Genomic DNA, 50,908 nt, shown 5'->3' on the forward strand with positions numbered 1-50,908 from the left:
CCCCGCCAGCCACGCCCCGGCCGCCGCCCCCACCCCGCCGCCCGGCACGCCGCCCACCGGCCCGCGTCCCGCGTCCACCACCCCGGCAGCGCCCCCTCGCCATTACTCACGCCTGGAGTATGCGGCCCTGCGTTGTGGTCGAGGGTTCCGTCCGTGTTAACGCGGGCATGGCGGGGCGGGTTTACTGCCCCGCCCCACCCCGCCCCTTCCCGAAACCGAGGGGCTCTCCCCCAGACTTCGTCTGGGTGGGGGGACCCCCACCCAGACGAAGTCTGGGGGAGAGTCCGGCGCAGCAACTCGAAGCCCGCGAGACCCCCCAGGGGCCGAGCGGCGCGAGAGTGCGGAACTAGAGGGGCACCCGACCACGGACCCGCACCCGACGACGCACCCGCCCGGGGTCCAGGGGCAGCGCCCCTGGTTTCGGGAAGGGGCGGGGTGGGGGAGGGAAAGCCGACCCCACCGGCCCGCACTCGACCGACGACCGACAACCGGGGCCGGGGGTCGAGGCGGGCCGGGGCCGCCTAGGCGAGCAGCGCCGGGATCGTGCCCTCGTGGGCCTCGCGGAGCTCGGCCAGAGGGAGGGTGAACTGGCCCTGGACCTCGATGGAGTCGCCGTCGACGACGCCGATGCGGGTGGCCGGGAGGCCACGCGCACCGCACATGTCGGTGAAGCGGAGCTCTTCGCTCCTCGGGACCGCGACGACCGCACGCCCAGCCGACTCGCTGAAAAGGAAGACGAACGGGTCCAGCTCCTCCGGCACCACGAGCCGCGCGCCGAGGCCGCCGCGGAGGCAGGACTCGGTGACGGCCTGGATGAGGCCGCCGTCCGACAGGTCGTGGGCGGCGTCGACCATGCCGTCGCGGGAGGCCGAGATGAGGATCTCGGCGAGCAGCTTCTCCCGCTCCAGGTCGACGGCGGGCGGCAGCCCGCCCAAGTGGCCGTGCGCGACCTGCGACCACGCGGACCCGCCCAGCTCGACCTTCGTGTCGCCGAGCAGATACAGCAGGTGGCCCTCGTCGGCGAAGGCCATCGGCGTACGGCGGGTGACGTCGTCGATGACGCCGAGCACGGCGACCACCGGCGTCGGGTGGATCGCGATGTCACCGGTCTGGTTGTAGAGGGAGACGTTGCCGCCGGTCACCGGCGTGCCCAGCACCAGACAGCCGTCGGCCAGCCCGCGGCAGGCCTCCGCGAACTGCCACATCGCCGCGGGGTCCTCCGGCGAACCGAAGTTCAGGCAGTCGGAGACGGCCAGCGGCTTCGCACCGGTCGTCGCGACGTTCCGGTACGCCTCTGCCAGCGCGAGCTGCGCGCCGGTGTACGGATCGAGCTTGGCGTAACGCCCGTTGCCGTCGGTGGCGACGGCAACGCCCAGGTTCGTATCGGGGTCGATGCGGACGACGCCGGAGTCCTCGGGCTGCGCCAGCACCGTGTTGCCCTGGACGAAGCGGTCGTACTGGTCGGTGATCCACGCCTTGGAGGCCTGGTTCGGAGAGGAGACAAGGGCCAGGACAGAAGCCCGCAGTTCGTCGCGGCCCACCGGGCGCGGGAGGGCGTTCGCGTCGTCGGCCTGGAGGGCGTCCTGCCAGGCGGGACGCGCGTACGGGCGCTCGTAGACCGGGCCTTCGTGGGCGACGGTCCGGGGCGGGACGTCGACGATCTGCTCGCCGTGCCAGAAGATCTCGAGGCGCTCGCCGTCGGTCACCTCACCGATGACGGTGGCGATGACGTCCCACTTCTCGCAGATCTCCAGGAAACGCGCGACCTTCTCCGGCTCCACGATCGCGCACATGCGTTCCTGCGACTCGCTCATGAGGATCTCCTCGGGCGAGAGCGTCGCGTCACGCAGCGGCACGGTGTCCAGCTCGACCCGCATACCACCCGAACCGGCTGACGCCAGCTCGCTCGTGGCACACGACAGACCGGCGCCGCCGAGGTCCTGGATGCCCGCGACGAGGTCCTCGCGGAAGATCTCCAGGGTGCACTCGATGAGCAGCTTCTCCTGGAAGGGGTCGCCGACCTGGACGGCGGGCCGCTTGGTCGGACCGGTGTCGGAGAAGGTCTCGGACGCGAGCACCGACACACCGCCGATGCCGTCGCCGCCGGTACGAGCCCCGTAGAGGATGACCTTGTTGCCGGGGCCGGAGGCCTTCGCGAGGTGGATGTCCTCGTGCTTCATGACGCCGACGCAGAGCGCGTTGACCAGCGGGTTGCCCTGGTAGCAGGAGTCGAAGACGACCTCGCCGCCGATGTTGGGCAGGCCCAGGCAGTTGCCGTAACCGCCGACGCCCGCCACGACACCGGGGAGGACCCGCTTGGTGTCGGGGTGGTCGGCGGCGCCGAAGCGCAGTGGGTCCATGACGGCGACCGGGCGGGCGCCCATCGCGAGGATGTCGCGGACGATGCCGCCGACGCCGGTGGCTGCGCCCTGGTAGGGCTCGACGTACGAGGGGTGGTTGTGCGACTCGACCTTGAAGGTGACCGCGTAGCCCTGGCCGACGTCCACGACGCCGGCGTTCTCGCCGATGCCGACGAGCATGGCGTCGTTCTGGGGGGCCTTCTCGTCGAACTGCTTGAGGTGGATCTTGCTGCTCTTGTACGAGCAGTGCTCGGACCACATGACGGAGTACATCGCCAGTTCGGCCCCGGTCGGGCGGCGGTCGAGGATGGCGCGGATGCGCTCGTACTCGTCCTGCTTGAGGCCGAGTTCGGACCACGGCTGCTCGGTGTCGGGGGTCTCGGTGGCGTGCTTGACGGTGTCCAGGGTCATTCTGTGCTCGTTGGTTCGCTCGCTGCGCTCGCTCACGTGTTGACCAGCTTCCTCAGGATCGAGGTGAAGAAACCGAGGCCGTCGGTGCGACCGGTACCGATCAGCGGCTCGACGGCGTGTTCGGGGTGCGGCATGAGGCCGACGACATTGCCGGCCGCATTGGTGATTCCGGCGATGTCACGGAGGGAGCCATTGGGGTTCCAGTCCGCGTAGCGGAAGACGACCCGGCCCTCCGCCTCGAGTTCGTCGAGGGTGTGTTCATCGGCGACGTAACGGCCGTCGATGTTCTTGAGCGGGATGGAGATCTCCTGGCCCGCTTCGTAATCGGCCGTCCAGACGGTCGCCGCGTTCTCGACACGCAGCTTCTGGTCACGGCAGATGAAGTGCAGGTGATTGTTGCGCAGCATCGCACCGGGCAGCAGGTGCGACTCGGTCAGCACCTGGAAGCCGTTGCAGATACCGAGGACCGGAAGGCCGTCCTTGGCGCCCGCGATGACGGACTCCATGACGGGCGAGAAGCGCGAAATGGCGCCCGCCCGCAGATAGTCGCCGTAACTGAAACCGCCCGGCAGGACTACTGCGTCAACCTGCTGGAGGTCCTTGTCGCGATGCCAGAGCGACACCGGCTCGGCACCGGCGAGACGGACCGCGCGCTGGGTGTCGCGGTCGTCGAGAGTGCCGGGAAAAGTGACCACACCAATGCGTGCGGTCACGAGTCGACCCTCACGGTGAAATCTTCGATCACGGTGTTGGCGAGGAAGGTCTCTGCCATCTCGCGGATACGGCCGAGGGCGGCATCGTCGACCGGCCCCTCGACTTCGAGTTCAAAGCGCTTGCCCTGCCGTACATCGGCGATTCCCGCGAACCCCAGACGCGGCAGCGCACGCTGCACAGCCTGGCCCTGGGGGTCGAGGATCTCCGACTTGAGCATGACGTCGACTACGACGCGTGCCACGGTCACTCCCGGTGGTGGTGTTGCGTGAGACGTGGCTCAGCGTACCCCGTTCGAAAATCTACGCGAGTAGATATGGACCGAAATGGGAGCGGAAATCAGGTGGCCACGATTGCTCGCATGACACGCGGAGGAAATTTCCCGAGGCTTCCCGTCATAATGTTTCCCGATGTACAAATGAAAAGTATTGACCCAGACCGGTCGGATTCGATAGAACATCGCACGTCACCACAGGTGCGAGCCTGTTCCGCACGAAAGGACCGATATCCATGGCGCAGCGCGTAGTGGTCACCCTCTCCGACGACCTCGACGGCGGCGAAGCGGAGGAAACGATCACTTTCGGCATCGACGGGAAGTCCTACGAGATCGACCTCTCGTCGAGCAATGCGGACAAGCTGCGCGACGCGCTCTCGCCGTACGTTGAGGCGGGGCGCAAGCACGCCCGTTCCGGCAAGACCTACAAGCGCACCTCGGTCGCGCCCGATCCGGCGGCGGTTCGCGCCTGGGCCCGTTCGAACGGCTTCGACGTCCCGCCGCGCGGCCGCATCCCGAAGAAGGTCTACGAGGCGTTCACCGAGGCCAGTTGAGTCGATTGGACAGCCACCCCGGGTGATCCGCTAGAGTTTGGAGCGCGCCGAGGGCAGGATCGAAAGGTCAGGTCAGCGGAAGTCACGCGGGTGTAGCTCAGTAGTAGAGCGCCCCCCTTCCAGGGGGGAGGCGCAGTGTGCGATTCCTGTCACCCGCTCTGACTGTTCTGGCTGGTCCAAACGATCAGGTAGAGTAGTCGCCGTGCGGACGTGGCTCAGTTGGTAGAGCATCACCTTGCCAAGGTGAGGGTCGCGAGTTCGAATCTCGTCGTCCGCTCTTGAATGAAGGCCTTTGACCGGGTTCCGGTCAAAGGCCTTCATCGTATCCGCACCTGTGAGAATCCAGGTTTGTCGCACGTGCGGGGCTCGGTTACAGTAGGCATCGCAACACCGTAAGCGGACGTAGCTCAGTTGGTAGAGCGCAACCTTGCCAAGGTTGAGGTCGCGAGTTCGAGCCTCGTCGTCCGCTCTGTAACACGAGGGCCCCGCCGGATCACTGAACCTGATCCGGCGGGGCCCTCGGCGTTCGTTCACCAGGCGTTGCCCGTGAGGCGCTCGTACGCCTCGATGTACTTGGCCCTCGTCTGCTCGACCACCTCGGGCGGCAGCGGCGGCGGAGGCTGCTCGCTCTTCCGGTCCCAGCCGGACGCCGGCGACGTCAGCCAGTCCCGTACGAACTGCTTGTCGTACGAGGGCTGCGGGTGGCCCGGCTCCCACAGCTCCGCCGGCCAGAAGCGCGACGAGTCCGGCGTCAGCACCTCGTCCCCGATCGTCAGCCGTTCCTCGTCATCGAAGCCGAACTCGAACTTCGTGTCGGCCAGGATGATCCCCCGGTCCCGCGCGATATGCCGTGCCCGGCCGTATACGGCCAGCGTGGTCTGCCGCAGCTGCGCCGCCGTGTCCGCGCCGACCTGACGGGCGACCTCCTCGTACGACACGTTCTCGTCGTGCTCGCCCACCTCGGCCTTGGTCGCCGGCGTGAAGATCGGCGCCGGCAGCTCGGACCCGTCCACCAGACCCTCGGGCAGCGTGACCCCGCAGACCGTACGGTCCTGCTCGTACTCGGCGAGCCCGGAGCCGGTCAGATAACCCCGGGCGACACACTCCACCGGGATCATCCCCAGCGACTTGCAGACCATGGTTCGGCCCTCCCAGTCAGCGGGAGCGCCCTCGGGAACGTCCGTGGAGATGACGTGATGCGGCACGATGTCCGCCAGCTTGTCGAACCACCACAGCGACAACTGGGTGAGCACCTGCCCCTTGTCGGGGATCTCCGTTGGCAGCACCCAGTCGTACGCCGACATCCGGTCGCTCGCGACCATCACCAGCTCTCCGGCCTGGTTCTGGTAGAGGTCGCGCACCTTGCCGGTGTGCAGATGCAGCAGCCCAGGCACTTGAGCGGGCTCCGGCTTTTCGACGAATCCGGACATGGGTCCTCCCCGGTCGGCGGTTCAGCTCCTGATTCTCTCGTATGCGGCGCCTGTCGGCGCGCGGCGGGTCCGCTGGGACCCGCCGCGCGCGTCAGCCGTGCTTGCTGATGCGGTCGAGCAGGTTTGCGGTCGCGCGTTGGATGCGGGGATCGATATGGCCGGGGCGGTCGAGGGCGGGGGACCAGGCGAAGGTGCCGGAGGCGAAGACGAAGGCGCCGCTGGGGGCTTGGTAGAGGGAGGTTTCTTGGTGGCGGGGGCGGCCCTGGGCGTCTTCGTAGGGGGAGTGGGCGAGGAGGATGCGGTCCTGGGTGGGAGGCAATGGCGTACGGGGGAAGTAACGGTCCGCCTCGCCGGCGACGAGGCCGGGGATCTCTTCGCCCTCGGCGGCGCCGGTGGCCTCCCAGAGCCAGTGGCCGGCGTTGCGGACGACCAGGGGGGACGGCTCGGGGACACGGCCGGCGTACTGGAGGCCGAGGAGGAGCTGCTCGGGCTCGCCGAGGTCGCGCCAGAGGGCGGTGCGGCCGCGCGGGTCGGAGCGGCGCTTGCGGCAGCTGAGGAGGCGGTCGGGCTCGCCGGCGGCGGAGGGGCCGAGGTCGACCTGCCAGTACATGGTGTTGGCGGAGAGGAAGACCAGCGAGGTGCCCCGGTCGCGGGCGGCCTCGACGGCGCGGCGCATGGGCACGGACCAGTACTCGTCATGGCCGGGGAAGATCAGGCCCCGGTAGCGGGTGGGGTCGACGCGGCCGGCGTGCAGATCGCGGGCGTCGGCGTAGGCGAGGTCGTAGCCGTAGCGCTCGGCCCAGCGGATGAAGTCGTAGGCGTGGCCTACGTGGAGGGGCAGGCCGGCGCCGGCGTAGGGGCGGTCGAAGGAGACGGTGACGGCGGCGTCCTCCTCGCCGAGGAGGACGCCGTGGTCGTCCCAGGCGTGGTAGAGGCTGGCGCCGGTGCGGCCGTCCTCGGGGTAGAGGTTGTAGGCCTGCCAGGTGACGTCGGGGAGCAGCAGGAGCAGATCCGCCGGCCGGTCGTCGCGGACGGTGAAGGGGACGTGGCTGCGGTAGCCGTCGTCCGTGGTGAGCACGGCGACGTACGCGCCGGTCCTCCAGTACGAGGGGACCTGGAGCCGCCAGGACTGCCACCAGTGATGGCACGAGACCGTACGCCCGGCGGCGAGCGGCGCGGGCTGGACGATGCCGGAGAGGCGGGGGCTGGTGGTCACCTGGGCGGCGCCGTCGCCGCCGTAATGACCGATTCGGTAGATGTCGATGCCGAACTGCTGCGGCGGGTCGACGGTGACGCGGAAGTCGATGGCCTCGCCGGGGGCGACCGCGCCGGCGGAGGCGAAGCCCTTGATCTGGCGGCGTACGTCGTCAGAGGAGCGGGGGCCGGGGCTTTTGCGGGGACGGGGGACGGTCTCGCCGCTGCTGGCGGCGAGGTCGACGTACCAGGGGACGACCTGACCGGTGTCGTCGTCCAGGTACTCGGTCGTGCCGCGCAGCCAGGGCACTGGGCCCTGGCCGAAGGGGTCGGTGACCCCGTGAGCCAGCGCACCCGACTGCCATCGGCGGACTTTCTCCGTCCCCACGGCGCTCCCCTCCTCGTCCCGCGTCCCCCGAGGTGGTGGTGTTGCGTTCCGGACCCAGCACATCACATAAAGCACTCACGCCGTTACTGTTCGTGGCGAATTGAAGCCAAAATCGGTCAACCCGGCGGGCCCAGCCGTCAGACGAGGCGGACCGGCTTCTCCAGGCGGACGCCGACCGCGGCGAGCCAGGAGCGCAGCGGGGCCGTGTCGCCGTTCTCCACGAGGCGCAGCACCGGCCAGGCCAGGTCGGCCCGGCGGGCGCCGTTGACCAGCAGCGTCGGGCCGTCGAGCCAGTCGAGGCCGGGGGCGGCGCCGGCGCTGTCGACGGCGGCGCAGCAGACCATGGCGGTGACGTGGTCGGTGAGCAGCTCCCGGCCCGTGCGGGGCGGAAGGAGCTCGTACACCGGTGGCGCCGCGGCGGTGTCAGGGTCGCCGGATATGCGGCGGGCCGCGGCCTCCTCGCGGGCGACGTGCCCGGTGATGCGGACGGCCAGCTCCTCACTGCCCCCGGCGGCGAGGCGGTCGAGGACCCGGGCGAGCGTGGCTCGGCCTGGGGGTTCCTCCAGCGAAGCCAGGGGGCGTTCGTCGGCCGCCTCGGGCGCGGGCGGCCTGGCGGCGCGCAGCACCTGTCCGCCCATCAGCAGCCGCTCCGGAGCCGGGGCGGCGTCCACGGCCGCTTCCGGGGCCGAGGCGCGGACGACCGGGCCGCGCACCTCGTCCAGTACGGAGACGAGCCGAGCGGCGTCGCCACGCCAGATGCGGTCCACGACCTCCTCCGGATACGCGTCCCAGCCGACCGGCGACCAGTCGGGCCCCGGCTTGTGGGCGCCGGCGTGGAAGATCCGGGCGGCGAGCAGCGAGGCGGCCTCGTCCACGGTGCCGGGCTCTTCGAGCAGATCGCAGGCCGGGCGTTCGCCGAGCCGGGACTCGAAGCCCTCCGCGAGCCGGTCGCGTCGGGACAGCTCGGTGAGCGCGGCCACCACCCCGGCGTCCAGCCGGGACGGCCAGCGGCCCATCCGCCAGGCGGGCAGCGCGACCCTGGTCAGCAGCCGGTCCCAGCCCGCGTAGGCCAGGCCAACCTGCTCCTGGGCGACGATCCGCAGTCCGTAGTCGACCGCCTGTGCCCGCTCGGAGGCCGAGGCGGCCACCGCCCGCTCCATCTCGGCGGCGTGCGCCCGGCAGCCGCGCAGCAGCAGCCGGGCCACCCAGCCCAGGAAGGCGAAGGCGGGGAAGGCCAGGCGGCGCGTGCCCCACCGGCCGGAGGACTGGGCGCTGATCGCCACGGCCGCATCCAGGCCTCGCAGGAAGCGGCGGGCCGCGGCTATGTCCGGATCAGCGGAGGGTCCCGTGCCGGCCACGACCGGCGCGAGCAGGGCGCGCAGCTCGGCGACCCGCATCCACCACATGAAGGGCGACCCGATGACCAGGACGGGCGCGGTCGGCTCGCCGCCGGCCGTCCGGCGGCGCCTGAGGCGGTGCGTACGGTCCTCCAGCCAGCTGTCGCAGTCGGGCGTCAGCTCTATGCCGGACGGCGCCGGAACCTGGAGACGTACGGCCAGGTCCCGCACCATGCGATAGAGGTCCGGCGCGGCCGATTCGGCGACCGGGACGGTGGGGCTGACGGCGGGCCTGGCCCGTACGATCACGGCCGCGACGGCGCCGGCCAGCAGCAGCACGACAAGGGCGCCGCCAACCACTGACCAGCGGACCGTGTGCGAGGTGTCGCCTACGATGCGGCCGGTCGCGCCGCCCACCAGCAGCACCACCGCGACGGCGGCGGGCAGCAGGGCGACCGCCAGCGCGGTGCCACGGATCCGCAGCACCGACATCGCTCGGGCCCGCGCGAAACCCTCACCTGCTTCTCCGGCCAATGCGCTGCTCACCCCCAAGCCGACGCGCTGCATGCCTGTGCATGTCCCCACTGTCGCACCGCCCACTGACACCGCAATGTCCGTACGGCCAGTTGCCGCAGTGGGTCTGTGCGCCTGCCGGGAACCCTAGTTGGGCAACCGGTCATAGTCAGCCATATGGCCGAGCCATCACCCTATGGAGTGGCTTTGGTCAAAGCCGATCAGGTGCGCGGCCGGGGGTTCGCCAGGGGAATCGATCAGGCTTCCGGGGCTGCTTCTGCGGCCGTATCCGGAGCTGCCTGCTCAGCTTCCGCAGCCGCTTTCGCCGCGATGTCCGTCCGGTGGTGCGAGCCGTCCAGCGTGATCCGCTCCACTGCGCGGTACGCCCGCTCGCGCGCCCTGCCCAGGTCCGCGCCGGTCGCGGTCACCGACAGGACCCGGCCGCCCGCGCTGACGATCCTGCCCTCGCCGTCGAGCTTGGTGCCCGCGTGCAGGACGTAGGCCTGTTCGTCCTTCTCCGCGACCTCGTCAAGGCCCCGGATCGGGTCGCCGGTGCGGGGGGTGTCCGGGTAGTTGTGCGAGGCGATCACGACGGTCACCGCCGAGCCCTCGCTCCAGCACAGGGCGGGGAACGCAGCGAGGCTGCCGTTCGCGGCGGCCCACAGCAGGCGCGCCAGCGGGGTCTTCAGCCGGGCCAGCACCACCTGGGTCTCCGGGTCGCCGAAGCGCGCGTTGAACTCGATCACGCGGACGCCGCGCGAGGTGATCGCCAGGCCCGCGTAGAGCAGCCCGGAGAACGGCGTCCCGCGCCGGCGCAGTTCGTCCACGGTCGGCTGCAGGACGGTCCGCTCGACCTCGTCCACCAGCTTCGGGTCCGCCCACGGGAGGGGGCTGTACGCGCCCATGCCGCCGGTGTTCGGGCCCTGGTCGGCGTCCAGCGCGCGCTTGAAGTCCTGGGCCGGCTGGAGCGGGACCACGGTCTCGCCGTCGGTCACCGCGAAGAGCGAGACCTCGGGGCCGTCCAGGAACTCCTCGATCACCACGCGCTCGCATGCGTTCGCATGCGCGCGGGCCGCCTCGAGGTCGTCCGTCACGACGACGCCCTTGCCGGCGGCGAGCCCGTCGTCCTTGACCACGTACGGCGCGCCGAAGGCGTCCAGTGCCGCATCCACCTCGGCGGGGGTCGTGCATACGTAGCTGCGGGCCGTGGGCACGCCCGCGGCCGCCATCACGTCCTTCGCGAACGCCTTCGACCCCTCCAGCTGCGCCGCCTCACGCGACGGGCCGAAGCAGTCGATGCCCCGCACCCGCACCGCGTCCGCCACGCCCACCACAAGGGGGGCCTCCGGGCCGACGATGACCAGCTCGGCCTCCAGCCGGACGGCCAGATCGGCCACCGCTTCGCCGTCCAGCGCGTCGACGGGGTGCAGCTCCGCCACCTCGGCGATCCCGGCGTTGCCGGGCGCGCAGTACAGCGAGCTCACGTCGGGATCGAGGGACAACGCACGGCACAGGGCATGTTCGCGGGCTCCGCCGCCGATGACAAGGACCTTCACGCGCCCAGACTAACGGCCCCCGGCCCGGTCCCGGCCCCCTGGGGGCTCCGCCCCCCCTGGCCCCCGGGTTGTGGGTGGGCCGTCCTCCCCCACCCAGCGTCTACTAGCTGGGGGAGGGCCGGCCCAACCAGGCCACGGAGCCGCACCCGGCGTTGATGGGTCAGGCTCAGTGGGGGCCCAGCGGGCGCAGCGCCCGCGCTGGACTCCGTCCAGCGGGACGGTGGCCAAAACGTGTCAGGAACCGGAGTCACTCGTTCGGGTGGGGTACATCGGGGCGTATACCTGATCACGGGCCACGTACGGGGGGAAATTCGGTGATCGAGCCTGCATGGTCAGCCGTTCGGCGGTAAGAAGGGGGCCGATCCGTCGGGAGGTCCGCCGGGATGCGAGGGAGCGCGCAGTGAGCCAGCCGGACATGTATCCCGAGGAAGCCCCGAGGGAACCGGAGCGGCAACCGGCCACGCAGCGGCGGGAGGATCTGCGGGCGATGCCGTTCCCGCTGGGGGACTGGGGCGATCCGGCGGAGCGGCTGGAGGAGCTGTACCGGTGGGCGGAGGAGGGCGCGCTGCGCACCGCCGACTGGTATCTCAGGGACCGCGTGTGGAAGCGCCGCTGGGCCCGTGCGCTGCGGCTCGGGGCGGCGCTGGGCACCGCCGCCGGCGCGGTGATGGCGCTGACCGGACCGCTCCGGGGCGCGGTGGTCGCGCTGCTGGGCGCGGCGATCTGCGTGGGCCTGGACCGCGTGTTCGGGCTGACGGCCGGGTGGATGCGGGACGTGGCCACCGCGCAGGCGGTGCAGCGGCGCCTGGACGCGCTGCGCTTCGACTGGGCCTCGGAGTCCGTACGGGAGGTGCTGGGCCCCACCGAGGGGACCGCCGCCGAGGCGGCGGAGCGCTGCCTCGGCGTGCTGCGGCGCTTCAGCGACGACGTGTCGGAGCTCGTACGTACGGAGACCGCCGACTGGATGGTGGACTTCCACGCCGGGAGCCCCCAGCTGCGTACGCAGTCCCTGGCGGGCGGCTGGGGACACCGCGCGGAGGGCGGGGCGCCCGTCGGGCGGTTTCCGCTGCTGCCCGGCGGGCGGCCGAACATGCCCCGCCAGCGCCCGCCGGAGGGACCTCGCGCGAGCTGAGGCCGGGTCAGGCCCTAACTGAAGACGATCATCGAGCCCTGCCCCAGCGACCGCGTCGCCGCGGCGTGCAGGCCCAGCCAGACGTGGCGTTCGCGGGCGAAGGGGCTCTCGTCGACGAAGCCGTACGGCGGGGGCGCGGGCTCCTCCAGCTCCGTGGGGCGGGCCGGGGGCGCGGGCGCGGCAGGGGGGTTGAGCGGGTCGATGCCGATGACCGGGGCGACGAGGTCGAGTTCGCGCATCAGGCCGTGCGAGGACCCCAGCGGGCCGCCCCCGTCGAGGAGTTCGTCGCTGACGACGGGCTGCGGGAAGTCGAGCGGTACGTACCCGCCGGCGTGGTCGTAGTGCCAGACGAGGTGCGACTGCTGGGCCGTGGCCTCGAACATCTCCAGCAGCTGCTCGTAGTCACCGCCGAGTTCGTCGACCGGAGTGACCTCGAGTCCCTGTAGGTGCAGCAGATACGCGCGCCGCAGGAAGTGCAACGCGTCGTAGTCGAAGCCGGCGACGGGGGCCACGTCCCCCGAAAGCCCCGGCATGTAGCTGTATACGGGCACGGGCGGCAGCCCGGCCTCGCTCAAGGCCTTGTCGTAGCGGGCGATTTCCTCGGCGAATGGGTTTTCCGGGCTGTGGCAGAGCACATCCACGAGGGGAACCAGCCACAAGTCACAGGCCACAGGCGTCGCTCCAAGGTCCGTCCGTCATCCAGCCAGTGCGGGACAGCGTAGTGCGCCGGGCGCCGTCCGTCAGGAGCGGGCGAGCTTGTCCACGAGTGCGAGCGCGTGGTCGTCGTATGCCTCGACGATGCGGCGGGCGGCGACCGCGTCACGGTCGGCGACCGCGGCGGCGAGCTCGCTGTGGTCGGACCAGCACACTCCGGCAAGCGACCGTTCCCTGCGCAGTAAGGGCACGGTGTATATCCAGGTGTGAGTGCGCAGGCGGTCCAGGAACTCGCCGACGTGCGCATTGCCGGCCAGCGCCATGATCTCCCGCCAGAAGCGCAGGTCATGGCCTATGAGGATGTCCAGCTCCCCGGCACGCGCGGCTCGGGCGGCCGACTCGGCGCGACGGCGTACGGAGGCGATCGCGGCGGGATCCATGTCGATGGGGCCCCGCTCGGTCACCCGGCGGAAGATGCCTTCGGCGACGAAGATGCGGGCCGCGACCATCGACCGGAACTCGTCGTAGGTGAAGCGGCGGACCTGGAAGCCGCGGTGCTGCTCCAGGTCGAGCAGGCCCTGCGCGGCGAGGTCGACCAACGCCTCGCGGACGGGCGTGGCGGAGACCCCGTACAGCTCCGCGATCTCCTTGACCGTGAAGTGGCGGCCCGCCTGGAGCCTGCCGGTGAGCACCTCGTCGCGCAGCGCGTCGGCGATCTGCTGCCGCAGACTGCTTCGTCTGACCGGCGTGGCGTCCGGCATGCCCGCTCCTCCTGGCCCTGTACTCGTGCGTAACGCGGGGGTGGCCCTCGCCCACCTTAGGCGAGGGCCACGGCAATGCGTTACGCGCGGTAAAGCTCAGGCGGAGCGGAGTCGGGCGGTCACACTGTGTGCGCGTCGGCCACCGAGAGCGCCTCGTCCAGCGCCGCGAGGCCTTCCTTGGCCTCGGCGTCGGTGACGGTGCAGGGCGGGACGACGTGCGTACGGTTCATGTTCACGAAGGGCCACAGGCCGCCGCGCTTGCAGGCCGCCGCGAACTCGGCGATGGGGGCGTTGTCCGCGCCCGCCGCGTTGTAGGGCACCAGGGGCTCGCGGGTCTCCTTGTTCTTGACCAGGTCCAGCGCCCAGAAGACGCCGAGCCCGCGCACCTCGCCGACCGACGGGTGTCGCTCGGCGATCTCGCGCAGCGCCGGGCCGATGACCTGCTCACCGATGTGGGCGGCATTCTCGACGATGCCTTCCTCGCGCATCGTCTTGATCGTCGCGACGGCGGAGGCGCAGGCCAGCGGGTGCCCGGAGTAGGTGAGGCCGCCGGGGTAGGGGCGGGTGGCGAAGGTCGCGGCGATCTCCTCGCTGATGGCGACGCCGCCCAGCGGTACGTAACCGGAGTTGACGCCCTTCGCGAAGGTCATCAGGTCCGGGGTGACGCCCCAGTGGTCGGCGGCGAACCACCTGCCGGTGCGGCCGAAGCCGGCCATGACCTCGTCGAGGATGAAAACGATGCCGTAGCGGTCGCAGATCTCGCGGACGCCCGCGAGGTAGCCGGCCGGCGGGATCATGATCCCGGCGGTGCCCGGGACTGTCTCCAGGATGATCGCGGCTATGGTCTGCGGGCCCTCGAAGGCGATCAACTGCTCGAGGTGGGCCAGCGCGCGGTCGCGCTCCTGCTCCTCGGTCTCGGCGTGGAAGGCCGAACGGTAGAGGTACGGGCCCCAGAAGTGCACGACGCCGGCCGAGCCGCTGTCGGAGGCCCAGCGGCGCGGGTCGCCGGTGAGGTTGATCGCGGCGGAGGTGGCGCCGTGGTACGAGCGGTAGGTGCTCAGCACCTTGTGGCGGCCGGTGTGCAGGCGCGCCATGCGGACGGCGTTCTCGACCGCCTCTGCGCCGCCGTTGGTGAAGAAGATCTTGTTGAGGTCGCCGGGGGTGTGCTCGGCGATCAGCCGCGCCGCCTCGGACCGTATGTCCACGGCGAAGCCGGGCGCGATGGTGCAGAGCTTGGCCGCCTGCTCCTGGATCGCGGCGACGACCTTGGGGTGCTGGTGCCCGATGTTGGTGTTCACGAGCTGGGACGAGAAGTCCAGATAGCGGTTGCCGTCGTAGTCCCAGAAGTACGAGCCTTCCGCGCCGGCCACCGCCAGCGGGTCGATGACCGCCTGCGCGGACCAGGAGTGGAAGACATGGGCGCGGTCGGCGGCCTTGACGGCGGCGCCGGTCTCGGGGTCAGCGTGAGGAGGGGTCATGAGTCCCAGGCTAAGGAATCGGCCACAGTGGCGGCACCGTCACCTTGTATGGCGCTCGCCGCTTGCACCGACACTGTGTCGGTGTAAGCGGCGAGCACCATGGCGTGCGGTCCCTACCGCTGGGAGTCCGTGACCGCAGGGCCTACAAGAAGGAGTTGATCTCGATGGTCTCGGTGCGGCCGGGGCCGACCCCGATCGCCGAGATCGGCGCGCCGGACATCTCCTCCAGCGCCTTCACGTACGCCTGGGCGTTCTTCGGCAGGTCGGCGAAGGTCTGTGCCTTGCTGATGTCCTCCGACCAGCCCGGCAGGTACTCGTAGACCGGCTTGGCGTGGTGGAAGTCGGTCTGGCTGTACGGCAGTTCCTCGACCCGCTCGCCGTCGATCTCGTACGCGACGCAGACCGGGATCTGCTCCCAGCCGGTGAGAACGTCGAGCTTGGTGAGGAAGAAGTCGGTGAGGCCGTTGACCCGGGTCGCGTAACGCGCGATGACCGCGTCGAACCAGCCGCAGCGCCGGTCACGGCCGGTGGTGACACCGCGCTCGCCGCCGATGCGCCGCAGGGCCTCGCCGTCCTCGTCGAGGAGCTCGGTCGGGAACGGGCCCGCGCCGACGCGGGTGGTGTAGGCCTTGAGGATGCCGATGACCCGGGTGATCTTCGTCGGGCCGATGCCGGAGCCGGTGCAGGCACCGCCGGCAGTCGGGTTGGAGGAGGTGACGAAGGGATACGTGCCGTGGTCGACGTCCAGCAGGGTGCCCTGGCCGCCCTCCAGGAGGACGACCTTGTCCTGCTCCAAGGCCTGGTTGAGCAGCAGGGTGGTGTCGGCGACGTAGTCCTTGATCTGCTCCGCGTAGCCGAGGTACTCCTCGACGACCTGGTCGGCGCTGATCGCGCGCCGGTTGAAGAGCTTGACCAGCACCTGGTTCTTGTCGGCCAGTGCAGCGTCCACCTTCTGACGCAGGATCGACTCGTCGAAGAGGTCCTGGACCCGGATGCCGACACGGTTGATCTTGTCGGCGTAGGCGGGGCCGATGCCGCGCCCGGTCGTGCCGATCTTGCGCTTGCCGAGGAAGCGCTCCGTCACCTTGTCGATGGTCTGGTGATACGGAGTGATCAGGTGGGCGTTGCCGCTGATCAGGAGCTTGGACGTGTCGATGCCACGCTCGTTGAGTCCGCTCAGCTCGGAGAGCAGGACCGCCGGGTCGATGACGACACCGTTTCCGATGACCGGGATGCACCCCGGCGACAGGATTCCGGAGGGGAGGAGATGCAGCGCGTACTTCTGGTCGCCGACGACGACGGTGTGGCCGGCGTTGTTGCCGCCCTGGTAGCGCACCACATAGTCCACTGAGCCACCGAGCAGGTCGGTGGCCTTCCCCTTGCCCTCGTCACCCCACTGAGCACCGAGCAGCACAAGTGCGGGCACAGGCGTACACCCCTTCCGGGCGGGGCATGTCCAACGTGCAGAGAGCCGTCGAACCGGTGCCCCGGAATAGACGAAGCCCCTGGCGCAAGACAGCGCAAGGGGCTCTTGCACCGAGATATTACCTGAGGAAGGACCAAGGTGTCGGCTCAGCGACCGGGACATCCTCCCCCAGCCTTCGGCCGGGGGGACCCCCTGCTCGTGGTCATCGACCCGGCCGCCCGTGCCATGGACGGCGAATCAGTACGCATCGCAAAGGATGTCCTGTGCGCCGGTTCATCCTCCGTAAAGATCGCTCTGCCCGATTCGGCCGAGGAGGTTGACCGGGCGCTGGCCCACCGGGGAAGGCGGCGGCCGGTCGTGGTCGGTGACGACGGGGCCCTACTGCGGGCACTGCGCGCACTGCACCGCGAGCGCACCCTCGGCCAGGGCCCGGTGGCCTTGGTGCCGGTCGGGCACCGGTCTGCGCTGGCGCTGGCTCGCGCCCTGGGCGTGCCCGTCGGGGCGGTGCCTGCAGCGCGGGCGGTGCTCGACGGGGCCGAGCGGGAGCTGGATCTGCTGGTCGACGACAGCGGCGGCATCGTGGTCGGCGCACTGCGGATCCCCTGCGGCGGTTTCGCGGTCTCCCCGACGGCAGTGGGCTGGACGCCTGTGGAGCGGGCGGCGCGGGCGGCACGTTCGCTGATGCGGTCGCTGGTGGCGAACGGGCAGCCGCAGCGGCTGAGGGTCGAGGCGGACGGCGTCGTCCTGGCCGACCTCGACCACCCGCTCCAGGAGATCTCCGTACGCACCGCCAAGTCCGGGCTCGCCGAGGTGCTGGTCCGCGGTTCCAACGGCGGACCGGTCTCGGTGCAGGCCCGCACGGTCACCGTCTCGGGGCGCGACTTCCGCTACCGGGCGGACGCCTCGGTGACCGGGCCGGTGCGTACGCGTACGTGGACCCTGCAGCCGGCGGCCTGGCGGCTGACGGTGCCGCGCTGAGGCTCGGAAGGGCTCAGAGACCTGCCCAAGGTGCCGTCGGCCGACGTCACGCCCGCGCCGCTGCTGCTCCTCACCGGGCTGGCCTGCGCCGTGGGTGGCGCAGGGCTCGCCGCCCTGCGCCGCCGGGACCTCATAGCGTGACGGGGAGGGACTTCAGACCGCGGATGACATAGCCGGGGCTCCACTCCGGCTCGGAGACCAGTTGGAGGCCGGGCGCCCGGCGCAGCAAACTGCCGTAGGACGCGGCGAGTTCGATCCGGGCCAGCGGGGCGCCCAGGCAGAAGTGGATGCCGGCGCCGAAGGTGACATGCGGGTTCTCCGGACGGGCAAGCCGCAGCTCGTCGGGCCGCTCGAAGCGCGCCGGGTCGCGGTTCGCCGAGCCGAAGAGCAGCGCCACCTCGCTCCCCCGGGGGATGACCGTGCCGCCGACCTCGATGTCGTCCAGCACCCACCGCTCGAACATCTGCAGCGGCGTGTCGTACCGCATCAGCTCCTCCACGGCGCTCGGCAGCAACGCGTCGGGCGCGGCCCGGAGCGCTTCGAGCTGACCGGGGTTGCGGAACAGCGCCCACCAGCCGTTCCCGGTGGTGTTGACGGTGGCCTCGTGACCGGCGTTCAGCAGCAGCACGCAGGTCGAGATCATCTCCTGCTCGTTCAGCCGGTCACCCTGGTCGTGGGCGGCGATCAGCGCGCTGATCAGGTCCTCCCCCGGCTTGGTGCGTCGCTCCGCGATGAGGCCCCGCAGATACGCCGAGAAGTCCAGGCTCGCCTGCACGGCCCTGCGGGCGGTGTCCTCCGTCGGGTTGAGCTCGAACATGCCCACGATGTCCGCCGACCACGGCCGCAGCAGGTGCCGGTCCGCCTGCGGTATCCCCAGCATCTCCGCGATCACCGCCACCGGCAGCGGCTCCGCCACCTTCGCGATCAGGTCGCCCCCGCCGTCCGCGATCAGCTCCCCGACCAACTCGTCCGCCAGCCGCTGCACGGTCGGCGCGAGGCGCTCCACGGTGCGCGGCGTGAACGCCTTCGAGACCAGCCGCCGGATCCGCGTGTGGTCCGGCGCCTCGAGGTCCAGCAGCCCGTTTCCGTTGAGCGTGGTGAACGGCTCGTGCTCGGGCGGCGGTGCCGTCCGTCCGAACTCCTCGTGCGTGAACCGGTGCAGATAGGTCCGCCCCAGGCGGCGGTCCCGCAGCAACGCGCTCACATCGTCGTAATGCGGAATGAGCCACTGCCGGCTCGGCTCGAACCAATGCGCTCGCCCCGCCGCGCGCAGCGCGGCATACGCCGGATACGGATTGGCCACGAACTCCGGCGACCACGGGTCGAAAGCGCGTGCAGTTGTGCTCATGCTCCCGGAGGGTATCCGGCGTACCCCTGAGCTGCGCGACTACGCCCCCTCTACTCCCCCTCCAGGCGATTGTCCCGCCCCCGCAACGGGCATCACCGCCTACACAGCACGCACCAACGCATGCGTCGGCCCACCGCCCATCGCGGGGAGAACCCCTACCGGCGGCGACCGGAGCCCCCTCTCCGTCAACCGCCGGGTGAGCTCACCCGCCCGGGGTGACCAACCGGGCCTCGTACGCGAAGACCGCCGCCTGGGTGCGGTCGCGCAGGCCCAGCTTCACAAGCACGCGGCTGACGTGCGTCTTCACCGTGGATTCGGCGACGACGAGGTGCGCGGCGATCTCGGCGTTGGAGAGGCCCTGGGCGACGAGGACGAGGACCTCGGTTTCGCGTTCGGTGAGGTCGGCGACGCGGTCTTGGGCGGGGGGTCGGGGGGAGCCGAGGCGGGAGAATTCGGCGATGAGGCGTTTGGTGATGGCGGGGGCGAGGAGGGCGTCGCCGGCGGCGACGATGCGCACGCCGTCGGCGAGTTGTTGGGCGGAGGCGTCTTTGAGGAGGAAGCCGGAGGCTCCGGCGCGGAGGGCTTGGTAGACGTATTCGTCGAGGTCGAAGGTGGTGAGGACGAGGACCTTGGCGGAGGCGTCGGCGGCGATGATCTCGCGGGTGGCCTCAAGGCCGTTGAGCTCGGGCATGCGGATGTCCATGAGGACGACGTCGGGGCGGAGGGCGGCGACCTGGCTGATGGCGTGGCGGCCGTCGACGGCTTCGCCGATGACGTCGATGCCGGGCTGGGCGCCCAGGAGGACGGAGAAGCCCTCGCGGACCATCATCTGGTCGTCGACGATGAGGACGCGGATGGGCGGGGGCGTCATGCCTCACTCCCTACGGGGAGGAAGGCGACGACCTCGTAGCCGCCGTCGTCCGTGGGCTCGGTGGTGACCTCGCCGCCGAGCATCGTGGCGCGCTCGCGCATGCCGAGAAGGCCGTGGCCGGCGCCCGGAGAGGGTCGTACGGACCCGGTGGGAGGGCCGTTGACGATGCGGAGGCCGAGGCCGACGGGGACGTAGGAGATCTCGACGCGGGCGGGGGCGCCGGGGGCGTGGCGCAGCGCGTTGCTGAGGGCCTCCTGGATGATGCGGTAGGCGGAGAGCTCGACGCCCTGGGGAAGGGCGCGGACGGCGCCGGTGATGACCTTGTCGACGGTGAGTCCCGCGTCGCGGACGTTGGCCAGGAGGGAGTCGAGCGCGGCGAGCGTGGGCTGTGGCGCGTCGGGGGCCTCGTAGTCCTCGGCGCGTACGACACCGAGCACGCGGCGCAGTTCGGTGAGGGCGATGACCGCATTCTCGCGGATGACCGCGAAGCTGCGGGTGAGCTCCTCCGGCGGGTCGGTGACGCGGTACGGCGCGGCCTCCGCCTGGATGGCGATGACAGACATGTGGTGGGCGACGACGTCGTGCAGCTCCCGGGCGATGGTGGTGCGCTCCTCCAGCACGGTGCGGCGGGTCCGTTCGACCTCGGTGACGGCGGCCTGCTGCTTGGTCGTACGGGAGCTGCGGATCGCCCAGACGGTCAGGAGGACGAGCGCGGACAGGACGAACATCGCGCCGGCGTCAGACGCCCGCCAGCTGTCGTAGACGGTGAAGAGGGCGCCGATGAACGCGGTGATCACCCACATCCCGGCGGCTACGCGCGGCCTGGACCGCGTCGCCACCACCGTCATCACGGCGAGGTGCGAGATGAACCCGACGGCCGTCCAGGGCCACGGCAGGGAGTAGAAGGCGGCCAGGCCCATGAACAGGGTCACGGCGACCGAGAGCCACCAGGCGCCGATGGGACGCAGCAGCGTCATCGCGAGCGGGATCGCCGCGAAGAGCGCGGCGAACGCCGCCACCTGGTCCGAGCCCGCCTGCATCACGAAGCCGAAGGTCAGGAGGAAGAAGGCCAGCAGGCCGATGGCTATGTGCGGCAGCCGGCGGGCGTAGTCGCGGATCGCGTTGTCGGGGAGCAGGCGGATGAACGCGCTGTCGGCCGGGAGGAGCGGCAGGGGCCGGAGGGCGAAGGCATCCGTGATGAAGTCCTGCCGGAAGCCGTCCCAGAGCCCGCGGGCCAGGCGGAGTTCGGTCTGCGGGACGGTGGGGTGGCTGCTTGTCTCTTTCACGTTCCCCAAGGTAGAGAGCGCGGCGGTCGGCGTCGTCCGCTGCGGAGATGACGTTCCGGCGTCCCCCTCAAGTACTACCCGGGGGCGTCCGCGCGGCTACCAGGCGAGCTGGGCGATCTCCTCGGCCACGACGGCCGCCGCGTCCGCCGACGGGTCGATGAGCGCGAAGTGCCCGACGCCGTCGAGAAGCGTCAGCTGGATCTCCTGGCCCGCCTTGGCGGAGGCGGTCGCGTAGTCCTCCGCGACCTGCGGCGGGACGACGTTGTCAGTGGCACCCTGCACGATGGTGGTGGCGATACCGGTGGGGAGCAGCGCGGCGGGGTCGGCGTGGGGCTGCCGCGCCTCGAAGTGCTCCGGCTCCGGTCCGCCGAGGAACTGGACGACGGCGTCGCCGCACACGCCCAGCGCCCGCGCGGAGGTGAGGTCCGCGATGGGCGCGAGCGCGACGACGCCGCGCAACGGGGGAGGTGTCGAGCGGTGCCAGGGGGAAGCGGGCGGCAGTTCGTGACGGGCGGCGGCCCACAGCGCGAGGTGGCCGCCGGCGGAGTGCCCGGCGAGCACGGTGCGCCGGGGGTCGACGGTGTCCTCGCCGAGCGCGGCCAGGGCCAGTTCCGGCAGGGCATCGGTGGCGGCCGCCGCGTCGTCCAGGGTGTCGGGCCAGCGGCCGGCCCGGCCCTGCGGCTCGCCGCCGCGCCGGTATTCCACCGACGCGACCGCGAAGCCGTGCCGCCGGGCCAGGAAGGCCGCGAGCGGCGAGATGTGCTGACGGTCGTACGGCGCCCGCCACGCGCCGCCGTGGAAGAGCACGACGAGCGGGGCGGGCAGCCGGGGTTGGCGCCCGACGCCGCCGCCGACCGGCCGGAAGAAGTCGACCACCTGGTCCGGGTGTTCGCCGTACGCGGCCGTGGCGTCCGGCGGGACGGGCGCGTGCCCGAGGGCCGACTCCTCCTCGTTGAGCATGCCTTACGTGTTTCCTTCCAGAACGGATCCGAGTGTGCGCGCGGCGCGCAGCACATCGGCATAGCGCGTGTACAGCGGAGTGAAACCGAAGCGGAGGATATCCGGTGGCCGGAAGTCACCGACGACACCCCGCGCGATCAGCGCGCGCATCACCTCCTCCGCGCCCGCGCAGCGCAACGCGACCTGGCTGCCCCGGTGTTCGTGCGCGGCCGGCGTGGTCGACTCGACCAGTCCGGCCGGGACGTACGCCGCCACGCACTCCAGGAACAAGTCGGTCAGGGCGAGGCTCTTGGCCCGTACGGCCTCGATGCCGACCCCGTCCCACACGTCGAGGGCCGCGTCCAGCGCGAGGAGGGAGAGGATCTCCGGCGTGCCGACCCGGCCCCGGGCGCTGCCCTGTGCGGGCCGGTAGGCGGCCTCCATGGCGAAGGGGTCGCGGTGCGAGTTCCACCCCGGCAGCGGGGAGTCGAAGCGGGGCTGGAGTTCCCGGCGTACGTAGAGATACGCCGGGGCGCCGGGCCCGCCGTTGAGGTACTTGTAGGTGCAGCCGATGGCGAGATCGACCCCGTGCTCGTCCAGGCCGACCGGCAGCGCGCCCGCGCTGTGGCACAGGTCCCAGACGACGAGGGCGCCCGCGGCGTGCGCGGCGGCCGTGACGCCCGGCAGGTCGTGGAGCCGGCCGGTGCGGTAGTCGACGTGGTTGACCAGCGCGACGGCGGTGCGCGGGCCGGCCTCGGCAGCCATGTCAGAGGCGGCCACGGCACGGATCCTGCACCCGGTCATGCGGGCGGCGGACTCGGCTATGTAGCCGTCGGTCGGGAAGGTGGCGGCGTCGACCAGCACCTCGTCACGGCCCGCGCCCGCCATGCGTACGGCGGCGACGACCGCCTTGAAGACGTTCACGCTGGTCGAGTCGCCGGCCACGACCTGGCCGGGGGCGGCCCCGATCAGGGGGGCGATGCGGTCACCGACGCGCTCGGGGGCGGTCCACCAGCCGCTCTCGTCCCAGGAGCGGATGCGCAGGCTGCCCCACTCGCGGGCGATGACGTCCTGGAGGCGGGGGGCCACGGCGGACGGGAGTGCGCCCAGGGAGTTGCCGTCGAGGTAGACGGCGTCGTCCAGTTCGAAGCGGTCGCGGACTTTGGCGAGTTCGTCGGCGGCGTCGAGGCGCTCGGCCCGCTCGGTGAGCATCGCGGACTCAGGCAGGGATTCAGACATGGCTGCGCGCCGTCCAGAGCTCGGGGAAGACGTTCTTGGTCGCGCGCTTCTCCAGCCAGGCCACCCCGGCGGAGCCGCCGGTGCCGGACTTGGCGCCCATCGCGCGGCGGGTGGCGACCAGGTGGTCGTTGCGCCAGCGCCAGACCAGCTCGGCGACCTCGATCAGCGCCTCCCCGAGCCGGACCTCCTCGCGGTCCTGGTCGGCGGCCGCGTAGATCTCCTGCCAGACCCGCTCGACACCCGGGTCGGGGTCGTAGCGCTGCGACAGGTCCCGCTCCCGCACTGCGGCCGGCACCGCGTGGCCGCGCCGGGCGAGGAAGGCCAGTGCCTCGTCGTAGAGGCTGGGCTCCTGGAGCGCCTTCTCCAGCTCGGCGTGGACACGCGGGGCGCCCCGGTGCGGGACGAGCATCGACGCGGACTTCTCGCCGAGCAGGAATTCCAGCCGCCGGTACATCGCGGACTGGAAGCCGGAGCCCTCGCCGAGCGCGCTGCGGTAGGCGTTGAACTGGGCCGGGGTGAGGTGGGCGAGCGGCTTCCAGGACGCGTTCAGCGATTCGAGTTCGTACGTGCTGCGCTTGAGGGCCGCCATCGCGACCGGCAGGTCGTCGCGGCGCAGGGCCTGCGCGGCGGTCTGCCACTCGTGGACGATCACGGTGAACCACAGCTCCATGACCTGGGTGGTGACCAGGAAGACCATCTCACCGGGGTCGTCGGAGAGCGGGTGCTGGAGGTGGGTGAGGACGTCCGCCTGGACGTAGTCCTCGTACGGCGTGGTGCCCGCGAAATCGAGGTTCGGGGGTTGGTGGGGCTCGTGAGCCATCGGGTTCTCCGTCGAGATGAGCTACCGGGTAGCGGTCCGCTCCGCCGCCCGTCGGCTGCGCAGCTCCGGTCCCCTCGGGCCCGCGCGGTAGAACGCGTCGCCAGGGGCCCACCGCGAATCATGCGTGGCCCGCCGGGATACGGCAAGCCCGCCCGGCCGGGGTGCCGGGCGGGCCTGTGCGTAGTCGGTGCTCAGCCGAGCGTGTCGGCCGCCGTCTGGGACGAGTCGCGAAGGAAGCCGCTGCAGCGCTCGTACTCCTCCTGCTCGCCGATCGCCTGGGCGGCGCGGCCGAGGGCGTGCAGCGCGCGGAGGAAGCCGCGGTTGGGCTCGTGCTCCCACGGCACCGGGCCGTGGCCCTTCCAACCGCTGCGGCGCAGGGCGTCCAGGCCCCGGTGGTAGCCGGTGCGGGCGTAGGCGTACGACTCGACGACCCTGCCGCCCTCGAAGGCGTCGTCGGCGAGCTGGGCCCACGCCAGCGAGGACGCGGGGTACTTCGCGGCGACCTCGGCCGGCGCGGCGCCGGAGGCGAGCAGCTCGCGCGGCCCGGGGTCGTCGGGCAGGTGCGTCGGGGGTGGGCCCCCGAGGAGGTTCTCGTGAATGGACATGGGTTCCAGTATGGCCGGGGCCCGACCGCTCGTGGTGAGCTGCCGGGCCCCGGAGTGGCATTCCGCCGAGGGCGTTACTTCAGCTTCGTACCGGTGGAGCGCAGGTCGGCGCAGGCCTGGGTGACGCGGACGGCCATGCCGCCCTCCGCGGACTTGCCCCAGGTGCGCGGGTCGTAGACCTTCTTGCTGCCGACCTCGCCGTCGACCTTCAGCACACCGTCGTAGTTGCGGAACATGTGGTCGGCGACCGGCCGCGTGAAGGCGTACTGGGTGTCGGTGTCGAGGTTCATCTTGACGACGCCGTTCTCCAGCGCGGTCGCGATTTCCTCCTTGGTGGAGCCGGAGCCACCGTGGAAGACGAAGTAGAACGGGTCCTTCTTGCCGTACTTGGCGCCGACGCCGTCCTGCAGGTCGCGCAGCAGATCCGGGCGGAGCACGACATTGCCGGGCTTGTAGACGCCGTGGACGTTGCCGAAGGAGGCGGCCAGCAGGTAGCGGCCCTTCTCGCCCAGGCCGAGGGCCTCGGCGGTACGGACGGCGTCCTCGACGGTCGTGTAGAGGGAGTCGTTGATCTCGTGGGAGACGCCGTCCTCCTCGCCACCGGTCGGGGTGATCTCGACCTCGAGGATGATCTTCGCCTTGGCGGCCTCGGCGAGCAGCTCCTTGGCCAGCGCCAGGTTGTCGTCGAGGGTCTCCGCGGAGCCGTCCCACATGTGGGACTGGAACAGCGGGTTCAGGCCCTTTGCGACGCGCTCCTGCGAGATCGCGATCAGCGGCCGTACGTAGGCGTCGAGCTTGTCCTTCGGGCAGTGGTCGGTGTGCAGGGCGACCGTGACCGGGTACTTCTCGGCGACGATGTGGGCGAACTCGGCGAGCGCGCGGGCGCCGGTGACCATGTCCTTGTTGTACTGGCCGCCCAGGAATTCGGCGCCGCCGGTGGAGATCTGGACGATGCCGTCGCTCTCCGCCTCCGCGAAGCCGCGCAGGGCCGCGTGCAGGGTCTGGGTCGAGGTGACATTGATGGCCGGGTAGGCGAACTTGCCTGCCTTCGCCCGGTCGAGCATCTCGTTGTAGACCTCGGGGGTTGCGATGGGCATCTGTCCGCTCCTTGTGATGTGCGGGTGGTCGTGACCTGGGGTGACCCTGACCTGGGGTCGACGTCATCGTCGGGGCCATCCTCCCAGATGGCCGGTTTCACGTGAAACAGCCCGCGCGGGGTGGTTCGGCCCTGCTTCGAGTGTGCTCCGCGCGGGCGTCAGCCGAGGTCGAGATCGGCCAGACCGAAGACCTGGTAATACGGCAGCCCGGCCTGCTCGATCGCCGGGGCGGCCCCGCGCTCGACGATCACCGCGACACCGACGACCTCGGCCCCGGCCTCGCGCAGCGCCTCCACAGCGGCCAGCGGGGACCCGCCGGTGGTCGAGGTGTCGTCCACCGCCAGCACCCGGCGGCCCTTGACGTCGGGGCCCTCCACCTGGCGCTGCATGCCGTGCGCCTTGGCGGCCTTGCGTACGAAGAAGGCGTCGAGCTTGCGGCCGCGCGCGGCGGCGGCGTGCAGCATCGAGGTCGCCACCGGGTCGGCGCCGGCGGTCATGCCGCCGACGGCCTCGTAGTCGAGGTCGGCGGTGGCGTCCAGCATCAGCTGCCCGACCAGCGGGGCGGCGTCGCCGTCCAGGGTGATGCGGCGCAGATCGATGTAGTAATCGGATTCCAGGCCGGACGAGAGGGTCACCTTGCCGTGGACCACGGCCTTGTCCTTGATCTGCTGGAGCAGGGCTTCGCGGGCGTCAGTCATGGCTACGAGATTAACCGCAATCAGCCGCGGCTCAGCCGAGCGATTCCCAGGCCCACGTCGTGCTGACCTCGAGCGGATCGATGGGGGTGACCAGGCGCGGATGGGTGTTCAGGCCGTTCGGCGGGCCCGACTGTGGCTCGACGCAGACGGCCTCGGGCTGCTCGTCGTACACCACGACCCACTCGGCGGGGCTGGTGATGTGGAGCTTCAGCTCACCCGGCCAGGTGAGGGTCACATCGACGCCGTCCGGCATGCCGAAGCAGTCGTCCCACGGGCTCGGCTGGGGGTCGATACGGCGGCCGGTGGGGAGGTGGTCCTCGCCACGCTCTTCCTGCCAGGCGGGGGTGAAGGACGGCTGCGCGTCCTGACCGCCCCGGCCGAGGTTGCGCAGGAACCACGGGTGCCAGCCGGCCTGCGCCGGGAAGGAGTCGCCGTACGTCTCCACGCCGAGGGTGATGGTGAGGTCCGACTCGGTGAGCTCGAAGAGCTGGGTCACCCGGCCGGGGTAGGGCCAGGGCTCGGCGAGGTCGTAGTAGAAGCCAGCGGTGGTGTCGGTCGCCCCGGGCGCGGCGTGCCAGGCGGTGTTGCGGCCGGTGCCGTGGATGGCGTGCGGGCCGGCGTCCTGCGGCAGCCGGTGGACGGTGTCGCCGTTGCGGAATTGGCCGTTCCTGGTCCGGCCGCACCAGGGGACCATCGGGAAGGAGCCGTAGTGGCTGCCCTGTCGAAGCAGTTCGAAGCCGTCCACCGTGAACGAGCCGATACGGCAGCCGTTCTCCGGAACGATCGTCAGCGCGGCGCCCCCGGCGCGGAGTACATGAGTTTGGTCAGCCACGGAACAAACTCTAGAGCCTCCGGCGACGCAGCGCCCTGCCTACCACCACTGCGCCGGCGATCAGTACGGCCGCCGCCGGTGCCGCCCAGCGCAGCGTCGCCGTCGCCGATGCGGCCTCCGGCGGCGGTACGGGGGCGTAACGGCCGCGCGGCGGGGCGTGGTCGACCTCTTCGGCGCTGCGGCCGATCATGGTGCGGCGGGCGTGCGCCGCCTCGGCGGGAGGCTCGGGCGCGTCGTCGAAGGCCTCGAGCTCGGCCACGCTCTCCGGGACGGTGAGCCCTTCGGGGAGAGCGGCCTCGTTGTCCTCCGGCTCGGGCTCCGGGTCCAGATCCAGCTCCAGGTCCGGCGCCTGCACCGCATCCAGTTCCGGCAGGTCCCTGGTGACTTCGGTGACGAAACGGTCCAGCAGGCGGTGCCCCGCCGCGGTGACCACGGCCGGCTCGAACTCGCTGAGGCGGCCGTCCGCCTGCACGGTGCCGCTGAAGGTGAGCAGGGTGCCGCCTTCGGCCTGCTCCAGCCCGATCTCGATGGCCAGCTTGACGCTGCCGCCGCCTCGGGCCTCCATGCCCTCGCCCTCTGCCGTGAAGGTGCCGGCGTTTTCCGTCACTCGGAGCACACCGCGATACGTGATCGTCGAGCCGCCGATACGGAAGCGCAGCCGCCCGGTGATCCCCTCTGCTCCCACCTCCCGCTGCAGGCCCGGCACGGACCGGCTGACCCGCTCCAGGTCGGTCAGGGCCCGCCGAACGGTTTCGGCCGGAAACGGAACGAATACCTCGTGGTCCATGGCCCCGGAGCCTAATCCCCTCCGGCGCGGTTGTGGGTCTTTTCGCGCCGCCCCGCCACCATGCCGCAAACACCCCCCTCCACCGGCTCGCGCCGAACAACGAAACCCCAACGGGGGTCCAGGGGCGGCGCCCCTGGTTTCGGGAAGGGGCGGGGCGGGGGATCTCTCCGCCCGCTCAGCCCACGCGCGGGCGGATCAGGGTCGACGGGGGGAGCCCCCGGATGCGGGTGGCGGAGGCGGCGTCGGCGGCGGAGCGCAGGGCCGGGGGGAGGCTGGGCGCCGAGCGGGTCGCGGCGAGGATGATGCCCGAACGGCCGCCGCCGGGTGGGCCGTCGACGTAGGGCGTGGTGCGCAGGCCCGCCGCCCGGAGCGTGGCGTCGACCGTCCACAGGGTGTGCGGGGCCGCCGCGCCGGTGTGGACGGCGAGACGGCCACCGGGGGCGAGGGCGCGGGCGACGAGGCCGAAGAACTCCTGGGAATAGAGCTTGGCGCTGCGGGAGAGCCGGGGATCGGGCAGGTCCGCCAGGACCACGTCGTATGTGCCGGGCCGGCCGTGCCGGAGCCAGTCGAAGGGGTCGGCCGGCACCGCGCGGACGCGGGGGTCGTGTAAGGAGTGACGGTTCAGCACCATGAGCCCCGGGTCCGTACGGGCGAGGCGGATCAGCTCGGCGTCCGGGTCGACGACGGTGGCCGACCGCACACCGCGAAAGCGCAGCACCTCCCGCAGGGCGAGCCCGTCGCCCCCCGCGATGACCAGGACGCGGCGCCGGGGCCCGGGCCCGGCCATGGCGGGGCGGACGAAGGCCGCCTGGTAGCCGTGGCGGGGGTGGCCGTCGAGGTAGAGCCGGCGCGGGGCGCGGGTGAGGATGACCTCCTGGACGGCGGTCTGCTCGGCGAGCCGTACGTCACCGCCGTACAGCGCGTGGCGGGCTGCCCGTTCGAAGGGGCCGGAGGCCAGCGCGGCGGCAGCCAGCAGGGTGAGGACGGCGAGGTTGACGAGCAGGACCCGGATCCGGGCGCGCCGGCTGAGGTCGCTGCGGAAGAGCCAGAGGACGATGACGCCGCCGGCCACCGCGTTGACCGCGCCGGTGACGAGGGAGCCGGTGAGCTGGCCGAGGAAGGGCAGCAGGAGGAAGGGAAAGGCGAGTCCGCCGGCCAGGGCGCCCACGTAGTCGGCGGCGAAGAGGTCGGCGACGGCGCCGCCCGCGTCTTGGCGGCGGATGCGCTGGATGAGGGTCATCAACAGCGGGACCTCGGCGCCGATGAGCACGCCGATCGCGAAGGCGAAGACGACCATCGCGGGCCGGGACTGGCCGAGCCAGGCGAAGCCCGCGTACAGGGCCATGACGGAGAGTCCGCCGACCAGCGCCAGCGCCGCCTCGATGACGGCGAAGCCGGCCGCCGCGACCAGGCGGAGCCGTTTGGCGAGCAGAGAGCCGACGCCCATGGCGAAGACCATGACGGACAGCACCACGGACGCCTGGGTGACGGAGTCGCCGACCAAGTACGAAGCGAGGGCGACCAGTTCGAGTTCGTAGACCAGTCCGCACGCCGCGCAGACGAACACCGCCGTCAGCACCAGCGCGCGGGCCGGCCCGGCGGCGACGGGAAGTCGGAGCCGACAAGCCGGTCGGGCCGAGCGAAGGGGCGACTGGTCGATCATGGCTGAACGGTATGTCAGGTTTGCGGCGTGACTCGTCACCCACAAGGGTGGGATGTGCGTATTCCGGGGGCGGATTGGGGGCTGGTTATGGGAGTGCGCTGAGCCGCGAGCGGGTGGCCACGAGCCGGTTTTCCTGTGGATAGGCGTGCCAGGTCCGCCAATGGACGCTGTCGTTGCCGTATTGGACGAGCATCGCCGTGAAGGCGTGCGGGTCACCCGGAAACGTCCCCGCCAGGCCGTTGGGATGGTCGGCCACCAGGGCGAGCAGTTCCTGGGCGCGTCCGGCGAAGGACCCCCGGGACAGGGTCTCGATACGGGCGGCGAATTCGTAGTCCCAGCCCGCCACCCGCTTGGCGACTCCGAGAGGGAGCGGATCGGTACTGCCTTTCATACAGGCCACGGTCTCCGAGCAACGGCCTCGCGGTGACTCGAGAATCACCTGATGGGAGGCGCCGAGCAGCCGCATCTGAACCTGTACGCCAGGGCCGGCGCCGTCGGCGCCCAGGCGCCGGTCGAGCACGGCGAGCGCGGGCAGCGCGTCCTTGCCCAGACACCAGGCCAGGTCTCCGGCGCGGGTGTCGGTGTAGGCGGTCTGCAGGGTGGTGAGCATGGGTCGGCTCCGCAAGCACATCGCAGGCACGCGATGGAGTAAGGGATTGTGGTGAGGTGAGGTGGTGGGCCGACCCGCGTCTGTGGGGGGATCATCTGATACATGGTCCGTCGGCTCGCGCCCACGTCGGGTCGGGGGTCGGTGAATACGCAATCATGAATGCCCGGTGCCCTCAGCTGTTTTACCCATCTCCGGCCGCTTTACATCCCCAAGGGCGCGCAATGGCTCAGATGTTCTGAGTTATGACACCCGGCGGGTGAGTGGAACCCGCCGGGCGCATATGCGAATAGGCATGGGCTGTCCGCAATTTCACGCGGCCGTTGAGACCGCACCCGCCTCAGCTGCCTCCGCAACCTCCGCCGCCTCCGCCGCCTCCGCCGCCTCCGCAGGACGACCCCCCGCCGCACGAGGATCCGCCCCCGCACGACGAGTGCCCTCCCCCGCAGGAGTGACCGCCACCCCCGTGGTGACCGCCACCCCCGTGGTGACCGCCACCCCCGTGGTGACCGCCACCCCCGTGGTGACCGCTGCTTCCGCCGTCCGACGAGCCGGCACCCGCTGCCCACCAGCTCGCGCTCGCCCCGCTGTCGGTGTAGCGGCTCGACGTGCCCCGCCCGCTCCGGTGCCGCGGCCGCCGGTTGGTCGCGATCATCCCCGCGACGAACAGCACCCCAAGAATGATCAGGAATATGGTCATCTCTGAGGCCCCCCTTTCTTTGCCCCTGTCCTACGTGTCCTACGTGGCACGGTCATGCCCGCGGTCTCATCGGGCCAAAGCAGAGTTGAGGAAGTCCAGAGGTTCGGCTGCCGGCGCCGCGCTGAGCGGGACATCGTTTAGTGTCAAAACGTCGCGGGGGACGTGTGTCGTATGCGTAGGGAGCTGGCGTCATGGGAGCAAGGCCGTATCTGAACCGGAGCCTCGCCGGATTCGGGACGACGATCTTCGCGGAGATGTCCGCGCTGGCCCTGAAAACCGGCTCCATCAACCTCGGCCAGGGCTTCCCCGACACCGACGGCCCCGAGGAGATCCGCGAGGCCGCCGTGCGCGCCCTCCGGGACGGGCGGGGCAACCAGTACCCGCCGGGCCCGGGCGTGCCCGAACTGCGCGGCGCCGTCGCCGACCACCAGCAGCGGCGGTACGGGCTCGGATACGACCCGGATACGGAGGTCCTGGTCACCGCGGGCGCGACAGAGGCGATCGCGGCGGCGCTGCTGGCGCTGCTGGAGCCCGGCGACGAGGTGGTCGCGCTGGAGCCGTACTACGACTCGTACGCCGCGTGCATCGCCATGGCGGGCAGCGTACGCGTCCCGGTCACCCTGCGGCCGGACGGCGAGACGTTCGGGCTGGACCTGGACGAGCTGCGGGCGGCGGTGACAGAGCGGACGCGGCTGATCCTGCTCAACACGCCGCACAATCCGACGGGCACGGTGCTGAGCCGGGCCGAGCTGGCCGCCGTGGCGGAGCTGGCGGTCGAGCGGGACCTGCTCGTGGTGACCGACGAGGTCTACGAGCACCTGGTCTTCGAGGGCGAGCACCTCCCCCTCGCCGGCTTCCCCGGGATGCGCGAGCGCACGGTCACCATCGGCTCGGCCGGGAAGACCTTCTCCTTCACGGGCTGGAAGGTGGGGTGGGTGACTGCCGCGCCCGAGCTGGTCAGCGCGGTGCGGGCGGCGAAGCAGTTCCTGACCTATGTGGCCTCAGGGCCCTTCCAGTACGCCGTGGCCGAGGCTCTGCGGCTGCCGGATGCGTACTTCGCGGGCTTCCAGGCGGACCTGAAGGCCAAGCGGGACCTGCTGAGCGCGGGCCTCGCGGACGCCGGCTTCCGGGTCTTCCGGCCGGCGGGGACGTACTTCGTGACCACCGACATCCGCCCGCTCGGCGAGTCGGACGGCTTCGCCTTCTGCCGCGCGCTGCCGGAGCGGGTCGGTGTCGTCGCCATTCCCAACGCGGTCTTCTACGACCACAAGGAGGCGGGCGCGCCTTACGTACGCTTCGCCTTCTGCAAGCGCGACGAAGTGCTGACGGATGCGGTGGCCCGCCTCAAGGCACTGCGGGCCGGATAAGGCGGGACAGCGAGAAGCCCGGCCCCGGGCGGTCGGGATGATCGCCGCCAGGGGCCGGTGCGTCAGTTCTCGTCGTTGCCTTCGTCCTGCTGAGGGGACTCCACGTCCTTCTCCAGGCCGAGCGTGTCGACGACCCACTTGTCGAACTCGATCGAGGCCCGCACCCAGCTCACCGTGCTGGAGACGAAGTGCTCCAGGCCGACGCCGAGCCCGATCAGCATCTGGGCCTCGCCGATCAGCCGTACCGAGCCGTCGTCGTTGGTGTGGGTGTAGACCTTCGGCCACAGGGTGCGGCGGTTCCAGTCGTCGATGACCTCGTGCAGCTGCGGCTTGTCGTCGACGGTGTACGGGCGGTCGTAGAAGGTGCGGACCGCGAAGATCTGCTGGTCCTCCTCACCGCGGAACATGAAGTACGCGCGGAACTCCTCCCACGGCGCCGCGAGGTCTCCCTCGTCGTCGACGACGTACTTGAGCTCCATCTGCTCCAGCAGCTGCTTGACCAGGTCCTGGTCGGGGATGACCACGTTTCCGGCAGTCTCGGACGGATCGGGGTCCGGCTGGCCCCCGAAATTCGGAATCGAGGACGGGTCGATGCTCACCGTTGAGGTTCCCTTCGTACGGATTACCCGCCATCCTCCCCCATCCGGGGACGCAGCGTCACAGTGACTTCGCCGTGCCGACGATCAGCCGGTCGCCGGCTCGGTCGACGCGCACGGTGTCACCGTCACGCACCTCGCCGGAGAGGATCTCGCGGGCGAGCTGGTCGCCGATGGCGGTCTGGACGAGGCGACGCAGCGGCCGGGCGCCGTACGCGGGGTCATTGCCCTCGTCGGCGAGCCAGTCCAAGGCCTCGTCCGTGACTTCCAGGGTAAGACGACGGTCGCGCAGTCGGGCGGCGAGCCGGTCGGTCTGCAGCCGCGCGATGTGGCGCAGCTCGTCCTTGGCGAGCGCGGAGAAGACCACGATGTCGTCGAGCCGGTTCAGGAACTCCGGCTTGAAGGACAGCCGGACCGTCTCCAGGACGCTCTCCTTCTTCTCGGCCGCGCTGAGCGTCGGGTCCACCAGGTAGTGACTGCCGAGGTTGGAGGTGAGGATGAGGATGACGTTACGGAAGTCAACGGTCCGGCCCTGGCCGTCCGTCAGCCGCCCGTCGTCCAGCACCTGCAACAGGACGTCGAACACCTCCGGGTGCGCCTTCTCGACCTCGTCGAGCAGCACCACGCTGTACGGGCGCCTGCGCACCGCCTCGGTGAGCTGGCCGCCCTCCTCGTAGCCGACGTAGCCGGGCGGGGCGCCGACCAGGCGGGCGACGGAGTGCTTCTCGCCGTACTCGCTCATGTCGATGCGGACCATGGCCCGCTCGTTGTCGAAGAGGAAGTCGGCGAGGGCCTTGGCCAGTTCGGTCTTGCCGACGCCCGTCGGGCCGAGGAAGAGGAAGGAGCCGGTGGGGCGGTCGGGGTCGGCGATGCCGGACCGGGAGCGGCGTACGGCGTCGGAGACGGACCGTACGGCCTGGGTCTGGCCGATCAGCCGCCTGCCCAGTTCTTCCTCCATACGGAGGAGTTTCTCGGTCTCGCCCTCCAGAAGGCGCCCGGCGGGAATGCCCGTCCAGGCCGCGACGACTCCGGCGATGTCGTCGGGGCCGACCTCCTCGCCGACCATGCCCTCCAGCTCCTGCTGGGCGGCGATCGCCTCCTCCAACTCCTTCTCGGCGGCCGGGATCAGCTCGGTGCGGATCTTGCCGGGGGTGACCCAGTCGCCAGTCTCGGGGGCCTTGAGCTCGGCGAGTTCGCGTTCGGTCTCCAGCTCGTCGAGCCGCTTCTTCAGCTCGCCGACCCGGGTGTGGATGGCCTTCTCCTTCTGCCAGCGCGCGGTGAGCCCGCGCAGCTGCTCCTCGCGTTCGGCGCGGTCCCTCCGCAGCCGCTCCAGACGCTCTCGGGCGTCGTCGGACAGCTCCTGCTCGGGGTCGCGCTTCTTGAACAGGCCCCGCTCCTTGTCGGCCGAGGCGCTGGCCAGCAGCGACTCCTCCTCCATCCGCAGCCGGTCGACGGCGCGCTGCAGCTCGTCGATCTCGACGGGCGAGGAGTCCATCTCCATCTGGAGCCTCGACGCGGCCTCGTCGACCAGGTCGATGGCCTTGTCAGGCAGGAAGCGTGAGGTGATGTAGCGGTCGGAGAGCTGGGCGGCGGCGATCAGCGCCGAGTCGGCGATCTGTACGCCGTGATGCGCCTCGTACCGGCCCTTGAGGCCGCGCAGGATGGCGACCGTGTCCTGGACCGACGGCTCGGCCACCAGCACCTGCTGGAAGCGCCGCTCCAGAGCCGGGTCCTTCTCGATCCGCTCGCGGTACTCGTCGAGGGTGGTCGCGCCGACCATGCGCAGCTCGCCGCGCGCCAGCATCGGCTTGAGCATGTTGCCCGCGTCCATGGCGGAGTCGCCGCCGGCGCCCGCGCCGACGACCGTGTGCAGCTCGTCGATGAAGGTGATGACCCGGCCGTCGCTGGCCTTGATCTCGGCGAGTACGGCCTTCAGCCGCTCCTCGAACTCACCGCGGTACTTCGCCCCGGCCACCATCGCGCCCAGGTCCAGCGCCACCAGCCGCTTGCCGCGCAGCGACCCGGGCACGTCGCCCTTGACGATGCGCTGGGCGAGGCCTTCGACGACGGCGGTCTTGCCGACGCCCGGCTCGCCGATCAGCACGGGGTTGTTCTTGGTGCGGCGGCTCAGCACCTGCACCACGCGCCGGATCTCGTTGTCCCGGCCGATCACCGGGTCGAGCTTGCCCTCGCGGGCGGCGGCGGTGAAATCGGTGCCGTACTTCTCCAGCGCCTTGTAGGTCCCCTCGGGGTCCTGACTGGTCACGCGCTGCCCTCCCCGGGTGGTCTCGAACGCGTCCAGCAGCTTCTTGCCGGTCGCACCGTACTGCGTCAGCAACTCACAGGCCGGGCCGCCCTTCACGGCGATCCCGATCAGCAGGTGCTCGGTGGAGATGTACGCGTCCCCGAGCTCCTTCGCCCGGGTCGTCGCGTCGGCCACCACCGCCAGCAGATCGCGGTTCGCGCCGGGCGGTGCCACGGTCGAGCCCTGCACGCTGGGCTGGGCCTCGACCAGCTTCTCCGCGCCCTGGCGTACGGTGCCGGGCTCGGCGCCCGAGCTGGTCAGCAGGTCGAGGATGTTCTCGTTCTCCGGCTGCTCCAACAGAGCGAGCAGCAAATGTGCAGGCGTCAGGTCAGGATGGCCGCCGGACACCGCCCTCGCGTTGGCGGCGTTCAGCGCTTCCCGGCTCTTGATGGTCAGCTCGGCATCCACGTCTGCGTAGCCCTCCTCCTCGGTCGGCGGTCAAAACCTGCTCTATGCAACCTGAGACAAGTTGAGTCTATTCCACTCAAGGTTGCTACCGCCAGTGTGTGCGCACCGGGCCCATGGGCTGACAATCCCGACCTTCTGGCACCCTTCACCCCATGACGATCAACCCGCGCGACCCCGGCCCCGACTACCTCGCCTTCTGGCGTGAGCACCACCTCTGCACCCTCACCACGCACCGCCCCGACGGCTCCCCGCACGTCGTCCCGGTGGGCGTGACGTACGACCCCGGGGCCGGGGTCGCGCGCATCATCACCAACAAGGCGAGCCGCAAGGTCGCCAACATCCTCGCGGCGCGGCCCGAGGCCGCCCGGGTGGCCGTCTGCCAGATCGACCGCGCCCGCTGGGCCACCCTCGAAGGCACCGCCACCGTCAACACGGACCCGGCCGCGATCGCCGACGCCGTACGCCGCTACGCGGAACGCTACGGCCGCACCCCCGGCGAGAACCCGAACCGGGTCGTGATCGAGATCGCCCTCACCCGGGCGTTGGGCCGGGCGTAAGACGCCTCAGCCTCCGGGCCCACGCGCCGCAGCTTTACCCTGCCTTTGCCTGCCGCCGGCCCGCCTGTCAAAACCCCACCTCAGGGAGGGGATCTTTGACCATGTCCATACAGATGCGCGTAGCAGCAACCGCCCGTGCGGCCGGGCTCGCGCTCGCCGTCCCCCGACCGTCGAGACCCCGTCCAGCTCCCCGGTGGATCTGTACGCCTACGCCGTCGACTCCGGCACCGCCGTTTACCTGGACTGGGACACGGTGACCGACGCCGCCGGCTACCACGTCTACCGCTGGAACCCGGACACGGCCGCGTACGAACGCCTCACCACCGACCCGCTGACCGCGACCAGCTGGACCGACACCACCGCCACCACCGGCACCACCCACTTCTACTGGGTGACCGCCGTCCACGCCGACGGCGGAGTCCGCCCCCGACGACAACGACACGATCCTGCCCCCGGCCGCCTAGCAGGGCGCAGCAGGACAGCAGGACAGCAGGACAGCACTCAGGCCTACTCGGGCCGTTTGGGCCGCCACACCACCAGCGCGCTGGTCTGCTGGACGTCCTGGTACGGGACCAGGTCGCGCCGGTACGAGGCGTGGACCTGGGCCTCGCGCTGCTGGAGGGCGGCGGCGGCACCCTCGACGGCGGCGGCGAGCTCGGCGACGCGATCCTGGAGGGCCGCGACCTGGTTCTCGAGCTCGATGATGCGCTTGATGCCGGCGAGGTTGATGCCCTCGTCCTGCGACAGCCGCTGCACCTCACGCAGCAGTTGGATGTCGCGGGCGGAGTAGCGGCGGCCACGGCCGGCGGTGCGGCCGGGGGAGACGAGGCCGAGACGGTCGTACTGGCGGAGGGTCTGGGGGTGGAGGCCGGAGAGCTGGGCGGCCACCGAGATGACGTAGACCGGGGATTCCTCGGTCAGTTCATAGGGGTTGCGCCCCCCGACACCGCCGATGCCGTCCACGCTCATGACGTCAGGCTCCCTTCGCGGCCTTGAACAGCTCTGCCCGTGGATCGAAGTCCGCGGTCGCGTCCCGGTACGCCTCCAGGGCGTCCAGCGCCTTGCCCTCGCTGGCCGGCGGGACGGCGACCTCGACGGTGACGAGAAGGTCGCCCCGGGTGCCGTCCTTACGCACGGCGCCCTTGCCGCGGGCGCGCAGCGTACGGCCGTTGGGGGTGCCCGGGGGCAGCTTGAGCCGCACCGGGGGGCCGCCCAGCGTCGGGACCTGGATCTCGCCGCCGAGGGCCGCCTCCGTGAAGGAGACCGGGACGGTGACGGTCAGGTTGTCGCCCTTGCGGCCGAAGACGGGGTGCGGGTCGACGTGGATCATCACGTACAGGTCGCCCGACGGGCCGCCGGTCTCGCCGGGGGCGCCCTTGCCGCGCAGGCGGATCTTCTGGTTGTCCGTCACGCCGGCCGGGATGCGGACCTGCATGGTGCGGGAGGAGCGGGCCCGGCCGCTGCCCTTGCAGACCTCGCAGGGGTTCTGGGCGATGAGGCCGCGGCCCTTGCAGTCGACGCACGGGTCGGTCAACGAAAACCCACCGCCACCGCCGCGCGAGACCTGGCCGGTGCCGACGCAGGTGGGGCAGACGCGGGGCGTGCCGTTGGTGTCACCGGTGCCGGCGCAGCCCTTGCAGGGGGCCTGGCTGGACATCCGCAGCGGCACGGTCGCGCCGTCCACGGCCTCGGTGAAGCTGAGCGTCACCTCGGTCTCGATGTCCTGGCCACGGCGCGGCTGGGCGCGTCCGGGGCCCCGGTTGAACAGGCCGCCGAAGACATCGCCGAGGCCGCCGCCGAAGCCGCCGCCCGCCGTGCCGCCGCCCTGGCTGCCACCGAAGAGGTCACCCAGGTCGAAGCCACCGCTGAAGCCGCCGGGCCCCTGGCCGGGACGGCCGAAGCCACCGCTGCCGAAGAGGGCACGGCCCTCGTCGTACTCCTTGCGGCGCTTGGTGTCCGACAGGACGTCGTTGGCCTCGGAGATCTCCTTGAAACGCTCCTCGGCCTTGGCGTCGCCCTTGTTCGCGTCGGGGTGGAACTCCCGGGCGAGCTTGCGGTACGCCTTCTTGATCTCGGCTTCGGTGGCGTCCTTCGGAACGCCGAGGACCTTGTAAAGATCTTTCTCCAGCAGGTCCCTACTGATGCTCATCCTCGACGTCCCTCCTTCCTGCTTCCTGCGTGTGACGCGTCAGCCCTGCTCGGGGCCACCGTTCTCCTCTTCGGACGTCTCATCGGCCTTCTGCGCCCCCGGCTGGGGCTCGGCGACCGCCACCCGCGCGGGGCGGATGGTGCGTTCACCGATGCGATACCCGGGCTGGAGGATCTGCACGCAGGTGGTCTGGGTGACATCCGGCGAGTAACTGTGCATCAGGGCCTCGTGCACCAACGGGTCGAAGGGCTCGCCCTCCTTGCCGAACTGCTGCAGGCCCAGCTTGGCGGCCACGGTCTCCAGCGACTCGCCGACGGACTTGAAGCCGCCGACCAGCTCGCCATGATCCCGCGCCCGGCCGATGTCGTCGAGGACCGGGAGCAGCTCGGTCAGGAGGTTCGCGATGGCGATCTCCCGGACCGCGATACGGTCCCGCTCCACCCGGCGACGGTAGTTCTGGTACTCGGCCTGGAGCCGCTGGAGGTCCGCGGTGCGCTCGCCGAGCGCGGTACGGGCCTGGTCCAGCTGCGCCTGCAGGGCTGTGGCCGTGGCACCGGCTGTGGAACTTGCGTCCCCGGCCGGGGCGCCCGGGCCCGCCTGGTCGGCGGGCCCGGCGCCCTGCGCCGCGTCGTTCGTTACGGATTCCGCGGCGTCGGCAGAGGGGACATCAGGCTCCTGGTTGTTGTCGAAGCCCTGAGTCTCCTCCGTCACGCGGCACCGTCCTTCTTGTCCTCGTCGACGATCTCGGCGTCCACGACGTCGTCATCGGCGGCGGCCTGCTGGGCACCCGCGTCGGCCGAACCGGCGCCGGCCGCGCCCTCGGACTGGGCGTTGGCGTAGAGCGCCTGGCCCAGCTTCTGGCTGGTGGCGGCGACCTTCTCGGTGGCCTCGCGGATGGCGCCGGTGTCGTCGCCCTTCAGCTTCTCCTTGAGGTCCGCGATCGAGGTCTCGACCTCGGCCTTGACGTCACCGGGGACCTTGTCCGCGTTGTCGGCGATGAACTTCTCGGTCTGGTAGACGAGCTGTTCGGCCTGGTTGCGGGTCTCGGCGGCCTCGCGGCGCTTGTGGTCCTCGTCCGCGTACTGCTCGGCCTCGCGCATCATGCGGTCGATGTCGTCCTTCGGCAGCGCCGAGCCGCCGGTGACGGTCATCCGCTGCTCCTTGCCGGTGCCGAGGTCCTTGGCGCCGACGTGCATGATGCCGTTGGCGTCGATGTCGAAGGTGACCTCGATCTGCGGGACGCCACGGGGGGCCGGCGGGAGGCCGGTCAGCTCGAACATGCCGAGCTTCTTGTTGTATGCCGCGATCTCGCGCTCGCCCTGGTAGACCTGGATCTGGACGGACGGCTGGTTGTCCTCGGCCGTCGTGAAGATCTCGGAGCGCTTGGTCGGGATGGTCGTGTTGCGCTCGATCAGCTTGGTCATGATGCCGCCCTTGGTCTCGATGCCGAGGGACAGCGGGGTGACGTCGAGCAGCAGGACGTCCTTGACCTCGCCCTTGAGCACACCGGCCTGAAGCGCGGCGCCGATGGCGACGACCTCGTCCGGGTTGACGCCCTTGTTGGCGTCCTGACCGCCGGTCAGCTCCTTGACGAGCTCGGCGACGGCGGGCATACGGGTCGAGCCGCCGACCAGGACCACGTGGTCGATCTCGGACAGCTGGATGCCGGCGTCCTTGATGACGTTGTGGAACGGGGTCTTGCAGCGGTCGAGCAGGTCCGCGGTCAGCTGCTGGAACTGGGCGCGGGTGAGCTTCTCGTCCAGGTGCAGCGGGCCCTCGGCGGAAGCCGTGATGTAGGGCAGGTTGATCGAGGTCTCGGTGGACGAGGACAGCTCGATCTTCGCCTTCTCGGCGGCCTCGCGCAGGCGCTGCAGCGCCATCTTGTCCTTGGAGAGGTCCACGCCGTGGCCGGAGTGGAACTGCTTCACCAGGAAGTCGACGACACGCTGGTCCCAGTCGTCACCGCCGAGGTGGTTGTCACCGTTGGTGGCCTTCACCTCGACGACGCCGTCACCGATCTCCAGGAGGGACACGTCGAAGGTGCCGCCACCGAGGTCGAAGACGAGAATGGTCTGGTCGTCCTTGTCGAGGCCGTAGGCGAGGGCGGCCGCCGTCGGCTCGTTGACAATACGCAGAACGTTGAGACCCGCGATCTCGCCGGCCTCCTTGGTAGCCTGGCGCTCCGAGTCGTTGAAGTACGCCGGCACGGTGATGACCGCGTCGGTGACCTTCTCGCCCAGGTAGGCCTCGGCGTCCCGCTTCAGCTTCTGCAGGATGAACGCGGAGATCTGCTGCGGGTTGAAGTCCTTGCCGTCCAGGTTGATCTTCCAGTCGGTGCCCATGTGGCGCTTGACCGACCGGATGGTCCTGTCGACGTTCGTGACCGCCTGGCGCTTTGCGACCTCGCCGACGAGCACCTCGCCGTTCTTGGCGAAGGCGACGACGGAAGGCGTGGTCCTGGCGCCCTCGGCGTTGGTGATGACGGTGGGCTCGCCGCCTTCCAGAACGCTGACGACGGAGTTAGTCGTGCCCAGGTCGATGCCGACCGCACGTGCCATTTTGAAATCCTCCAGCGACTTGAGTGGAACTGGCTCAAGAGTGCCTCACCGTTTCGCCGGTGTCAAAAGGCATGAGCCCTCCAGACTCAACCTTCCTCCGCGTAAGGGGCGCATAAGTACCTTAACTGCACGTCAGAGGCATTGCGAGGGCCGCCGGGGCCGGACAGCGGTCGTACGGGCGACGCAGATCACCGGCAGGGCGGCTTCTGGTGGCTGAGGGAAGGCGATAATCTCGTGGAAACTGGATAAGTTACTGCTTAGTAAGAACGACCGTAAGTACCGCTCTCGCAGGTCCGAGGAGCCCCGTAATGCAACTCGCCGCGATCATCGTGTCGCTGGTCCTCACCGCGGTCGGCGTTGCGCTCATCAGCCGCGCCGTCGCGCAGATCTACCGGTTCGTGAAGCTCGGCCAGCCCACCCCGGCAGGCGCGCGCACGGGCAACCCCGTGCAGCGCAGCAAGACGCTCGCCAAGGAGTTCGTCGGGCACACCCGGATGAACCGGTGGGGCGTCATCGGCGTCGCGCACTGGTTCGTGGCCGTGGGCTTCCTGACGCTCGGGCTGACGATCGTCACCGCGTACGGCCAGCTGTTCAAGGCCGACTGGACGCTGCCGGTGCTCGGCGACTTCCTGCCGTACGAGGTCTACACCGAGTTCATCGCGCTGGCCACGACCGTCGGCATCCTGGTGCTGATCGGGATCCGGCTGCTGAGCCTGCCCTCCCGCGCCGGCCGCAAGTCCCGCTTCGCGGGGTCGAAGGCATGGCAGGCGTACTTCGTCGAGTACGTGATCCTCGTCATCGGCCTGGCGATCATGACGCTGCGGGGCCTGGAGGGCGCGCTGCACGGCGTGGACCACTACGAGGCCGCGTACTTCGCCTCGTACCCGCTGGTCGCCGCCTTCCACGGGCTGAGCACCGGGACGCTGCAGAACCTGGTCTACCTCGTCGCGATGATCAAGCTCGGCGTCACCATGACCTGGGCGATCACGGTCGCGCTGAACACCAACATGGGCGTGGCCTGGCACCGCTTCCTGGCCTTCCCCAACATCTGGTTCAAGCGCGAGGAGTCCGGCGCGACCGCGCTCGGCGCGCTGCCGCCGATGGTGTCGGCCGGGGTGCCGATCAACTTCGAGGACCCGGGCGAGGACGACCAGTTCGGTGTCTCGCAGGTCGAGCACTTCTCCTGGAAGGGCATCCTCGACTTCTCCACCTGTACGGAGTGCGGCCGCTGCCAGTCGCAGTGCCCCGCCTGGAACACCGGCAAGCCGCTGTCTCCGAAGCTGCTGATCATGAGCCTGCGCGACCACGCCCACGCCAAGGCGCCGTACCTGCTCGCGGGCGGCGGCAAGGACGCCGAGGGCGAGGAGAGGGCCACGCCCGAGCAGCTCGCCGGCGTCCCGGCGGCCGCCCTCGCCGAGGCCGAGCGGCCGCTGATCGGCACCGTCGAGGAGAACGGGGTCATCGATCCCGACGTGCTGTGGTCCTGCACCACCTGCGGCGCCTGCGTCGAGCAGTGCCCGGTGGACATCGAGCACATCGACCACATCGTCGACATGCGCCGCTACCAGGTGATGATCGAGTCCAGCTTCCCCTCCGAGGCCGGCACGATGCTCAAGAACCTGGAGAAGAAGGGCAACCCCTGGGGCCTGCCCAAGAAGCAGCGGCTGGCCTGGGTCAAGGAGGTCGACTTCGAGGTCCCGGTCGTCGGCGAGGATGTCGAAGACCTCAGCGAGGTCGAATACCTGTACTGGGTCGGCTGCGCGGGCTCCCTGGAGGACCGGGCCAAGAAGACCACCAAGGCCTTCGCCGAGCTGCTCAACATCGCGGGCGTGAAGTTCGCGATCATGGGCGGTGAGGAGAACTGCACCGGTGACTCCGCCCGCCGCCTGGGCAACGAGTTCCTCTTCCAGCAACTCGGCCAGGAAAACGTCGCCATGCTCAACATGGCCTTCGGCGAGGACGACGAGGACGCGAGCACCAAGCTCCCCAAGTCCAGGAAGAAGATCGTCGCCACCTGCCCGCACTGCTTCAACACCATCGCCAACGAGTACCCGCAGCTCGGCGGCGAGTACGAGGTCGTCCACCACACCCAGCTGCTCCAGCACCTCGTCGACGAGGGCAAGCTGATCCCGGTCACCCCGGTCGAGGGTCTGATCACCTACCACGACCCCTGCTACCTGGGCCGCCACAACAAGGTCTACACACCGCCGCGCGAGATCATCGCCAAGGTGCCGGGGCTCCGCAACGAGGAGATGCACCGCCACAAGGAGCGCGGCTTCTGCTGCGGCGCCGGCGGCGCCCGCATGTGGATGGAGGAGCGGATCGGCAAGCGCGTCAACAACGAGCGCGTGGACGAGGCGCTGTCCCTCAACCCGGACATCGTCTCCACCGCCTGCCCCTTCTGTCTCGTCATGCTGTCGGACTCCGTCAACGGCAAGAAGAACGACGGCAAGGCGAAGGAGTCGCTCCAGGTCGTGGACGTCTCCCAGCTGCTGCTCGAGTCGGTCAAGACCCCGACCGCGGACACCCCGCAGGCCAACGCGGACTCGGAACCCGAGCCGGTGAAGTAGCGGTACCCATACGTCGAGGCCGGCCCGGAATCGTCCGGGCCGGCCTCGACGCGTTCCGTATGCGGCCCGCTACTTGACCCCGTACTGCTTCAGCAGCTGCGCGAACTGCGCCGGGTCGTGCAGCTTCGAGGAGTCCGTGGAGGCCACCTCCTTGCCGTTGATCTTCACGTACGGAGTGCCCTGGGCGCCGCTCGACTCGAAGGCCTTTTCGGACTGCTTGACGAAGCTGTCGTACGTGCCCTTCTGCACGGCGGCGTCGAAGGCCGTGCCCCGCAGTCCGTCGACCTTGCCCGCGATGCTCAGCAGGAAGCCGGCAGTGAAGCCGTCCACGGACTCCTCGGGCTGGTTGGCGTAGAGCGCCTCGTGGTACGGGACGAACTTGCCCTGCTCCAGGGAGGCGCGCAGCGCGTTGGCGGCGCGCTTGGAGCCGTTGCCGCCGAGGTTGCCGTCCAGGAAGGAAGCGAGGGTGTACTGGATCTTGACCTTGCCGGACTTGGCGAGAGACGCCAGGGTCGGACCGGAGGCGGTCTCGAAGCTCTTGCATATGGGGCAGCGCAGATCCTCGTAGACCTGGACCGTGTTCTTCGCGGACGCCTGGCCGACGGTGATCGTCGTGCCGTCGGAGCTGAGCTTCGCCGGTATCGCCGCGAGCACGGCGGGGTCCGACAGCTCTGGGCCGCCCGAGGCCGAGACCGCCGAGGACGGCGTGGCCTTGGAGCCGGAGTCGGTCACCGCACCCAGCGGGTCGCACGACGTCACCGTCAGCGTGATCAGCACGGCGGCAGCGGCGGCAGCGGCGCGCCCGGCGGTTCGTACAGGCATGAAGTGGTCCCTTCCGATTGCTCGTTGGCATGAACGCTATGGGCTCAGGGGCCCCAGTGGGTAACCCGAAAAACTTCCGCCTCCCGTACAACTCCCGTCCCACTCCGATGGTCTGGGATATGCCACCGCCGTCCTGTGCCGAGGCAATGACCCGGCATACACGGCCAAAGGCACCCCAACGGCATTGGATGCCCGCACGCATCCCGGCATGCACAGGAGAAGACCCAGCATGCACAAGCACATACGCACCGCCCTCGCGACGACCGCTGCGGCCGCCCTCACCGGCAGCCTGCTGGCGGTCGCCGCCGGCGCCGCGTCCGCGACCGTCACCGGCGCCAAGGTCGACTTCAACGGCGACGGCTACGCCGATGTCGCCGTCTCCGCCGGAAACGCCTACGTGTCCGGCAAGAAGGGCGCCGGCCAGATCGTCGCGCTCTACGGCTCCGCCCACGGCCTGTCCTCCTCGAAGCGCAAGACCATCAGCCAGAACACCACCGGCGTCCCCGGCAGCGCCGAGACGAACGCCGGCTTCGGCTGGGTCAGCGCCATCGGCGACTTCAACGGCGACGGCTACAGCGACCTCGCCGTCGGCGCCCCGTTGGACAACGTCGGCACCGACACAGACGGCGGCAGCGTCGCCATCCTCTGGGGCTCCGCCGGCGGCCTCACCGGCGGCACCGCCATCAACAACCCGGCCACCAGCAGCAACGACAAGTGGGGCCAGTCCCTGGCCGCCGGCGACTTCGACGGCGACGGCACGGACGACCTGGCCATCGGTTCCAACGCCAGCACCATCTACGTCTACAAGGGCGGCATCAACAAGAGCGGCACCCCCGGCGGCCGCTACACCGTCAAGCCCGCCATCATGTCCGGCGGCGACACCGGCCCGCTCAACCTCACCGCTGGCGACGTCAACGGCGACGGCAAGGTGGACCTGGTCGTCGACGGCTACGAGACCACCAGCGACAAGGGCTGGAACGCCAACTACTACCTCCCCGGCACCGCCTCCGGCCTGACCACCTCCAACGGCGTGAAGCTCTCCGCAGGCATCATCACCGGGATCGGCGACGTCAACGGCGACGGTTACGGCGACATCGTCACCGGCATGCAGTGGGACGCCACCAGCGGCGTCCCCGGCACCTCCAAGGGCGGCAAGGTCAAGATCACCTACGGCTCCGCCACCGGCCCGGCCGCCAGCACCACCTTCACCCAGAACTCCGGCGCCGTCCCCGGTGACTCCGAGACCAGCGACCAATTCGGCAACGAACTCGCCCTCGGCGACATCAACGCCGACGGCTACCAGGACCTCGCCGTCGGCACCCAGGGTGAGGACATCGGCTCCGACACCAACACCGGTGCCGTCACCGTCCTGTTCGGCTCCGCCTCCGGCATCGACACCACCAACAACATCCAGTACTTCACCCAGGACCGGGCCGGCGTCCCCGGCACCAACGAGGACAACGACTACTTCGGCTCCGACGTCCACCTCGACGACGTCAACGGCGACGGCAAGGCCGACCTCACCGTCGGCGCCTACGGCGAGAACGGCGGCGACGGCTCCATCACCGGCCTCCTCTCCAGCGGCTCCCGCATCACCACCACCGGCGCCGTCGGCATCAGCGCGAGCGCCGCCGGCGTCTCCACCACCGGCTCCCCCGTCCTCGGCGGCAACTTCGCCAACTGACCCACCCTGACCCCCCTGCCCCGGGGCCCGCCCTCCCACCCGGAAGGCGGGCCCCGGGCACCCCCCGGGACTCCGTCCCGATGCGCCGGCGTCCCCGGCAGCCTCCAGGCCGACGACACCTTCGGCTACGCCGACCTTTTCCACCGGCGTCACCCAGCTGAGCAGCAACGACCTCGTCAGCGGGCTTCCCGCCGTAACGGAGCCCCTGGTCTGTTCTCGGGTCTGTCACAGCTTGGCAGCAAAGCCTCGGGGTGGGCGGCGGGTCGCTCCCCCGCGCACCCGGACCGGGTAATTTCGAGTACGTGGCTGGATTCAGGAACAGACGCGGACGGGACCGGGACGTGCAACCGCAGAACACGCAGCCGTACGGGCAGCAGCAGACTTACGGCCAACCGCAGCAGCAGCCGCCATACGGCTCCGGCTACGGTTACACCCCCGCCGCCGTAGAAGGCGAGCCCGAGTACTTCGGTACCCCGGGCCCCGCCCCCGTGCCCTCGTACAACGACAACCCCGGCCACACCCGCGCCTTCACCCTCGGCGGCGCCCCCGACGCTCCCCAGCAGCCGGGCAGCCAGGACCACGTCACCACCTACCGCGCCGGCCAGACCACCGTCCCTCCGGCCGGCCCACGCCTGCACTGGAAGCAGCTGATCAGCGGCATCGTGCTGCGCCCGGCCGCCACCTTCTGGCAGATGCGCGACTACCAGGTCTGGGGCCCGGCGCTCACCGTCACGTTCCTCTACGGCCTGCTCGCCGTCTTCGGCTTCGACGCCGCCCGCACGGACGTGCTCAACGCCACCATGTCCAACAGCATCCCCTGGGTGATCTGCACCGCCATCGCCGTCATACTCAGCGGCCTCATGCTCGGCGCCGTCACCAACGCCCTCGCCCGCCAGTTCGGCGGCGACGGCGCCTGGGCCCCCACCATCGGCCTCGCGATGCTCATCACCTCCCTCACCGACGCCCCCCGCCTGTTCTTCGCCCTCTTCCTCGGCAGCGCCAACAGCTTCGTCCAGGTCCTCGGCTGGATCACCTGGCTCGCCTGCGCCGCCCTCCTCACCTCCATGGTCAGCAAGTCCCACGACCTCCCCTGGCCCAAGGCCCTCGGCGCGGCCTCCATCCAGCTGATCGCGCTGCTGGTGCTCTTCAAGCTCCCGGTCATCTGATCTGAACGTAGGTAAGGGGCGCTCTCCCGGGAGAGCGCCCCTTACTTACGTCCGTGCTCGTGTACGCGTCCAGCACCTGTCCCTGGCGCCGCACGACCGGCGGTTCAACGCTCCAGGCGTCCTTGACTCTATGAAAGTGGTGCGCGCTAGCCTCCAGATGTCCGGCTGCTGACCGCTGGACCGACGGCCCAGCGGCCGGCGACCCGGCTGGTGGAAGCCCAGGGGTGTCCGTCCTGCTTCACCGCCGTGCCCTGGGGCCGCGGGTGGGAGGGGTGCCCAACCCCGCCCGCCCCCGGAAAACCGAAGGGCCAACCGGCAAGGAGCCTGGAACCCGGTCGGGCCCGACGCTCGGGCCGCGGCCCGGCAACTGGCGGTGCGGCTGAGCGGTCAAAGTCGGCTGAGCACCGCTGGGCCGTTCCCGGGTCAGGTCAGGCGGCGGAGCGTTCGTCGGGCAGGCGGCGGCGCAGGCGGGCCTGCCCGACGGCAGGTGGGTTGTAGGCCATGTCGAGCATCCCGATGTCGGTACCGGGAGGCACGATGGCGTCGATCCGGTCGAGGACCTCGTCGTTCAGCGCGGTCTCCGCACCCGCGAGGAGGTCATTGAGGTGGTCCATGGTGCGCGGGCCGATGATCGCGGAGGTGACGCCGGGGTGGGCGATCGCGAAAGCCATCGCCATGTGCGTCAGTGACATCCCGGCGTCCTGAGCGACGGGGATGAGCTGTTCGACCGCGTCGAGTCGGCGCTCGTCGGTCAGATGCTTGAAGCCGCGGCTTGCCCGGCGGCTGTCGGTCTGCTGGCCCTTGCGGTAGCGGCCGGTCAGCAGGCCCTGTGCGAGAGGGCTCCAGACCATGGTGCCCATGCCGTAGCGCTCGCAGACGGGCAGTACTTCACGCTCGATTCCTCGGTTGAGGATCGAGTACGGCGGCTGCTCGGTGCGGAACCGCTCCAGGCCCCGTCGCTCGGCGACCCACTGCGCCTCAACGATGTCCGAGGCGGGAAAAGTGGAGGCGCCGATGGTCCGGACCTTTCCCGCGCGCACGAGGTCGGTGAGTGCCGAGAGTGTCTCTTCCACGTCGGTGTCCGGCGCGGGCCTGTGGATCTGGAACAGATCGACGTGGTCGGTCTGCAGGCGGCGCAGGGAGTCTTCCAGCGCGCGGACCAGCCAGCGCCGCGAGTTGCCCTGCTGGTTGGGGTCGTCCCCCATCGGGAGGTGGGCCTTGGTGGCCAGCACGACCTTGTCCCGGCGGCCCTTGAGGGCTTTCCCGACGATCTCCTCGGACTCGCCGCGTGAGTAGACGTCGGCGGTGTCGACGAAGTTGATGCCCGCGTCCAGCGCCTTGTGGATGATCCGGACGGAGTCGTCGTGATCGGGGTTTCCCACGACGCCGAACATCATCGCGCCCAGGCAGTACGGGCTGACCTTGATGCCGGTTCGGCCCAGTGTGCGGTACTTCATGAATCTCCTTGTGCGTTGGCCGATGCCCGATGCAGCGCGCTACGCTGCATAAACGGAACAACGTTCAATCTAGACGATACGGAACAACGTTCCGGTTAGCAAGGGGAAGCATCGTGAGCGAGGACACGACTCGGGAAGCCAACGCCGGCGCGACTGAAGGACGGCCCCCTAGGCGCGTGCGCGCCGACGCGCAACGCAACACCGACGCCCTGCTCACGGCGGCCGCAGAAGTCTTCGCCACCTCGGGAGTGGACGCACCCGTACGCCAGATCACCGCCAAGGCAGGCGTGGGAGCCGGCACCCTCTACCGCCACTTCCCGCAACGCTCAGCCCTCATCGCCGCGGTCTTCCGCAACGAAGTCGACGCCTGCGCCGACGCCGCATCCTCCCTCGCAGCGCAGCACGAACCAGCCGAAGCACTCGCCAAGTGGTTGCAGCGCTTCGCGGTCTTCATCGCCACGAAACGCGGACTCAGCGCCGCCCTGCACTCAGGGGACCCGGCCTACGACACCTTGCCCTCCTACTTCCAGCAGCGCTTCATGCCTGTCCTCAGCACGCTCCTCGACACCGCGGTGAAAGCCGGTGAGATCCGCTCCGACGTCGACCCCGAAGACCTGCTGCGCGCCACAGGCAATCTGACCCTGCCCGCCCAGGAAGACGACAAAGGCCACACGCAACGGATGGTCGCACTGCTCATCGACGGACTTCGCTACCGCTACGGCACCCACACCCAGGAAACCCGCTGAGTGAGTGTTTGAGGCCGGTGGGCGGTTGCTGGACATGCCGCTGCGCGGTGGATGCGCTGTAGGACAAGCGCGGCTACATCTTCCTCGGCACCGCCACCGCCGCAGTCCTCGTGATCTGGCTCCGCACATGATCGTCCGGACAGAAAATGACGGGGAACAACGGGGAGCGCATGGCTCGGCTTTGTAGGCTCGCTCTCGGACAGGATGGGAGGGGCCGTCATGGAGTTGTCGCCATCGAGATTGGGTCGCGTGGCGAACAGCAGCCTGGGAGTGATTCCAGCAGTCGCCAGCGTGGCTTACGGGGCTCAGGCCGCTGCCGTGTATCCACGTCTCGCGGCGTGCGTGGCCCTGCTCGCATCCGTGGTCATCGCGGTCCGGGGGTACCGGCTTGGTGTCACGTGCCAAAACGCTGAGGTGACGGTTCGCTGAGGTGACGGTTCGGGGCTACCTGCGGACGCGTGGAATTCCGCGAGAAAGCATCAAAGAGATCACGGACTTCCCCGCGGTGCGCTGGACAAGTCCGAGAGGGCGCAGGCGTTGGACACCCCTCTGGGTCTTCCGGGTCGGTCCACACGAAACCGCAAGGATGGAAGCATCCAAGGACGGCAACGTCGCGGCGCTGCGGCTCTGGGTACATCCCCGCAAACGTCTGCGGTCGGCCCGCCGGTAGCTCCCACCGAAGAGATCGGCACCGGCGCTGGTGACGGCAGCCTGACGGCAACCTCACGACCTACCAGGAGATCGTCCACCACGCTCCCCGGGCCGTCGCTGGGCCGTACGAGGGCAGCCAACGGCACACAACAATGACAACCGCCGACCGCTCCCCAGCAGATCAGAGGAACAGTCGGCGGTACGCCCGCAGGTCAACGAACCGGCGTGTCACTTCTACGAGAACCGAGCAAACCCAACGCCGCAGCACACAACCTTGGCCGGCCTCAGGAGACGTCGGACCGCCAGCGTCGTGCTTGGCTGCGCGCTTCCTGAGACGCTTGAAGTCGGCGAGTTGGGCCAGCACGAAGACCGCCGACGTTTGTGTCGGGGGTGCCACATCCCCGAGCAGGCGCGCGTCGGAAGCACCTAGCGGAGACCATGCTCGTCTGCCGAGAGACTCAGACGCCGGGTTGCCGAGGTCATCTAACAGTCCCTGCTGTTGCATGAGGTTTGCCTTGTGGCGGACCCAGAGGTCAACGTGCTACCGGCCCAGGTTTGGGGCTCCTATGCCGACTGTTACGCAAATATGCTTACGGCCATGCAAAAGGAGCTGGCTATCTGATCAAAGGTTCTAGGTGTATCGCGGAGATTAAGGTAGTCGGGACACCGTACGGAGTCCCGACTATTGGCTAGTACTGGATCTGCGTCAGTTGCATTCCTGGCCTTGCCATAGGTTGCCCCCGCCTCTTCGAGGGATTTCGCAATCTTCTCGTTCGCCGGTTCCTCGTTTGGAGAAGGGTCCGGGTGCCCGACTTGCCTCGGGCACCCGGATCAAACAGCGGGAAACAGAAGCGTGCTAGTGGGTGGGTAGCACTGACCTCGGACTATCACCAGCCCCAGCCACCACCCCAGCCCCAGCCCCAGCCACCACCCCAGCCCCAGCCGCCGCCCCAGCCGCCGCCCCAGCCCCAGCCCCAGTCGTCGCCCCAGCCCCAGCCGCCCCAGCCCGCGTTGTGGTGGGCAGTAACGACCGCGGTGGACGACGGGTGGGTGGTGGCCGCGCTGGCAACACCAGCCGAGGCACCGAGTGCCACGATAGGTGCCACGACAACAGCAGCGGCCAGACGCCTGATCTTTGACGCGCGCATGATTCCTCTTCCCGGGGGTCGAGTATCGGATTCTCACGCCGGAGTGACCGGCGCTTCGCGCACCAGCCCTGCGCG

42 protein-coding genes and 3 tRNA genes are annotated in these 50,908 nt (G+C 70.3%); 12 read left to right on the forward strand and 33 right to left on the reverse strand.

Annotated features, from left to right (window positions below; translation table 11 throughout):
- Nucleotides 1-521: 521 nt before the first annotated feature.
- The 3 genes from purL to purS are packed head-to-tail and all read right to left on the reverse strand — an operon-like array spanning nucleotide 522 to nucleotide 3,726.
- A complete protein-coding gene (gene purL, locus EFK10_RS19370; RefSeq protein ID WP_127356982.1) occupies nucleotides 522-2,771 on the reverse strand; it encodes a phosphoribosylformylglycinamidine synthase subunit PurL in 2,250 nt (749 codons plus the stop codon).
- A gap of 32 nt (nucleotides 2,772-2,803) precedes the next feature.
- Entirely contained in the window at nucleotides 2,804-3,484 is a 681-nt protein-coding gene (gene purQ, locus EFK10_RS19375; protein ID WP_127356944.1) for a phosphoribosylformylglycinamidine synthase subunit PurQ, read from the reverse strand.
- A complete protein-coding gene (gene purS, locus EFK10_RS19380) occupies nucleotides 3,481-3,726 on the reverse strand; it encodes a phosphoribosylformylglycinamidine synthase subunit PurS (protein ID WP_127356945.1) in 246 nt (81 codons plus the stop codon). The genes purQ and purS overlap by 4 nt, the downstream gene beginning before the upstream one ends.
- A 266-nt stretch (nucleotides 3,727-3,992) precedes the next feature.
- Between purS and EFK10_RS19385 the strand changes: the two genes are divergently transcribed.
- The 4 genes from EFK10_RS19385 to EFK10_RS19400 all read left to right on the forward strand — a co-directional run bounded on the left by EFK10_RS19385 (nucleotide 3,993) and on the right by EFK10_RS19400 (nucleotide 4,779).
- Complete coding sequence (locus EFK10_RS19385; RefSeq protein WP_127356946.1) at nucleotides 3,993-4,310, forward strand: histone-like nucleoid-structuring protein Lsr2; 318 nt, start codon at nucleotides 3,993-3,995, stop codon at nucleotides 4,308-4,310.
- 86 nt (nucleotides 4,311-4,396) lie between these two features.
- Nucleotides 4,397-4,468 (forward strand) — tRNA-Gly (locus EFK10_RS19390).
- Between the two features lie 46 nt (nucleotides 4,469-4,514).
- A tRNA-Gly gene (locus tag EFK10_RS19395) sits at nucleotides 4,515-4,587 on the forward strand.
- Between the two features lie 119 nt (nucleotides 4,588-4,706).
- Nucleotides 4,707-4,779, forward strand: a tRNA-Gly gene (locus tag EFK10_RS19400).
- Between the two features lie 61 nt (nucleotides 4,780-4,840).
- On the opposite strand, the gene EFK10_RS19405 is transcribed toward EFK10_RS19400, so the two are convergent.
- The 4 genes from EFK10_RS19405 to purD all read right to left on the reverse strand — a co-directional run bounded on the left by EFK10_RS19405 (nucleotide 4,841) and on the right by purD (nucleotide 10,728).
- The gene (locus tag EFK10_RS19405) at nucleotides 4,841-5,740 is read right to left on the reverse strand and encodes a phosphoribosylaminoimidazolesuccinocarboxamide synthase (RefSeq protein WP_127356947.1); all 900 of its coding nucleotides are present in this window, start codon (nucleotides 5,738-5,740) and stop codon (nucleotides 4,841-4,843) included.
- Nucleotides 5,741-5,831: 91 nt separating this feature from the next.
- Entirely contained in the window at nucleotides 5,832-7,322 is a 1,491-nt protein-coding gene (locus EFK10_RS19410) for a N,N-dimethylformamidase beta subunit family domain-containing protein (protein WP_127356948.1), read from the reverse strand.
- A gap of 137 nt (nucleotides 7,323-7,459) precedes the next feature.
- On the reverse strand, nucleotides 7,460-9,226 hold the full coding sequence (locus tag EFK10_RS19415) for a hypothetical protein (RefSeq protein WP_127356949.1): 1,767 nt from the start codon (nucleotides 9,224-9,226) through the stop codon (nucleotides 7,460-7,462).
- A gap of 203 nt (nucleotides 9,227-9,429) precedes the next feature.
- A complete protein-coding gene (gene purD / locus EFK10_RS19420; protein WP_127356950.1) occupies nucleotides 9,430-10,728 on the reverse strand; it encodes a phosphoribosylamine--glycine ligase in 1,299 nt (432 codons plus the stop codon).
- Nucleotides 10,729-11,128: 400 nt separating this feature from the next.
- Between purD and EFK10_RS19425 the strand changes: the two genes are divergently transcribed.
- On the forward strand, nucleotides 11,129-11,860 hold the full coding sequence (locus EFK10_RS19425; RefSeq protein ID WP_240677321.1) for an SLATT domain-containing protein: 732 nt from the start codon (nucleotides 11,129-11,131) through the stop codon (nucleotides 11,858-11,860).
- A 14-nt stretch (nucleotides 11,861-11,874) separates the two neighbouring features.
- Here the strand turns inward: EFK10_RS19425 and EFK10_RS19430 are convergent, their stop codons facing one another.
- The 4 genes from EFK10_RS19430 to EFK10_RS19445 form a co-directional block, all read right to left on the reverse strand.
- Nucleotides 11,875-12,531 carry a hypothetical protein gene (locus tag EFK10_RS19430; protein ID WP_127356951.1) on the reverse strand — a complete coding sequence of 219 codons (657 nt, stop codon included), beginning with the start codon at nucleotides 12,529-12,531 and terminating at the stop codon, nucleotides 11,875-11,877.
- A gap of 69 nt (nucleotides 12,532-12,600) precedes the next feature.
- The gene (locus tag EFK10_RS19435; RefSeq protein WP_127356952.1) at nucleotides 12,601-13,275 is read right to left on the reverse strand and encodes a GntR family transcriptional regulator; all 675 of its coding nucleotides are present in this window, start codon (nucleotides 13,273-13,275) and stop codon (nucleotides 12,601-12,603) included.
- Between the two features lie 119 nt (nucleotides 13,276-13,394).
- On the reverse strand, nucleotides 13,395-14,753 hold the full coding sequence (locus tag EFK10_RS19440) for an aspartate aminotransferase family protein (RefSeq protein ID WP_127356953.1): 1,359 nt from the start codon (nucleotides 14,751-14,753) through the stop codon (nucleotides 13,395-13,397).
- Nucleotides 14,754-14,895: 142 nt separating this feature from the next.
- Nucleotides 14,896-16,179, reverse strand: coding sequence for an adenylosuccinate synthase (locus EFK10_RS19445; protein ID WP_127356954.1), 1,284 nt, complete (start codon nucleotides 16,177-16,179; stop codon nucleotides 14,896-14,898).
- Nucleotides 16,180-16,317: 138 nt separating this feature from the next.
- Between EFK10_RS19445 and EFK10_RS19450 the strand changes: the two genes are divergently transcribed.
- The gene (locus EFK10_RS19450) at nucleotides 16,318-17,157 is read left to right on the forward strand and encodes a diacylglycerol kinase family protein (RefSeq protein WP_407647101.1); all 840 of its coding nucleotides are present in this window, start codon (nucleotides 16,318-16,320) and stop codon (nucleotides 17,155-17,157) included.
- Nucleotides 17,158-17,287: 130 nt separating this feature from the next.
- Here the strand turns inward: EFK10_RS19450 and EFK10_RS19460 are convergent, their stop codons facing one another.
- The 13 genes from EFK10_RS19460 to EFK10_RS19520 all read right to left on the reverse strand — a co-directional run bounded on the left by EFK10_RS19460 (nucleotide 17,288) and on the right by EFK10_RS19520 (nucleotide 29,952).
- Nucleotides 17,288-18,505: a cytochrome P450 gene (locus EFK10_RS19460; RefSeq protein WP_127356955.1), complete on the reverse strand. Its 1,218-nt coding sequence runs from the start codon at nucleotides 18,503-18,505 to the stop codon at nucleotides 17,288-17,290.
- A gap of 202 nt (nucleotides 18,506-18,707) precedes the next feature.
- Nucleotides 18,708-19,376 carry a response regulator gene (locus tag EFK10_RS19465; RefSeq protein WP_127356956.1) on the reverse strand — a complete coding sequence of 223 codons (669 nt, stop codon included), beginning with the start codon at nucleotides 19,374-19,376 and terminating at the stop codon, nucleotides 18,708-18,710.
- The gene (locus tag EFK10_RS19470; RefSeq protein WP_240677322.1) at nucleotides 19,373-20,662 is read right to left on the reverse strand and encodes a sensor histidine kinase; all 1,290 of its coding nucleotides are present in this window, start codon (nucleotides 20,660-20,662) and stop codon (nucleotides 19,373-19,375) included. Before EFK10_RS19470 ends, EFK10_RS19465 begins: the two co-directional genes overlap by 4 nt.
- A 96-nt stretch (nucleotides 20,663-20,758) precedes the next feature.
- Complete coding sequence (locus EFK10_RS19475; RefSeq protein ID WP_127356958.1) at nucleotides 20,759-21,622, reverse strand: alpha/beta hydrolase family protein; 864 nt, start codon at nucleotides 21,620-21,622, stop codon at nucleotides 20,759-20,761.
- A gap of 3 nt (nucleotides 21,623-21,625) precedes the next feature.
- Nucleotides 21,626-22,840, reverse strand: coding sequence for a kynureninase (gene kynU, locus EFK10_RS19480; RefSeq protein ID WP_127356959.1), 1,215 nt, complete (start codon nucleotides 22,838-22,840; stop codon nucleotides 21,626-21,628).
- The gene (locus tag EFK10_RS19485) at nucleotides 22,833-23,660 is read right to left on the reverse strand and encodes a tryptophan 2,3-dioxygenase family protein (RefSeq protein WP_127356960.1); all 828 of its coding nucleotides are present in this window, start codon (nucleotides 23,658-23,660) and stop codon (nucleotides 22,833-22,835) included. The genes kynU and EFK10_RS19485 overlap by 8 nt, the downstream gene beginning before the upstream one ends.
- Before the next feature lie 191 nt (nucleotides 23,661-23,851).
- Nucleotides 23,852-24,265 (reverse strand): DUF3151 domain-containing protein, encoded by a 414-nt coding sequence (locus EFK10_RS19490; protein WP_127356961.1) that lies wholly within the window; start codon nucleotides 24,263-24,265, stop codon nucleotides 23,852-23,854.
- Between the two features lie 74 nt (nucleotides 24,266-24,339).
- Nucleotides 24,340-25,362: a class II fructose-bisphosphate aldolase gene (gene fbaA, locus EFK10_RS19495; RefSeq protein WP_127356962.1), complete on the reverse strand. Its 1,023-nt coding sequence runs from the start codon at nucleotides 25,360-25,362 to the stop codon at nucleotides 24,340-24,342.
- 158 nt (nucleotides 25,363-25,520) lie between these two features.
- Nucleotides 25,521-26,060: an orotate phosphoribosyltransferase gene (gene pyrE, locus EFK10_RS19500; protein WP_127356963.1), complete on the reverse strand. Its 540-nt coding sequence runs from the start codon at nucleotides 26,058-26,060 to the stop codon at nucleotides 25,521-25,523.
- 31 nt (nucleotides 26,061-26,091) lie between these two features.
- Nucleotides 26,092-26,892 (reverse strand): aldose epimerase family protein, encoded by an 801-nt coding sequence (locus tag EFK10_RS19505; protein WP_127356964.1) that lies wholly within the window; start codon nucleotides 26,890-26,892, stop codon nucleotides 26,092-26,094.
- Nucleotides 26,893-26,902: 10 nt separating this feature from the next.
- On the reverse strand, nucleotides 26,903-27,679 hold the full coding sequence (locus EFK10_RS19510) for a CoxG family protein (RefSeq protein WP_127356965.1): 777 nt from the start codon (nucleotides 27,677-27,679) through the stop codon (nucleotides 26,903-26,905).
- Nucleotides 27,680-27,854: 175 nt separating this feature from the next.
- The gene (locus EFK10_RS19515) at nucleotides 27,855-29,342 is read right to left on the reverse strand and encodes a polyamine aminopropyltransferase (RefSeq protein ID WP_127356966.1); all 1,488 of its coding nucleotides are present in this window, start codon (nucleotides 29,340-29,342) and stop codon (nucleotides 27,855-27,857) included.
- 85 nt (nucleotides 29,343-29,427) lie between these two features.
- A complete protein-coding gene (locus EFK10_RS19520; RefSeq protein ID WP_127356967.1) occupies nucleotides 29,428-29,952 on the reverse strand; it encodes a DUF2617 family protein in 525 nt (174 codons plus the stop codon).
- A gap of 888 nt (nucleotides 29,953-30,840) precedes the next feature.
- Here EFK10_RS19520 and EFK10_RS19530 point away from each other — a divergent pair.
- Nucleotides 30,841-32,016: a pyridoxal phosphate-dependent aminotransferase gene (locus EFK10_RS19530; RefSeq protein WP_127356968.1), complete on the forward strand. Its 1,176-nt coding sequence runs from the start codon at nucleotides 30,841-30,843 to the stop codon at nucleotides 32,014-32,016.
- Between the two features lie 62 nt (nucleotides 32,017-32,078).
- Here EFK10_RS19530 and EFK10_RS19535 read toward each other — a convergent pair whose 3' ends face one another.
- Both EFK10_RS19535 and EFK10_RS19540 read right to left on the reverse strand, forming a co-directional pair.
- Nucleotides 32,079-32,615 carry a YbjN domain-containing protein gene (locus EFK10_RS19535; RefSeq protein WP_127356969.1) on the reverse strand — a complete coding sequence of 179 codons (537 nt, stop codon included), beginning with the start codon at nucleotides 32,613-32,615 and terminating at the stop codon, nucleotides 32,079-32,081.
- A gap of 58 nt (nucleotides 32,616-32,673) precedes the next feature.
- Nucleotides 32,674-35,325, reverse strand: a complete 2,652-nt coding sequence (locus tag EFK10_RS19540) for an ATP-dependent Clp protease ATP-binding subunit (protein WP_127356970.1) — start codon at nucleotides 35,323-35,325, stop codon at nucleotides 32,674-32,676.
- A 152-nt stretch (nucleotides 35,326-35,477) separates the two neighbouring features.
- On the opposite strand from EFK10_RS19540, the gene EFK10_RS19545 reads away from it, so the two are divergent.
- A complete protein-coding gene (locus EFK10_RS19545) occupies nucleotides 35,478-35,882 on the forward strand; it encodes a pyridoxamine 5'-phosphate oxidase family protein (protein WP_127356971.1) in 405 nt (134 codons plus the stop codon).
- 507 nt (nucleotides 35,883-36,389) lie between these two features.
- Here EFK10_RS19545 and EFK10_RS19550 read toward each other — a convergent pair.
- Genes EFK10_RS19550 through dnaK form a run of 4 tightly spaced genes read right to left on the reverse strand, consistent with a single transcriptional unit; the run spans nucleotide 36,390 to nucleotide 40,589 of the window.
- Nucleotides 36,390-36,851, reverse strand: coding sequence for a heat shock protein transcriptional repressor HspR (locus EFK10_RS19550; RefSeq protein ID WP_127356972.1), 462 nt, complete (start codon nucleotides 36,849-36,851; stop codon nucleotides 36,390-36,392).
- A gap of 4 nt (nucleotides 36,852-36,855) precedes the next feature.
- Complete coding sequence (gene dnaJ, locus EFK10_RS19555; RefSeq protein ID WP_127356973.1) at nucleotides 36,856-38,031, reverse strand: molecular chaperone DnaJ; 1,176 nt, start codon at nucleotides 38,029-38,031, stop codon at nucleotides 36,856-36,858.
- 39 nt (nucleotides 38,032-38,070) lie between these two features.
- Nucleotides 38,071-38,742 (reverse strand): nucleotide exchange factor GrpE, encoded by a 672-nt coding sequence (gene grpE, locus EFK10_RS19560; protein ID WP_127356974.1) that lies wholly within the window; start codon nucleotides 38,740-38,742, stop codon nucleotides 38,071-38,073.
- Nucleotides 38,739-40,589: a molecular chaperone DnaK gene (gene dnaK / locus EFK10_RS19565; RefSeq protein WP_127356975.1), complete on the reverse strand. Its 1,851-nt coding sequence runs from the start codon at nucleotides 40,587-40,589 to the stop codon at nucleotides 38,739-38,741. Before dnaK ends, grpE begins: the two co-directional genes overlap by 4 nt.
- Nucleotides 40,590-40,897: 308 nt before the next feature.
- On the opposite strand from dnaK, the gene EFK10_RS19570 reads away from it, so the two are divergent.
- Entirely contained in the window at nucleotides 40,898-43,159 is a 2,262-nt protein-coding gene (locus EFK10_RS19570; RefSeq protein WP_127356976.1) for a (Fe-S)-binding protein, read from the forward strand.
- A gap of 69 nt (nucleotides 43,160-43,228) precedes the next feature.
- Here EFK10_RS19570 and EFK10_RS19575 read toward each other — a convergent pair whose 3' ends face one another.
- Nucleotides 43,229-43,981, reverse strand: coding sequence for a DsbA family protein (locus EFK10_RS19575; protein WP_127356977.1), 753 nt, complete (start codon nucleotides 43,979-43,981; stop codon nucleotides 43,229-43,231).
- A gap of 229 nt (nucleotides 43,982-44,210) precedes the next feature.
- On the opposite strand from EFK10_RS19575, the gene EFK10_RS19580 reads away from it, so the two are divergent.
- Both EFK10_RS19580 and EFK10_RS19585 read left to right on the forward strand, forming a co-directional pair.
- Nucleotides 44,211-45,665, forward strand: coding sequence for an FG-GAP-like repeat-containing protein (locus tag EFK10_RS19580; protein ID WP_127356978.1), 1,455 nt, complete (start codon nucleotides 44,211-44,213; stop codon nucleotides 45,663-45,665).
- 341 nt (nucleotides 45,666-46,006) lie between these two features.
- Nucleotides 46,007-46,831: a Yip1 family protein gene (locus EFK10_RS19585; RefSeq protein ID WP_240677323.1), complete on the forward strand. Its 825-nt coding sequence runs from the start codon at nucleotides 46,007-46,009 to the stop codon at nucleotides 46,829-46,831.
- Nucleotides 46,832-47,259: 428 nt separating this feature from the next.
- Here the strand turns inward: EFK10_RS19585 and EFK10_RS19590 are convergent, their stop codons facing one another.
- Entirely contained in the window at nucleotides 47,260-48,288 is a 1,029-nt protein-coding gene (locus EFK10_RS19590; protein WP_127356980.1) for an aldo/keto reductase, read from the reverse strand.
- 176 nt (nucleotides 48,289-48,464) lie between these two features.
- Here EFK10_RS19590 and EFK10_RS19595 point away from each other — a divergent pair, with 176 nt between their 5' ends.
- Entirely contained in the window at nucleotides 48,465-49,034 is a 570-nt protein-coding gene (locus tag EFK10_RS19595; protein WP_407647102.1) for a TetR/AcrR family transcriptional regulator, read from the forward strand.
- Between the two features lie 1,538 nt (nucleotides 49,035-50,572).
- On the opposite strand, the gene EFK10_RS47530 is transcribed toward EFK10_RS19595, so the two are convergent.
- A complete protein-coding gene (locus tag EFK10_RS47530) occupies nucleotides 50,573-50,833 on the reverse strand; it encodes a hypothetical protein (RefSeq protein ID WP_164836058.1) in 261 nt (86 codons plus the stop codon).
- Nucleotides 50,834-50,908: the final 75 nt, after the last annotated feature.

The sequence above is a fragment of the Streptomyces soli genome, assembly GCF_003999195.1.
GTDB lineage: Bacteria > Actinomycetota > Actinomycetes > Streptomycetales > Streptomycetaceae > Actinacidiphila > Actinacidiphila soli.

Coding starts and splice junctions, on each gene's coding strand:
- EFK10_RS19385 (WP_127356946.1), top strand. CDS start 3,993: ATGGCGCAGCGCGTAGTGGTCACCCTCTCCGACGACCTCGACGGCGGC.
- EFK10_RS19515 (WP_127356966.1), bottom strand. CDS start 29,342: ATGATCGACCAGTCGCCCCTTCGCTCGGCCCGACCGGCTTGTCGGCTC.
- EFK10_RS19475 (WP_127356958.1), bottom strand. CDS start 21,622: ATGCTCAACGAGGAGGAGTCGGCCCTCGGGCACGCGCCCGTCCCGCCG.
- dnaJ (WP_127356973.1), bottom strand. CDS start 38,031: ATGAGCATCAGTAGGGACCTGCTGGAGAAAGATCTTTACAAGGTCCTC.
- EFK10_RS19530 (WP_127356968.1), top strand. CDS start 30,841: ATGGGAGCAAGGCCGTATCTGAACCGGAGCCTCGCCGGATTCGGGACG.
- EFK10_RS19570 (WP_127356976.1), top strand. CDS start 40,898: ATGCAACTCGCCGCGATCATCGTGTCGCTGGTCCTCACCGCGGTCGGC.
- fbaA (WP_127356962.1), bottom strand. CDS start 25,362: ATGCCCATCGCAACCCCCGAGGTCTACAACGAGATGCTCGACCGGGCG.
- EFK10_RS19545 (WP_127356971.1), top strand. CDS start 35,478: ATGACGATCAACCCGCGCGACCCCGGCCCCGACTACCTCGCCTTCTGG.
- EFK10_RS19405 (WP_127356947.1), bottom strand. CDS start 5,740: ATGTCCGGATTCGTCGAAAAGCCGGAGCCCGCTCAAGTGCCTGGGCTG.
- EFK10_RS19590 (WP_127356980.1), bottom strand. CDS start 48,288: ATGAAGTACCGCACACTGGGCCGAACCGGCATCAAGGTCAGCCCGTAC.
- EFK10_RS19520 (WP_127356967.1), bottom strand. CDS start 29,952: ATGCTCACCACCCTGCAGACCGCCTACACCGACACCCGCGCCGGAGAC.
- dnaK (WP_127356975.1), bottom strand. CDS start 40,589: ATGGCACGTGCGGTCGGCATCGACCTGGGCACGACTAACTCCGTCGTC.
- pyrE (WP_127356963.1), bottom strand. CDS start 26,060: ATGACTGACGCCCGCGAAGCCCTGCTCCAGCAGATCAAGGACAAGGCC.
- EFK10_RS19435 (WP_127356952.1), bottom strand. CDS start 13,275: ATGCCGGACGCCACGCCGGTCAGACGAAGCAGTCTGCGGCAGCAGATC.
- purL (WP_127356982.1), bottom strand. CDS start 2,771: ATGACCCTGGACACCGTCAAGCACGCCACCGAGACCCCCGACACCGAG.
- kynU (WP_127356959.1), bottom strand. CDS start 22,840: ATGTCTGAATCCCTGCCTGAGTCCGCGATGCTCACCGAGCGGGCCGAG.
- EFK10_RS19580 (WP_127356978.1), top strand. CDS start 44,211: ATGCACAAGCACATACGCACCGCCCTCGCGACGACCGCTGCGGCCGCC.
- EFK10_RS19485 (WP_127356960.1), bottom strand. CDS start 23,660: ATGGCTCACGAGCCCCACCAACCCCCGAACCTCGATTTCGCGGGCACC.
- EFK10_RS19550 (WP_127356972.1), bottom strand. CDS start 36,851: ATGAGCGTGGACGGCATCGGCGGTGTCGGGGGGCGCAACCCCTATGAA.
- EFK10_RS19460 (WP_127356955.1), bottom strand. CDS start 18,505: ATGAGCACAACTGCACGCGCTTTCGACCCGTGGTCGCCGGAGTTCGTG.
- EFK10_RS47530 (WP_164836058.1), bottom strand. CDS start 50,833: ATGCGCGCGTCAAAGATCAGGCGTCTGGCCGCTGCTGTTGTCGTGGCA.
- EFK10_RS19490 (WP_127356961.1), bottom strand. CDS start 24,265: ATGTCCATTCACGAGAACCTCCTCGGGGGCCCACCCCCGACGCACCTG.
- EFK10_RS19510 (WP_127356965.1), bottom strand. CDS start 27,679: ATGGACCACGAGGTATTCGTTCCGTTTCCGGCCGAAACCGTTCGGCGG.
- EFK10_RS19575 (WP_127356977.1), bottom strand. CDS start 43,981: ATGCCTGTACGAACCGCCGGGCGCGCCGCTGCCGCCGCTGCCGCCGTG.
- EFK10_RS19415 (WP_127356949.1), bottom strand. CDS start 9,226: ATGCAGCGCGTCGGCTTGGGGGTGAGCAGCGCATTGGCCGGAGAAGCA.
- EFK10_RS19440 (WP_127356953.1), bottom strand. CDS start 14,753: ATGACCCCTCCTCACGCTGACCCCGAGACCGGCGCCGCCGTCAAGGCC.
- EFK10_RS19465 (WP_127356956.1), bottom strand. CDS start 19,376: ATGACGCCCCCGCCCATCCGCGTCCTCATCGTCGACGACCAGATGATG.